At 59.2% G+C, this 40603-nt stretch carries 37 protein-coding genes and 2 tRNA genes (1 of these 39 cut by a window edge); 21 read left to right on the forward strand and 18 right to left on the reverse strand.

The annotated features are described in order from the left end of the window. From B5G03_RS08920 to nifJ, 5 genes are all read right to left on the reverse strand, one after another. Positions 1-293, reverse strand: partial view of a hypothetical protein gene (locus tag B5G03_RS08920; RefSeq protein WP_087181369.1) — the start only. 607 nt of this gene lie to the left of the window's left edge; the window shows 293 of its 900 coding nt (coding positions 1-293); it begins with the start codon at positions 291-293; its stop codon lies beyond the left edge, outside the window. Further along, complete coding sequence (locus B5G03_RS08925) at positions 293-616, reverse strand: cyclic-di-AMP receptor (protein ID WP_058963416.1); 324 nt, start codon at positions 614-616, stop codon at positions 293-295. The genes B5G03_RS08920 and B5G03_RS08925 overlap by 1 nt, the downstream gene beginning before the upstream one ends. A gap of 141 nt (positions 617-757) precedes the next feature. Further along, complete coding sequence (locus tag B5G03_RS08930) at positions 758-1408, reverse strand: rhomboid family intramembrane serine protease (RefSeq protein WP_087181370.1); 651 nt, start codon at positions 1406-1408, stop codon at positions 758-760. A gap of 470 nt (positions 1409-1878) precedes the next feature. Next, entirely contained in the window at positions 1879-2742 is an 864-nt protein-coding gene (locus B5G03_RS08935) for a YitT family protein (protein WP_242962369.1), read from the reverse strand. 278 nt (positions 2743-3020) lie between these two features. Beyond that, positions 3021-6569, reverse strand: coding sequence for a pyruvate:ferredoxin (flavodoxin) oxidoreductase (gene nifJ / locus B5G03_RS08940; protein WP_087181372.1), 3549 nt, complete (start codon positions 6567-6569; stop codon positions 3021-3023). A gap of 349 nt (positions 6570-6918) precedes the next feature. On the opposite strand from nifJ, the gene B5G03_RS08945 reads away from it, so the two are divergent. Together B5G03_RS08945 and B5G03_RS08950 are read left to right on the forward strand one after the other, a co-directional pair. After that, complete coding sequence (locus tag B5G03_RS08945) at positions 6919-7911, forward strand: hemolysin family protein (protein WP_087181373.1); 993 nt, start codon at positions 6919-6921, stop codon at positions 7909-7911. Positions 7912-7914: 3 nt separating this feature from the next. Then, entirely contained in the window at positions 7915-8460 is a 546-nt protein-coding gene (locus tag B5G03_RS08950; RefSeq protein ID WP_087181374.1) for an NUDIX hydrolase, read from the forward strand. Positions 8461-8529: 69 nt separating this feature from the next. Here B5G03_RS08950 and B5G03_RS08955 read toward each other — a convergent pair whose 3' ends face one another. Continuing rightward, on the reverse strand, positions 8530-9786 hold the full coding sequence (locus tag B5G03_RS08955) for a hypothetical protein (RefSeq protein ID WP_087181375.1): 1257 nt from the start codon (positions 9784-9786) through the stop codon (positions 8530-8532). Positions 9787-9809: 23 nt separating this feature from the next. Beyond that, entirely contained in the window at positions 9810-11003 is a 1194-nt protein-coding gene (locus B5G03_RS08960) for a hypothetical protein (protein ID WP_087181376.1), read from the reverse strand. Here B5G03_RS08960 and B5G03_RS17065 point away from each other — a divergent pair. Next, positions 10994-11215 carry a hypothetical protein gene (locus B5G03_RS17065; RefSeq protein ID WP_140401669.1) on the forward strand — a complete coding sequence of 74 codons (222 nt, stop codon included), beginning with the start codon at positions 10994-10996 and terminating at the stop codon, positions 11213-11215. The genes B5G03_RS08960 and B5G03_RS17065 overlap by 10 nt on opposite strands. 25 nt (positions 11216-11240) lie before the next feature. Here the strand turns inward: B5G03_RS17065 and B5G03_RS08965 are convergent, their stop codons facing one another. The 11 genes from B5G03_RS08965 to dnaA form a co-directional block, all read right to left on the reverse strand. After that, positions 11241-13031, reverse strand: a complete 1791-nt coding sequence (locus B5G03_RS08965; RefSeq protein WP_087181377.1) for a DUF4153 domain-containing protein — start codon at positions 13029-13031, stop codon at positions 11241-11243. A gap of 3 nt (positions 13032-13034) precedes the next feature. After that, on the reverse strand, positions 13035-13415 hold the full coding sequence (locus B5G03_RS08970; RefSeq protein ID WP_087181378.1) for a hypothetical protein: 381 nt from the start codon (positions 13413-13415) through the stop codon (positions 13035-13037). Between the two features lie 29 nt (positions 13416-13444). After that, positions 13445-13660 carry a helix-turn-helix domain-containing protein gene (locus B5G03_RS08975; protein WP_087181379.1) on the reverse strand — a complete coding sequence of 72 codons (216 nt, stop codon included), beginning with the start codon at positions 13658-13660 and terminating at the stop codon, positions 13445-13447. Positions 13661-13676: 16 nt separating this feature from the next. Then, on the reverse strand, positions 13677-14144 hold the full coding sequence (locus B5G03_RS08980; RefSeq protein WP_087181380.1) for a DUF2975 domain-containing protein: 468 nt from the start codon (positions 14142-14144) through the stop codon (positions 13677-13679). Between the two features lie 259 nt (positions 14145-14403). After that, entirely contained in the window at positions 14404-16959 is a 2556-nt protein-coding gene (gene gyrA / locus B5G03_RS08985) for a DNA gyrase subunit A (RefSeq protein WP_087181381.1), read from the reverse strand. 19 nt (positions 16960-16978) lie between these two features. Beyond that, complete coding sequence (gene gyrB, locus B5G03_RS08990) at positions 16979-18922, reverse strand: DNA topoisomerase (ATP-hydrolyzing) subunit B (protein WP_087181382.1); 1944 nt, start codon at positions 18920-18922, stop codon at positions 16979-16981. 86 nt (positions 18923-19008) lie between these two features. Beyond that, positions 19009-19275 carry an extracellular matrix regulator RemB gene (gene remB / locus B5G03_RS08995; protein WP_087181383.1) on the reverse strand — a complete coding sequence of 89 codons (267 nt, stop codon included), beginning with the start codon at positions 19273-19275 and terminating at the stop codon, positions 19009-19011. A gap of 250 nt (positions 19276-19525) precedes the next feature. Further along, a complete protein-coding gene (gene recF / locus B5G03_RS09000; protein WP_087181384.1) occupies positions 19526-20614 on the reverse strand; it encodes a DNA replication/repair protein RecF in 1089 nt (362 codons plus the stop codon). Between the two features lie 4 nt (positions 20615-20618). Then, positions 20619-20834 carry an RNA-binding S4 domain-containing protein gene (locus tag B5G03_RS09005; protein WP_087181385.1) on the reverse strand — a complete coding sequence of 72 codons (216 nt, stop codon included), beginning with the start codon at positions 20832-20834 and terminating at the stop codon, positions 20619-20621. Between the two features lie 301 nt (positions 20835-21135). Further along, positions 21136-22242, reverse strand: coding sequence for a DNA polymerase III subunit beta (dnaN, locus tag B5G03_RS09010; protein ID WP_087181386.1), 1107 nt, complete (start codon positions 22240-22242; stop codon positions 21136-21138). 508 nt (positions 22243-22750) lie between these two features. Continuing rightward, positions 22751-24073: a chromosomal replication initiator protein DnaA gene (dnaA, locus tag B5G03_RS09015; protein WP_058963433.1), complete on the reverse strand. Its 1323-nt coding sequence runs from the start codon at positions 24071-24073 to the stop codon at positions 22751-22753. A 344-nt stretch (positions 24074-24417) separates the two neighbouring features. Here dnaA and rpmH point away from each other — a divergent pair, with 344 nt between their 5' ends. The 18 genes from rpmH to B5G03_RS09100 all read left to right on the forward strand — a co-directional run bounded on the left by rpmH (position 24418) and on the right by B5G03_RS09100 (position 40277). After that, positions 24418-24552 (forward strand): 50S ribosomal protein L34, encoded by a 135-nt coding sequence (gene rpmH, locus B5G03_RS09020; RefSeq protein WP_058963434.1) that lies wholly within the window; start codon positions 24418-24420, stop codon positions 24550-24552. A 90-nt stretch (positions 24553-24642) separates the two neighbouring features. After that, on the forward strand, positions 24643-24975 hold the full coding sequence (gene rnpA / locus B5G03_RS09025) for a ribonuclease P protein component (RefSeq protein ID WP_087181387.1): 333 nt from the start codon (positions 24643-24645) through the stop codon (positions 24973-24975). After that, positions 24972-25226: a membrane protein insertion efficiency factor YidD gene (gene yidD, locus B5G03_RS09030; protein ID WP_087181388.1), complete on the forward strand. Its 255-nt coding sequence runs from the start codon at positions 24972-24974 to the stop codon at positions 25224-25226. Before rnpA ends, yidD begins: the two co-directional genes overlap by 4 nt. A gap of 120 nt (positions 25227-25346) precedes the next feature. Continuing rightward, positions 25347-26372 carry a YidC/Oxa1 family membrane protein insertase gene (locus tag B5G03_RS09035; protein WP_087181389.1) on the forward strand — a complete coding sequence of 342 codons (1026 nt, stop codon included), beginning with the start codon at positions 25347-25349 and terminating at the stop codon, positions 26370-26372. A 3-nt stretch (positions 26373-26375) separates the two neighbouring features. Beyond that, the gene (gene jag, locus B5G03_RS09040) at positions 26376-27386 is read left to right on the forward strand and encodes an RNA-binding cell elongation regulator Jag/EloR (protein ID WP_087181390.1); all 1011 of its coding nucleotides are present in this window, start codon (positions 26376-26378) and stop codon (positions 27384-27386) included. Between the two features lie 208 nt (positions 27387-27594). Continuing rightward, positions 27595-28164 (forward strand): GNAT family N-acetyltransferase, encoded by a 570-nt coding sequence (locus tag B5G03_RS09045; protein WP_087181391.1) that lies wholly within the window; start codon positions 27595-27597, stop codon positions 28162-28164. Between the two features lie 139 nt (positions 28165-28303). After that, positions 28304-29671: a tRNA uridine-5-carboxymethylaminomethyl(34) synthesis GTPase MnmE gene (gene mnmE / locus B5G03_RS09050; protein WP_087181392.1), complete on the forward strand. Its 1368-nt coding sequence runs from the start codon at positions 28304-28306 to the stop codon at positions 29669-29671. A gap of 19 nt (positions 29672-29690) precedes the next feature. Beyond that, on the forward strand, positions 29691-31607 hold the full coding sequence (mnmG, locus tag B5G03_RS09055; protein ID WP_087181393.1) for a tRNA uridine-5-carboxymethylaminomethyl(34) synthesis enzyme MnmG: 1917 nt from the start codon (positions 29691-29693) through the stop codon (positions 31605-31607). Beyond that, positions 31604-32311, forward strand: coding sequence for a 16S rRNA (guanine(527)-N(7))-methyltransferase RsmG (gene rsmG / locus B5G03_RS09060; RefSeq protein ID WP_087181394.1), 708 nt, complete (start codon positions 31604-31606; stop codon positions 32309-32311). Before mnmG ends, rsmG begins: the two co-directional genes overlap by 4 nt. Before the next feature lie 294 nt (positions 32312-32605). After that, on the forward strand, positions 32606-33415 hold the full coding sequence (locus tag B5G03_RS09065; protein ID WP_087181395.1) for a ParB/RepB/Spo0J family partition protein: 810 nt from the start codon (positions 32606-32608) through the stop codon (positions 33413-33415). Then, complete coding sequence (locus tag B5G03_RS17070; protein WP_140401670.1) at positions 33408-33662, forward strand: hypothetical protein; 255 nt, start codon at positions 33408-33410, stop codon at positions 33660-33662. The genes B5G03_RS09065 and B5G03_RS17070 overlap by 8 nt, the downstream gene beginning before the upstream one ends. 90 nt (positions 33663-33752) lie before the next feature. Next, the gene (locus B5G03_RS09070; protein ID WP_087181396.1) at positions 33753-34514 is read left to right on the forward strand and encodes a ParA family protein; all 762 of its coding nucleotides are present in this window, start codon (positions 33753-33755) and stop codon (positions 34512-34514) included. A 15-nt stretch (positions 34515-34529) separates the two neighbouring features. After that, positions 34530-35396, forward strand: a complete 867-nt coding sequence (locus B5G03_RS09075) for a ParB/RepB/Spo0J family partition protein (RefSeq protein WP_087181397.1) — start codon at positions 34530-34532, stop codon at positions 35394-35396. 18 nt (positions 35397-35414) lie between these two features. Beyond that, positions 35415-36710 carry a serine--tRNA ligase gene (serS, locus tag B5G03_RS09080; RefSeq protein ID WP_087181398.1) on the forward strand — a complete coding sequence of 432 codons (1296 nt, stop codon included), beginning with the start codon at positions 35415-35417 and terminating at the stop codon, positions 36708-36710. Positions 36711-36873: 163 nt separating this feature from the next. Next, positions 36874-36950, forward strand: a tRNA-Met gene (locus B5G03_RS09085). Between the two features lie 96 nt (positions 36951-37046). Further along, positions 37047-37121, forward strand: a tRNA-Glu gene (locus B5G03_RS09090). Between the two features lie 99 nt (positions 37122-37220). After that, positions 37221-38063 carry a DUF368 domain-containing protein gene (locus B5G03_RS09095; protein WP_242962371.1) on the forward strand — a complete coding sequence of 281 codons (843 nt, stop codon included), beginning with the start codon at positions 37221-37223 and terminating at the stop codon, positions 38061-38063. Positions 38064-38234: 171 nt separating this feature from the next. Next, positions 38235-40277 carry a KUP/HAK/KT family potassium transporter gene (locus tag B5G03_RS09100; protein ID WP_242962373.1) on the forward strand — a complete coding sequence of 681 codons (2043 nt, stop codon included), beginning with the start codon at positions 38235-38237 and terminating at the stop codon, positions 40275-40277. Positions 40278-40603: the final 326 nt, after the last annotated feature.

Below are 40603 nucleotides of genomic sequence, written 5' to 3' on the forward strand. Positions count from 1 at the left end.
AGCGCGGTCTCGAACACCTTGCGGCGCACCTGGCGCACCGCGTCGATGCGGATCTCGCCGGAAGCGCCTTCGCCTCGCACCTCGATGCACTCAGCAGCCCGGCCTTCCAGCACGGCGTTTGCCTGCGGGTCTCCCTCGGGGTAGAGGTAGTCGGCGGCGAGGCACCGGGCGGCAAAACCGGAACCGCAGCCCGCCTCGCCGCACAGCAAAACACTATGAGAAAGCCGCCCTGCGCGCAGGGCGGCCTGCAAACTTTCTTTCAGGGCCTGGTTGCCCCGAAACGCATCCAGCATCACAGCTTTTCGAAGCGCTCCACGTTGGTCACAAAGACGGTGGCGCCGCCCACGGTGACCTGCAGCGGATAAGCAGTGGCCACACCGATGCCGTAGCTGGCGGTGCTGGGCACAACCTCAGTGCGCTGCTTGCAGCACTTGGAGATCAGGCCGATGCACTCGTCCACCTTCTCGTCGTCGGTACCGATCATCAGGGTCATATTGCCCGCCATCAGAAATCCGCCGGTGGTGGACAAACGGGTAACGGAAAAACCAGCCTTGATGAGCTCGTTACAAACGTTCTTGGAGTCCTCTTTATTTACAATGGCAGTGATCATTTTCATAACAGCAGTTCCCCTTTCGGCAGGCCCGCGCGTTTTGTTTGAGCGAAGGTTCCGCCCAGCGCATAAAATATAAGCCTGTTTTTCTAATTATAGCACGCCCGTCTTCAAATTGCCACAAAGCGGCCTCAGTTTTTGCCGCTTTTATTGCCGCCACTGGTTCTGCCAGGCCTTGCGGCGGCGGTAATCGGTGACCTTTTGGCGCAGCCGGCCGATGCCGCCCTTGCCAAAGAAGATCCAGAAGCCCAGAAGCCCCGCCAGCATGGCCAGCTTCTGGCCAAGGGGCGCGGTGATCCACTGGAACAGGTACAGCGCCGCGGAGATCCAGCCCAGCCATTTTACCTTGACCGGCAGCACAAAGAACAGCAACAACTGGGTTTCCGGGTAAAGGTAGGCAAAGGCGAAGAACAGGGAATAGTACAGCGCCGTATTCCCGGCCGAGCCGGTGATCAAACAGCCCAGCCAGGCGCCCACGATGCCGAGCAGGAAATAGACCGTGAACTTGAAACTTCCCCAGGTTCGTTCCAACGCGGAACCCAGCCAATACAGCAGATAGATCTCCAGCGCCACATAGATGGGGTTGGTGGTCAGCGGGGGAAGAAACACAAAGCTCACCAGCCGCCACACCTGACCGGCAAACAGCCCGCTCCGGTTCAGGGACAACAGAAAATAAAGCGGATAATATGCAAACATGATCACCAGCCAGACAATGGCCTGACCGGCCGCCACATAAAGCATCAGATTCGGGATACCGAAACGGCCAAAGCGCCGCTCCAATTTATAAAGCCAATTCATCCGCGCAGCACGCTCCTTTTTGCTCAGTTTCGTTTACTTTACCAGAAAATAATCCATTTGAAAAGCCTTTTGAGGCGAATGATTTGTTTTTGTTGTATGAACGCCCGTTGAAAAGTTTTCAACGTTTTCCACCGAGATTCCAACATTCCCCGCCTGGTTATTCAACGAAACGTTGAACTTAACGGTGTTTTCCACGCGTTTTGTTGAAAACTCAGGGCTTTTCACCGGGTTTTAAACACTTTCAACATACTTTTCAACACACACTTGGAAAACTCTTCGTATAACCAGTGGGGAAAACTATGTTTATTTTTTGATGAAAATTCACTTTCTGGTCTTATGGAATGGATTTTTCGCGCAATTTCGAGTGAAAAAGGGATTTTTTTCCTGTGAAAAAACGAGGCTGCCATCCCTGGCGGAACAGCAGCCTGCATTCCCGGAAAAAAGGGAACTTTCGTCTTTATTTTTTGTCTTCAGTGCTTTTCTTCCAGCGCATGGAAGCCTTCTCCGAAGACCTCGTTTGCCTCGCAGATCATCACCATGGCCCGGGGGTCTACCCGATGGGCCGCCTGACGCACCTTGAACACCTCATTGTTGGAGCAGGCACACAGGACCATGTCCTTTTTCGCGCCGGAATAGCTGCCGGTCACGTCCACCAGAGTGGCGCCGCGCTCCACCGCCCGGTCGATCTCCTTGGCCACCTCACGGCCGTAATCGGTGATGATCATGGCCAGCTTGCCGCTGCCCGCGCCGTACATGATCTTTTCCATCACGATGGTGAGGGCAAACACAGAGATCATACCATACAGCGCCGAGTCGATGTCACCGAAGGCGGGAACGCCCAGAAAGATGATGACTGCGTCCATGATCATGCTGATCTGCCCAAAACTGAAGTGGGGCGCCTTGCGCTTGGCTGCATGGATCAGGAAATCCGCACCGCCGGTGGAGGAGTTGCGCATATAGATGATGGCAAGGCCCGCGCCCATCAGAATGCCGCTGAATACCGCCGCCAGCAGACGGTTGCTGTCGTAAACAGGGAAGCGGGGCAGGATGCCGTCGATGATAATGGTGCTGATGATCATGGTACGCAGGCTTTTCAAAAAGAATCGCCGGCCCAAAATGCGGAAGGTACCCAGAATGATGGGGATGTTCAGCACCAGGGTCATGGTACCGATGGGCAGGCCGGTGAGAAAGTTGATGATCAGCGCCAGACCCGAAAGGCCGCCGGGTGCGAATCCGCCCTTTGCCGCAAAGGTGTACACACCCACGCCGAACAGAATGCTGCCCACAGTTTCAAACAGCACATCCATCAAGAATTCCTTGCGTTTTTCCGTCACACTGATTTCCTCCTTCAAACCGACGCAGGGGAAACTCTTGCACATCGCCCCGGGCGCCGGATAAAACAAAAACGGCTTTTTTCACAACAACGCTTTGCTCAAACGCTTTGCTCAAAAAGCCGTTATCTTTTCCTACTTTTATTATAGCCGAAACCGGACCAAAAGGCAAAAATTCTTTTGTAAAAACATGGGAAAAGCAGAAAAAAGCGCCCCCGCACTGTGCGCACAGTGCGGGGGCGCAGGTTCAGCATATCATGCCGTGACCCTTGCGGGGAGGATTACTCCTCGGTGGAGTACAGCTTAACCAGCTTCTGCAGGTAAGCGTAGCGCTCCTTAGCCTTCTTGTCGGCCAGATCGAACAGCTCTTCAGCACGCTCGGGGAAGGCCAGCTTCAGGCGGCTGTAACGGGTCTCGTTGGAGATGAACTCCTTGTAATCCGCGGTAGCAGGCTTGGAGTCCAGGGTGAAGGGGTTTTTGCCTTCGGCCTTCTTGCGAGGATCGAAGCGGAACATGTTCCAGTAGCCAGCAGCCACGGCCTTCTTCATCTCGGCCTGGCAGTTGGTCATACCGCCCTTAACACCGTGCATCTCGCAGGGAGCGTAGCCGATGACCAGAGAAGGACCATGGTAGCTCTCGGCCTCGGTCAGAGCCTTGATGGTCTGGTTCATGTCGGCGCCCATGGCGATCTGAGCAACGTAAACGTAGCCGTAGCTCATAGCGATCTCGCTCAGGCTCTTCTTGCCGATGGCCTTACCGGCGGCTGCGAACTGAGCAACCTGACCGATCTGGCTGGCCTTAGAAGCCTGTCCGCCGGTGTTGGAGTAAACCTCGGTGTCGAAGACCATCACGTTGACGTCCTCACCGGAAGCCAGCACGTGGTCCAGACCGCCGAAGCCGATGTCGTAAGCCCAGCCGTCGCCGCCGAAGATCCACACGCTCTTCTTGGAGAGGTAGTTCTTCTTGGGCAGGATAGCCTGGCTGTACTGGCAATCGGGCTCAGCCTCCAGCAGAGCAACCAGCTTCTTGGTGGCTTCGGCGTTGGCCTTGCCGTCCTCGTAGGTGGCGAAGTACTCTTCGATGGCAGCCTTCTTGTCGGGGTTGGTGGTAGCCTCAGCCAGCTCATGCAGCTTGGCAGCCAGAGACTCGCGGATCACCTTCTGGCCCAGGTACATGCCCAGACCGTGCTCGGCGTTGTCCTCGAACAGGCTGTTGGCCCAAGCGGGACCGAAGCCGGACTCCTTGTTGGTGGTGTACGGAGAGGTAGCAGCGGGGCCGCCCCAGATGGAAGAACAACCGGTAGCGTTGGAGATGTACATACGCTCGCCGAACAGCTGAGTGATCAGGCGGCCGTAAGCGGTCTCGGCACAGCCGGCGCAGCTGCCGGAGAACTCCAGCAGAGGCTGGTTGAACTGGCTGCCCTTCACGGTGGTCTCAGCCATCATGCCGTCCTTCTTGCGGATGTTCTCAACACAGTAGTTGAACACATCCTGCTGAGCGGCCTGGCTCTCCTGAGGCACCATGGTCAGAGCCTTGGTGGGAGCGGGGCAGACGTTTACGCAAACGCCGCAGCCCATGCAGTCCAGAGGAGAAACGGTCATGGCGAACTTGTAGTTCTCGCAGCCCTTGCCGGTCATCTTCTTGCTCTTCAGAGCCTCGGGAGCGTTGGCAACCTCCTCGTCGGTCAGAGCGAAGGGACGGATGGTGGCATGGGGGCAAACGTAAGCACACTGGTTGCACTGGATGCAGTTGTCGGGATTCCACTCGGGAACCATCACGGCAACACCGCGCTTCTCGTAAGCAGCAGCGCCCTGAGCGAACTGGCCGTCCACGTAATCCACGAAGGCGGAAACAGGCAGGCTGTCGCCGTCCATCTTGGCAACGGGCTCCATGATGTTCTTGACCATCTTCACGGTGTCGGCATTGCCGGCCAGAGCAGCATCGTTGGCCTCGTCCACAGCGTTGGCCCAGTCAGCGGGAACCTCAACCTTGTGGTAGGCGTCGAAGCCGGCGTCGATGGCCTTCCAGTTCATCTCAACGATGGCCTGGCCCTTCTTGGCGAAGGTCTTCTCGGCAGCCTGCTTCATGTACTTGATGGCATCCTCGCGGGGCAGAACACCGGCCAGAGCGAAGAAAGCGGACTGCAGGATGGTGTTGGTGCGCTTGCCCAGACCGATCTCAACAGCCTTGTCGATGGCGTTGATGGTGTACAGCTGGATGTTGTTGTTGGCGATGTAGCGCTTGGACTCAGCGGGCATATGGTGAGCCAGCTCTTCGTCGCTCCACTGGCAGTTGATCATGAACACGCCGCCGGGCTTTACGTCCTGAACCATCTTGTAGCCCTTAACAACGTAGCTGGGGTTGTGGCAGGCCACGAAGTCAGCCTTGTTGATGTAGTAGGGGCTCTTGATGGGCTTGTCGCCGAAGCGCAGGTGGCTGATGGTCACGCCGCCGGTCTTCTTGGAGTCGTACTGGAAGTAAGCCTGGATGTACTTGTCGGTGTGGTCACCGATGATCTTGGTGCTGTTCTTGTTCGCACCAACGGTGCCGTCGCCGCCCAGACCCCAGAACTTGCACTCCTTGGTGCCTTCTGCAGCGGTGTTGGGAGCGGGCTTCTCTTCCAGGCTCAGGTTGGTCACGTCGTCCACGATGCCCAGAGTGAAGCGGGCCTTGGGAGCGTCCTTAGCCAGCTCGTCGTATACGGCGAACACGCTGGCAGGAGGAGTATCCTTGGAACCCAGACCGTAACGGCCGCCCACAACGGTAGCGGTGTTGCCAGCCTCACGCAGAGCAGCAACAACGTCCAGGTACAGGGGCTCGCCCAGGCTGCCGGGCTCCTTGGTGCGATCCAGCACAGCGATCTTCTTCGCGGTAGCGGGGATGGCAGCCAGCAGCTTCTCAGCAACGAAGGGACGGTACAGGCGAACCTTTACCAGGCCGACCTTCTCGCCCTTGGCGGTCAGGTAATCGATAACTTCCTCGGCTACGTCGCAGATGGAGCCCATGGCTACGATCACGCGCTCAGCGTCGGCAGCGCCGTAGTAGTTGAACAGCTGGTAATCGGTGCCCAGCTTCTCGTTGACCTTGGCCATGTACTTCTCAACCACAGCGGGCAGAGCGTCGTAGTACTTGTTGCAGGCCTCACGATGCTGGAAGAAGATGTCGCCGTTCTCGTGAGAACCGCGCATGGAGGGATGCTCGGGGTTCAGAGCGTGGGCGCGGAACTCGTTGATGGCGTCCCAGTTGACCATCTCAGCCAGATCGGCGTAGTCCCACTTCTCGATCTTCTGGATCTCGTGGGAGGTACGGAAGCCGTCGAAGAAGTTGATGAAGGGAACGCGGCCCTCGATGGCAGCCAGATGGGCTACAGCGGCCAGATCCATAACTTCCTGAGGATTGGTCTCAGCCAGCATGGCGAAACCGGTCTGACGGCAGGCGTAAACGTCGCTGTGATCACCGAAGATGTTCAGAGCGTGGCTGGCCACACAACGGGCAGACACGTGGAACACGCTGGGCAGCAGCTCGCCGGCGATCTTGTACATGTTGGGGATCATCAGCAGCAGGCCCTGAGAAGCGGTGAAGGTGGTGGTCATAGCACCGGCAGCCAGGCTGCCGTGTACAGCGCCGGCGGCGCCGGCCTCGGACTGCATCTCCATTACCTTAACCTGGGTACCGAAGATGTTTTTGCGGCCGGCAGCGGACCACTGGTCCACGTAGTCGGCCATGGGGCTAGACGGGGTGATGGGGTAGATAGCAGCAACTTCGCTGAACGCATACGCTACGTGAGCGGCAGCGGTGTTGCCATCCATAGACTGTTTTGCTCTAGGCATTTTTCTTCCTCCATAACAATTCAGTATTTAACGTCCTGGCCCCGGGGATCGGGGGAATGGGCGCTATTACTTAACTATATTCTAGCAAATCAAAATGGCAAAGTAAACTATTTTCGGGCAGCTTTTTCGGTCAGATTCGGTTTTTATCCTTGCATTTTCGCCCCCCTGCACAGGGCGTTCCGCCCATTTTTTTACAAAAGCTTCATCCGGCCCCGGCCGGGTCTCGTTGACAAGGGGTTTTGATTGCTTTAATATGGTAATTGACCGGTTTTCGCGCCGCCTGGTACGGGCCGGAAAAACCGGGCCGCGGCCCTTTGGAAGACCGCCCCGAAAAAAGGAGTTTTGAACGATGGATACCCCGGGTGTTTTTCCCGGCTTTTCCAGCCTCGCCGCCCTTTTGGTGTGCTGCGCGGTGGGGCTTTTGCTGCTGGCCGCCGGTCTTCTGGGCGGCTGGGCCGCCGCCAAAAAGGAAATGCGGCTGCCCGGCTGGCTTTCCCGCCTGCTGGCCCCGGCCGGGCTGGGCAACGACGAGACGGTAACCGAGGAGGACCTGTTCGAGCTGGTGGACGACGCGGACGAACAGGACCTGATCGACACCGCCCAGAAAACCATGATCACCAACATCTTCGACCTGTCCGACGTAACCGCGGGCGACGTGATGACCCACCGCACCGACATGAACGCGGTGAATGAGCACGCCTCCTGCCGGGAGGCGGTGGAGCTGGCCCTTTCCACCGGCAACAGCCGACTGCCGGTCTACCGCAAAAGCCTGGACAATGTGACCGGCATTCTGTACGTGAAGGATCTGCTGCGGCTGTTCGACGACCCCGGCGTACTGGAACGGCAGGTGAGCGAGTTCGCCCGCAAGGCCATGTATGTGCCGGAGAGCCGCCCCGCCGGTGAGCTGATGATGGACTTCAAAAAGCAGCACACCATGATGGCCATTGTGGTGGACGAATACGGCGGCACCGCCGGGCTCGTGACCATGGAGGACATCCTGGAGGAGATCGTGGGCGACATTCAGGACGAGTACGACACCGAGGAAGCCGAGCTGACCCCCTGCGAGGGCGGCTTTGTGGCGGACGGCGCGCTGGATCTGGAGGACGTGTTCGAGGCCTTCGGCATGGAGTGCCCCGAGCGCACCGACGAAGAGGAGTTCGACACGGTGGGCGGTCTGATCGCCGACCGGCTGGGCCGCATTCCGGAGAATGGCGAGCAGGCCAGCGCCCAGTGGGGCGGGCTGTGCTTCACCTGCCTGGAAGTGCGGGAGCGGCGCATCCAGCGTGTGCGCTGCACCCGGGTGGAATCCCCTGAAACTGAAAACGAGGAAAAGGAGCGTTGAACCGTGGCACATTTTGAGAAAACCCTGGACAGCGACACCCGGTTTGAGGGCCGGGTCTTCACCCTGACGGTGGACACCGTGGAGCTGGAAAACGGCCGCACCTCCACCCGCGAGGTGGTACACCACAACGGTGGCGCCTGCATCGCTGCCCTGACCGAAAACGATGAGGTCTATCTGGTCCGGCAGTTCCGTTACGCCTTCGGGCAGGAGCTGTGGGAGCTGCCCGCCGGTAAGCTGGAAAAGGGCGAGGACCCCTTCGAGGCCGCCAAGCGGGAGCTGGGCGAGGAATGCGGCCTGACCGCCGAGCACTTTGTGGATCTGGGCTCTGTGTATCCCACCGTGGGCTACTGCACCGAGATCATCTACTGCTGGGCTGCCACCGGTCTGACCCCCTGTGACATGCATCTGGACGAGGACGAGTTCCTCACCCCGGAAAAAGTGCCCTTCGACCGGGCCGTGGAGATGGTGCTGTCCGGCGAGATTCGGGACAGCAAGACCGCCATCGCCCTGCTGAAGATCAAGGCCCTGCGGGACGCGGGCCGGATGTGAGGTTCCGCTTATTTCATTGCAAACAAAACCGCCGTTTCGGAAAACCCGAAACGGCGGTTTTTTTCGTTTTCACATAATGGCTTGCCCCTGCATGTAGAGCACCGCGTAGGCGAAAAGCGCCAGCGCGCTCAGGCCGCCAAGCGCTGCCCGCAGCCAGGTGCAGCGGATGCGTCCCAGCAAAAAGAACACCGGCAGGCAGCCCAGCAGATACCGGGGGCCGCTGATCATCCAGCCCGCCAGGTAGGTCATGCCCAGATAGGCCCCGCCCCAGATAAGCCACTCAGTGCGCGCACCGGTGAACATCCCCCAGAAAAGCAGCGCCAGCACCACAAAATACAGCACCACCTGGGGCCAGTAGATGAAGCTTGCCAGGCCCGGATACTGCAGCGCCAGGTTCCAGTGCTGGGTCAGGTTTTCGCCGATCCATTTGGTGGTCTGATACCAGGGCGGCGCGGCCTGGAATTCCAGAAAGGCAAACCAGTCGCCGAACACCAGCCGGTTGCAGGCAAGATAGCCGCCCCAGCCCGCCGGGATCAATAGCAGACCAAAACTTTTCAGACCCTGACGGCCGGTTTTGCGGGCCCGCAGCCAGAGCCAGAGCACCGGCAGCAGCAAAACCATCCCCTGGGTTCGGCAAAGCGCCGCGAGACCGCCCAGCAGCCCGGCCCAGCCCCAGCGCCCGGTGAGCGCCAGCCGCATGCAGCCCAGGCAGAGCAGCAGAAACAGGCTTTCGGTATAAACGCCCATGCTGAAAAAGGCAAAGGGATACACCGCCAGAAAGCCCACCGCCCAGACAGCCCGGGTCCGGGGCAGCCAGTGCCCGGCCAGGCTCAAAGCCACAGCTCCGCAGCCGCCCCAGCACAGCTGGCTGACCAGAAGGCCCGCCAGCTCGAAATTGCCCCCGGCCAGCAGACTCATCAGCCGGATGCACAGCGGATAGAGGGGATAGAAAACGATCCATTTGGCATCCTCGCCCGAAGGCACATAGCCGTTTTGTGCAATGAACAGATAATGCGGGCTGTCGCCCGCCTGGGTGAATCGCTGCCAGAAATGGGTCAGAAAGGCCCCAAAGCCGCCGCTCTGGTTCAGAGTGAGCCAGGCAAAAAACAGCACCGCCCACTGCACCGCCAGCACCGCAACAAAAGCAGCGGCATAATCCCGCCGGGAAAGCCGGGCGGGACGGAGCAGCGGCTCCTCCCGCCGGAACACCCGCCAGTCCGGCAGCGGCACCGGCATCCAGCCCAGCAGCGTCAGGCAGCGCAGCGCCAGAATCAGTACAAAGGCGATCATCCCGCCGCCGCCCAGCCAGCCAATCACCTGCGCCATTGTATCCTCCTTGCCGCGCGGTTTTATGCGTTCAGCATGTACACCGCGCCGTAGAAATTAAACAGAATCGCCGCCAGCAAAAGCCCCCGGGCGGCGGGTCCGGCCTCCCATTTTCGTCGGGCGAAAAACAGCAGGCAGAAGGGGAAGGGGTCCACCAGATACCGGGCCCCGAACTGCCAGCCGCCCAGCGTGCGGTGCAGGCAGAGCACCACCACCGTGAGCAGATAGCAGCCCACCAGAATGCCGTCCGCCCAATCCAGCTGCTTTTTCCGCAGTCCCACGATCAACGCCAGCAGCCAGAGCAGCAGCAGGGGGTTGGCCAGAAAGGGCAGAAAGCCGTTGAAGGTGGGGAAGGAAAGATCCAGCGTTTCGGTGAGCAGCACCGGGCGCAGCAGATTTTTCAGGTTGGGCCAGAAATACTCCAGATGGAACTGGCCATTTTCCTCCCGCATGAATTCCGGCAGAAAGTTATGGCCAAACTCCAGCGGATTGCCAAAGCGCGCCCAGTTATACCACCCCAGAGCAAACGCCACCAAAGCGGGCAGCACGCTCACCGCCGCCAGATGCTTCCACCGGCCCTGCCGCACCGCGCTCCACACCGGCCGCAGAAACAGCACCACCGCCAGCAGAGCAGAGAAGGGCCGGCAGCCCACCGCCAGCGCCAGCAGGAAAAAGGCAGGCAGCTCCCGCCCGGCAAGCCAGAAAAAGCAGCCCCAGACGCAGAAGGCCAGCGCCAGCAGCTGGGCCAGCATCCATACGCCGCCGCTGGTGCTCAGCCAGAAGGTGTTGCTGCCCAGGCTCACAAACAGCGAAAAGAAGGCACAGGTCTCCGGGGTCTTTCCGCTCTGCCAGAAGAGCAGATACACCCCCGCCGCCACAGCCAGTCCATACAATGCCGCGATCAGATTGGAGGGCACCGCCCCACCCCACAGCGCCCAGGGCAGTGCCAATACAGAGGGGACCGGCGGAAAAGAGAGATAATACTCCCCGTTGAATATCGCCAGTTCCAACCATGGGTATTGCTCGCCGTTTTGGATGGCCATGCTGCCTTCCAGCCAGTTTTGGGCCTGAAGGAGATAGCTGTCGTAGGGATTCTGCGCCAGCAGCGTTCCACCCGACAGCGAATGGAACAGCAGGATGCCAAAACCGAACAGGGCCAGCGACCCGGCCAGCGCGGCCAGATGCGCCCGGGAAAATGTGGGTTTGGATGCGGGCAAAACTCTCCCTCCTTCGTTTTTTTGCCTTTTTTGCGCGAAAATTAATTACTTTTCGTATTATTAATTTGATTTATACAACGAAAATCAAGTCTTCCAGTGCTGTGCTCCATGCCGCAGAAGCACTGTCCGCTTTTGATTATACCCGGTCACCGGAATCCGGTCAAAGCCTTTTCCTCCGCCGGGCGCAGAAAAAGGCCTTCCCGGTGGAGTAAGCCATCGGGAAGGCCTTTTGTTGTTTCACTTCATTTCGTTGCTCGTCAGCTCCAGCGCAGTGACCGTTTCGCCGCTCTCATCCAGCGTCATGGTCAGGGTACCGATATCTTCTGACGATTTGCCGGATACCCGGAACCATACCTGCCGGTTGCCCTGCTCGTCCCGGGCGTAATGCAGCTCGTCCCTCTCCGAATAGCCTGAGATGGCATACCTCACATCCTCCGGTGCTTCATCCATGCCCCAGCCTGCCCGGAGCAGGTCATCGGCCAGCTCATACTCGCTGAGGCCCGCCCCCTGCTGGTGCAGCGTCCAGGGGTCCAGCTGATGAATCGTACCGTTTTGGTACAGTGCCAGATTCACCCGGTAGGCAAGAGCCTGGGGCTGGCATAGGCACAGCGCCAGGAACAGCCCCGCCGCCGCAAAGGTGCCCAGGCGAATCCAGTCCAGGCCACGGAACACCGCCAGCAGTGCCAGCACGCTGACCGCCGCCAGCACCAGCATGAACCAGCTGGAAAGAATGCGCTTTTCGGTGAGCCCGAAGCGGGTCACATACAGCCCCATCTTGGAGGCCCCCACCAGCACGAACAGCAGATTCGATGCCATCAGGGCAGCGGTGAGGCCCCTCAGCAGCGGGCGCTGCTGAGGATTGCCCTTGCACAGCACATTGACCGCCAGCAGCAGCGCGAAGTTGAGCATCGCCACCGCGCACAGCTCGAAGAAGCCCCTCCGGGCATATTCCGCGGCGGTGAACCCGGCGGGCAGCCGGTCGAAAAATGCCCCGAACAGGTAGCCCGCCTGCACCACGAAGAAGAGCAGATACAGCCCGCAGAAGGCAAGCAGACCCAGAGTCATGGCACTTTGGGGCAGGCAGCGCTGCTTATCCAGCGCCGCCAGCCAGCGGCTCTGCCGCTCCGGGTCCGGCTTCTGACGCAGCACGCTGCCCAGCGCCCCGTAAAGATAGGCGCCCACCGGCAGGGAAGCCGCAAACAGAAGCAGGCGGCCCGCCACCCATTCCGGCACGGTGAGCAGCTTGGCAAAACGTTCCAGCAGGGAGGCAAAGCCCGCGTCCGCCCCGGCCAGCAGCATGAGCGCCAGCAGGAACAAGGGAATCAGCAGGCAAAGAGCCAAACAGGCGCCCACCAGGTCCCGCTTTTTGTTCTGCCGTGCCGCCCGCACCCTGGCCCAGAGCTTTTTGAAGGCGTACCACATCACCTGAATGCGCAAAAAGAACCAGCAGAAGGGACGGCCCAGAAGGCAGAGCGCCGCGTCCAGCGGGGCAAAGCAGCCGGTGCGCCCGCCCCCGGTGAGCAGGCCTGCCCGGCAGACCAGCCAGTACATGGCCGCCAGATGCAGGGCCAGAACCTGCCAGCCGTAGTAGCCGTATTCGTAGTCATTCCAGTAGCCCGCGCCGTAAAGCAGGGGACGGACGATCAGCAGGTTTGCCAGCAGCAGGGCGGAAAAGCCCAGCCACCACCAGCTCTCCGCCGGGGCCTTGCGGCCTGCCCGGCGCAGGAAAAATTCCGCCCCGCCGAAAAACAGCGCGCAGAACACCCCCAGCGCCACCGGATTCATGCTGCCCACGTACCATTCGGCAAAGGGCAGAACCGGCCCGCCCAGCACCAGGCCGCAGAAATAAAACCAGCCCAACAGATAGCTGTAGAGCGCCGCGCCCAGCTGCAGCCGGGTCGCTTTAAACGGCTGAGCCGCTTTTGCTGTGTAGAGGGGCTGCGCACCGGCGGCCGGGTCAGCCGCCTGGCTGTTCGGCATACCGGTTTGCGGCATCGCCCCGTTCTCCAAACGAATCCGTTCTTCCATGGATCATCCCTCCTGTTTCCGGCCGTTGCTTTTCCGGGGGTTGTTTTCCGGCAGAAGCTGGGCCTGCTGCACCTCGGGCCGGGTTTCCAAAATTGCCGCCGTGACGCCGTTCACCAGCAGCACCGCCAGCAGCAGCGTCCCGGAAACCATCTGTCCAGCGGGCTGGGTATCCAGCAGAGCGCTGAAATCCTGAATCTCCACCAGATATCGGGTATAGGCGATCCAGCCGTAAAGGCTGATGGCGCAGGCGGCCAGACTGAGCGCCATACACCAGTGCCAGCGCCTGCCTTTGCGGGCCAGCAGCGCGCCGCCCAGCGGCGGGAGCGCCAGCGCCGCCAACCCCAGGAAAATACTCATCAGATTCCACCATTCCGGATGCAACATCCAGACTCCCTCCTTTGTTTCGCCTTGTTTTATTGATTTTCTTCCGGCACGTATTCCAGCAGGTCCGCCGGCTGGCAGTCCAGCGCCTTGCACAGCGCCTCCAGCGTGGAGAACCGCACCGCCTTGGCCTTGTTGTTTTTCAGAATGGACAGGTTGGCCGGGGTGATGCCCACCCGCTCGGCCAGCTCGCCCGCGCTGATCTTGCGCTTTGCCATCATCACATCCAGATTGATCACAATCGGCATTGCCTTCTTCGCCTCCTCACACCGTCAGATCCAGCTCGTCCTTCATCTCGCAGGCCTGCCGGAACACGTTCTGCACGATGCGCAGAATCAACGCCATAAAGGCCGCCGCCACCATCACCATCAAGTAGGGCAGGTAATAGAGGGCACTGGCCAGGCAGATGGCCGCCACCGCCCAGCAGCAGCGGCTGAGCACGGCCAGACAGGTCACGTTCTGCTCCACGAACACCTGGCCCTTATCCAGATTGGCCAGCAGGCGATAGAGCCGGTAGAGTGCGAAATAAGCCGGAATGCTGGCGGCATAAATGGTGAGGAGAAACAGCGCCTGCCAGGGCAGGTCCCCCGTCAGCCGGTAGCGGGTCCAGCTCAAAAACCATTCCACCAGCCAGTAGGCCGCCACATCCACGCCCACCAGCACTCCGAGAAAAATCTTCACCAGCAGCTGGGAGATGGCCAGGCTGCCCACGGCGTCGTTTTGCTGTTTCATATCCCGTATTCCTCCGTTTCGCCCGGCCGCTCGCGTGCTTCCGGGCTTGTTTTGTTGGTACCACTCTACCACAGAGTTTATTGATTTTCAAGTGTTTTTTATCGTTTTTCGATATTTTTTAATTGTTTTTCAAAATTTCAATGTTCCATGTGGAACATGTTCTTTTCTTATTTTGGCATTTTCTGCAAAAAAACACCCTGTTTACGCTTGAACGCAAACAGGGTGTTTCTCAAATTTGATTCAGTCGAAAGGGAAGGACTTATTCTTCCTCGTCGTCCGCTGCAACGGGTTCCTCCGCCTGGGCGGCTTCCTCAGCGGCCAGTGCGGCCAGCTCCTCCTCGCTCAGAGCTTCCTCCGGCTCGTTCTCCGGCTTTTCCACCTCGGCGTCGTCGGAATGCTCGGTGCGGGCCACGGTGACCACCCGGTCGCCCTCGCCCAGACGCATCACGCGCACACCGCTGCCGTAGCGGCTCTGGATGTTGATGTCCGCCGCGTGCATGCGGATGATGATGCCCTCCTGGCTGATGAGGATGATGTCGTCCTCTTCCTCCAGCACCTTGATGCCGGCAACCTCGCCCTTGCCGTAGTTGCGGATGCCCTTGCCGCCGCGGCTCTGCAGGCGGTAGTCATCAATACGGCTGCGGCGGCCCTTGCCGTTCTCGGTCACGGTGAACACGGTGGCGCCGGGATGCACCACGCCAACGCCCACCACGTAGTCGCCCTCGGCCAGTCGGATGGCGCGCACACCATGGCCCAGTCGGCCCATGCTGCGGGCGTCCTGCTCGTTGAAGCGGATGGCCAGACCGTCGTGGGTGGCCACGATCAGCTCGTCCTCACCGGTGGTGATCTGGGTCCAGGCCAGGCTGTCGCCCTCGTACATGCTCACCGCCAGCAGGCCGCTCTTGCGGATGTTGGCGTAGGCTTCGATGGGCGTACGCTTGATGACGCCCTGACGGGTGACCATAACCAGATAACCCTGGGCGTTTTCGGCGGGCATGCGCAGCATGCTGGTGACCTTTTCGCCGTTCTGCAGGGGCAGCAGGTTCACGATATTGGTGCCGCGGGAAGTGCGGCTGCCCTCGTAGATCTGGTAGCCCTTCAGCCGGTAGACGCGGCCCTGGTCGGTGACAAACAGCACGAAGTCGTGAGTGGAACCGATGAACAGCTCCTCCACAAAGTCCTCGTCCTTGTGGGACAGGCCGGAAATACCACGGCCGCCGCGCTTCTGCACCTGGTAGGTGTCCTGGGGCTGGCGCTTGATGTAACCCTCGTGGGTCAGGGTGAACACGCACTGCTCCACCGGGATCAGATCCTCGATGTCCACCTCGCCGGACACATGGGCGATCTCGGTGCGGCGGTCGTCGCCGTATTTCTCCTTGAGAACAGTCAGCTCCTCTTTCACGATGGCATAGACCTTCTCGTCGCTGGCCAGGATGGAACGCCACTCGGCAATGTTGCCCTGCAGCTCGGCCAGCTCGCTCTCGATCTTCAGAATCTCCAGACCGGCCAGCTGTCCCAGACGGAAGGCACAGATGGCGGCAGCCTGCAGCTCGTCAAAGCCGAACCGCTCCATAATGGCCACGCGGGCTTCCGCCTGGCCGCCCTTGCAGGCGCGGATGGTGGCGATGATCTCGTCCACGATGTCGGTGGCGCGCTTCAAGCCTTCCAGGATGTGAGCGCGCTCCTCGGCCTTCTTCAGATCGAAGGCGGTGCGACGGCGCACAACCTGGGCCTGGAACGCCACGTAGCGCTCCAGCATGGTTTTCAGGGTCATGGTCTTGGGCACGCCGCCGTCCAGAGCCAGCAGGTGCACGCCCACGGTGTCCTGCAGCTGGGTATAGCGGTACAGCTGGTTCAGCACCACCTGGGGGTTCGCGTCCTTTTTCAGCTCAATGACGATCCGCATGCCGTGGCGGTTGGACTCGTCGTTCAGATCACTGATGCCCTCGATGCGCTTTTCCTTCACCAGATCGGCAATGTTCTCGATCAGGCGGGCCTTGTTGACCATGTAGGGAATCTCGGTGACGATGATCTGGAACCGGCCGTTCTTCTTCTCCTCGATCTCGGCGCGGCCGCGCAGGGTGATCTTGCCGCGGCCGGTGGCGTAGGCGGCGCGGATGCCGCTGCGGCCCATGATGATGCCGCCGGTGGGGAAGTCGGGGCCCTTGATGTGCTCCATCAGGCCGGCCAGGTCGATGTCCGGATCGTCGATCAGGGCCACCGCGCCCTCGATGACCTCAGTCAGGTTATGGGGCGGGATGTTGGTAGCCATGCCCACGGCGATGCCGGTGGAGCCGTTGACCAGCAGGTTGGGGAACCGGCTGGGCAGCACGGTGGGTTCCTTCTTGGTCTCGTCGAAGTTCAGGCCGAAATCCACAGTGTCCTTCTCGATGTCGGTGAGCAGGTCCACCGCCATTTTGCTCATGCGGGCCTCGGTGTATCGGTAGGCAGCCGGGGGGTCGCCGTCCACGCTACCAAAGTTACCCTGGCCGTCCACCAGAGGATAGCGCATGGAGAAATCCTGCGCCAGGCGGACCATGGCGTCGTAGACCGACGCGTCACCGTGAGGGTGGTAAGAGCCCAGCACGGCACCCACGGTATCCGCGCTCTTGCGGTAGGGGTGGCTGGGGTCGTTGCCGCGCTCGTACATGGTATACAGGATGCGGCGGTGCACCGGTTTCAGGCCGTCGCGCACATCCGGCAGCGCGCGGGCTACGATAACGGACATGGAATAGTCCAGAAAGGCCCGTTCGATCTCGTCTTTTACGTCCCGGACGATGAGGTGCGTGCCCGGGGTCACGTTATTTTCGATCATAGTTTCCGTTTCCTTTCCATTACACATCCAGATTTGCGTATTCCGCGTTCTTTTCGATGAACTGGCGGCGCGGCTCCACCTTGTCGCCCATCAGGATGGTGAAGGCCTCGTCGGCCTTTTCCGCGTCCTCGATGGAGATCTGCACGATGACCCGGTTGTCCGGATTCATGGTGGTTTCCCACAGCTGCTCGGGGTTCATCTCACCAAGGCCCTTATAGCGGTTGATCTTCACGCCCTGGCCCATCTCGGCGCTCATCTGGGTCATTTCCGGCTCGTTGTAGGCATAGCGTACGTCCTTGCCCTTGGCCAGCTTGAACAGGGGAGGCTGAGCGATGTACACATAGCCGCCCTCGATCAGCGGACGCATGAACCGGAAGAAGAAGGTGAGCATCAGGGTACAGATATGGCTGCCGTCCACGTCCGCATCGGCCATGATGAAGACCTTGTGGTAGCGCAGCTTTTCGATATCAAACTCCTCGCCGATGCCGCAGCCCAGGGCGGTGACCACGGGCATCAGCTTTTCGTTTCCGTAGACCTTGTCCAGGCGGGCCTTTTCCACGTTCAGCATCTTGCCCCACAGCGGCAGGATGGCCTGAATGTTGGAGTCACGGCCCATCTTGGCGCTGCCGCCGGCGGAATCACCCTCGACGATGAAGATTTCGGTCTTGGAGGGGTCTTTTTCGCGGCAGTCGGCCAGCTTACCGGGCATACGGCTGGTTTCCAGCGCGCTCTTGCGGCGTACCAGATCCCGGGCTTTGCGGGCGGCTTCCCGGGCGCGGGCGGCCTGGGTGGCCTTCTCGTAGATGGCCTTGGCCACGCCGGGGTTTTCTTCCAAAAATTCCTTCAGCTTGTCGTAGACCATGCCGGAGACCAGGCTGCGCACCTCGGTGTTGCCCAGCTTTGCCTTGGTCTGGCCCTCGAACTGGGCCTCGGTGAGCTTGACGCTGATCACGCAGGTCAGGCCCTCGCGCACGTCGTTGCCGGTGAGGTTATCGTCCTTGTCCTTCAGGTAGCCCTTTTCCCGGCCAAAGTCATTGATGACGCGGGTGAGGGCGTTCTTGAAGCCCTCCTCGTGCGTACCGCCGTCCGGGGTATTCACGTTGTTGGCGAAGGACAGGATCAGCTCGTTGAAGCTGTCGTTGTACTGCATGGCCACTTCGGCGATGATATCGTCCTTCTGGCCTTTCAGGTGGATGACCTGGGGATGCAGCACGGTGTTATCCCGCTTTTTCTGCAGGTATTCCACGAAGCTGGCGATGCCGCCCTCGTAGTGCATGCTTTCGCGCACCACCTCGTCGCCCCGTTCGTCGGTGAAGGTAATGCGGATGCCCGCGTTCAGGAAGGCTTCTTCCCGCAGGCGGACCAGCAGAGTCTCGTAGTCATAGACGGTGGTCTCGGTGAACATGACCGGGTCCGCCTTGAAGCGCACGGTGGTGCCGGTGGAGGCAGCGGGGCCCAGCTTCTGCAGGGGGCCGTCCGGCACGCCACGCTGGAACCGCTGATAGTATTCGTAGCCGTCGCGGCGGACGATGACCTCCAGCCACTCGCTCAGTGCGTTTACCACGCTGGAGCCCACGCCGTGCAGGCCGCCGGCCACCTTGTAGCCGGAGTTTTCGCCGCCGAACTTGCCGCCGGCGTGCAGCACGGTGAGAACAACGGTCACGGCGGGGATGCCCAGCTTGGGCTGGATGTCCACGGGAATGCCGCGGCCGTTATCGGTGACTTCGATCACGTCGTTTTTCTTGATGGTGACCTCGATATGATCGCAGAAGCCCGCCAGCGCCTCGTCGATGGCGTTGTCCACGATCTCGTAAGCCAGATGATGCAGGCCCTTGGGGCCGGTGGAGCCGATGTACATGCCCGGCCGTTTGCGCACCGCTTCCAGCCCTTCCAGCACCTGGATCTGGCTGCCGTCGTACTGGTCGGCGCCCTCCTGCGGCTGCTTGTTCAATTCTTCTGCCATTGTTTTGCCTCCTGTTGTTTTTGGGCGGATGAACGCCGCCCGGTGCGCGCCGTGCGCGCTCGTTCCTTTTGTCTGAAAATGCCCCGTCACACGCTGCCCAGCTGATCCAGCCGGCCGCAGCGCTTTTCCAGTGTTTTGGACGAGATGGGGCTGATGAATACCGTTTCGTCCGGGAAATCGGTGATCACAAAGCTTTTGGGAAGCTCGTCGCTCAAGGTAACCACCGCGCCCTCGGTTTCCGCGTGGCGCAGAAACGCCCGTGTATGCTTGGAGATCGAGGTGGTTTCAATATCAAAAATCCCGATGATATCTCGTGTATGGACCACGTAGTCCTGCCCTAAATGCAAATACATTTTTTTTACCTACCCGACCGGTGGCTTGTACCGATCCGTTTATCCTTTCGCACCCGATTTTCCTCAGCAAGGGCCGCTGGCTGTCCTGTTGGCTCGATCTTCGGTGTGGAGTCGTGCTCTTTCGAATCCGTTCCCGTCAGTCTCAGCAAAACCGCACAGGCCATTTACATGCCCTTTTTGGTTTGTCTTAAACTCTGCCGGACAGGGGAGAACAGCCGTTTTTTGCCCGGCCGGATGCAAACGGGGCTTCTTATAGCTTTTCCAGCACGCCGCCTTCCATCCGGAACAGCTCGCCTTCGGTTTTGTGGAACAGGCTGGAATCGCAGGCCGTCACGATGGTCTGCTTCTGGCGCATCCTGGTGAGCAGGTACTCCTGCCGGGTGGCATCCAGCTCGCTGAGCACGTCGTCCAGCAGCATCACCGGATGCTCCCCGGTGATTTCCTGGGCACAGCTGGCCTCCGCCAGCTTTAAGCTCAGCACCGCGCTCCGCTGCTGGCCCTGGCTGGCAAACAGCTTGGCGGGCTGGCCGTCCATCAGCACCGCGAAATCCTCCCGGTGAGGTCCTGCCGTGGAAAAGCCTGCCTTCAAATCCGCCTTCCGGCTCTCCCGCAGGGTTTCCAGCAGACCCTTGTCGCCGAAGCTGGGCTGATACACCAGCTCCAGACCCTCGCTTCCCTGGGAAATATCCCGGTAATTGGCGGTGGCCAGCGGCCGCAGCCGTTTCATGTAGTCCATCCGGCGCAGTGTGAGCTCCTGCCCGTAGCGGGCCAGTTCCTCGTCGAACACGTCCAGCATCTGGGCCGCTCCCGGTGTGCGCTCATAATGCTTGAGCAGCGCGTTTTTTTGGGTAAGCAGCCGGGCATAACGCCGCCAGGCTGCCAGATACCCCGGGTACAGCTGGCACAGCGCGGCGTCCAGAAAACGCCGCCGTCCCTCCGGGCTGCCCTTCACCAGGCTCAGATTGCCCGGCTCGAACACCACCGCCGTGAAGCTGCCCGCCAGCGCCGAGGCCCGGCCCAGGTCTACTCCGTTTCGCTTGGCCATCCGGCCCGGACGGGAGGTTTCCCGTCCGCCGATCGTCAGATAGATCTGGTTTTGCTGCCCGTCGCTGGTCTCTGTCTCCGCCTGTAGCACCGAAAAGGGCTGGTCCCGGGCGATAAGCTCCGCGTCCTTTGCACCCCGGAAGCTTTTGCCTCCAGTGAGCAGCCACACCGCCTCCAGCAGATTGGTCTTGCCCTGGCCGTTTTTGCCGCAGATCACCGTGAGCTCCGGGCAAGGGGTAAAGTCCGCCTGCCGGATGTTCCGGTAATCCTGCAGCGAAAGCTCCTTCAGCCGCATAGGGTTACTGCCCGTCGGCCACGGTCACAGTGCGGCCCTCCAGGGTCACGGTGTCTCCCGGGCGCAGCTTTTTGCCCCGCATCTCGCACACCTCGCCGTTCACCAGCACCTGCCCGGCCTGGATCAGCACCTTGGCTTCGCCGCCGGTTTCCACCAGACCCGCCAGCTTGAGCAGCGAGTCCAGCTTGATAAATTCCGTATGGATCAGAATTCGTTCCATCGTATCAGTTCCTTTGTGTTTTGTGAGTTTCCAGTATGAGTTTGTCTGCCGTTTTCGGTTGGAATGGTCCTCAGCGCCCCGCAAACAGGCCTTAAAACGGTTTTTCTGCGTTTTTCAGGCTCCAACCGTTTCAAAGCCTAAAATGCGCCAGCAGCGATTTATGACCGAAAGGAGGTTGGGGACCGGCGCAAAGCCCCAGTCCTCAATCCTTGCTCAAATGGACGAGGCATGCGCATTTCAAGACCGTTTATTTATGCATTCAAATATGCAATTGCGCACATCAACGCAACATTTGTCCAGCTTAGTCGTTTTTGAAGCGGACGGGCAGCACCAGATAGATGAAGTCCTCGCCTTCCTCGGGCAGGATCTTCACCGGGCTCAGGGGGCCGCTCAGCTCCAGCACTACCTTATCGCAGCGGGCATTGCGCAGCGCGTCCAGCAGATAGCGGTTGTTGAAGCCGATCTCCACCGGATCGCCCTCCACCTGAGCGGAAAATTCGTCCACGACCTTGCCCAGATTGGTCTGGCAGCGAACGGTCACCTTGCCGGAGGCATCGAAGAGGATGCGCAGCGGGTTTTTCAGCCGCTCGGTGATGATCAGACTGGCGCGCTCGATGGTATCAATGAAATCTCTGGTCTCCAAAACCACCCGGGTCTTGCAGCCGTTGGGGATCACATTGGCATAATTCAGGAATTCGCCCTCGATCAGCCGGGAGAGAATGGTGTAGTTTCCGGAGTTGAAGACCACGAACCGGCGGTTGGCGGAAATGCGCACGTCATCCTCGTCATCGCCCAGCAGTTTGTTCACCTCGGTGAGGGTCTTGGCCGGAATGATGATGCGGATGTGTTTTTCCGCCTGGACCGGACGCTCCACAATGGCCAGCCGGTAACCGTCCAGCGCAACAACCGTGAGTTTGTCCTCTTCAATGGCGAACAGCTCGCCGGTGTGTGCAGGTTTTTTGTCATCCTGGCTGACGGCGTAAAGAGTTTTTTCGATCATGCCCCGCAGCATACCGGCCTTGATGGTCAAAGTATGGTCCGCGCCCGGGGTGGGGAGATCGGGATAGTCGGAAGCGCTCATGGCAAGAATGTCGAATTCCGCCACACCGCCCTTAATGGTGGCGTTGCCGGATTCGTTGGTGTAGATGCTCACCTCGCCGCTGGGCAGCCGGCGGACCATGTCGCCCAGAAGCTTGGCAGACAGAACGATCTCACCGGCCTGGCGAACATTGGCTTCGATGGTGGTGGTGATGCCCATTTCCAGATCGTAGCCAGTCAGGGTGAGCTGGAAACCTTCGGCTTTTAGGAGGATACCCTCCAGAGCGGGAATTGAGGACCGAAGTGTGACGGCCTTCGACACACCGTCAATGGCACTGGACAGAAGTGCTTTGTCGCAAACAATGTTCATGCGGTTGCTCCTTTCTTGCGATGAAAATCCGTTTTTGGTCTTCAAATAGCATAGTTTCAGGTAGACGTAGTAATAGGGGGTGTGAAAACTGTGGAAAAGTGGCGCGAGGCCTTTTGAAGACCGGGTTTGTGGGCTGTGGAAAGGTGAGCCCGGTTTGTTTAAAAAATGTGGATAAGCGAAAAATGAAAAGTTTTACACATGCCCTGTGAAAAAGCGATTGTTGAATGTTGAAAAGAAACAGAAAAACTTTTTGGCTGTTTTCAGGGGCAAATGAGGGAAATATTGCAGTTTGTATAATTTTGAAGGTCACGAAACGTGTCGTGATGAGTGTGGGAAAACCCGCGCAAAATCCGCCTTTTTTGAAAAAAGCCGGACAAAGCGCGGTTCATATGGTAGAGAGAAAAGAAAGAATAAAGGAACAGAAAAGGGGAGAAGGGCCAAAACAGGTACAGCCGGCAGGGGCGCCATGCTGTACCCGATATTCCCAAGGGCGGCCCGCCCCTGGCTTTTAGGAGCGAACGTTTTTGATGATGTCCTCCACCGTTTCCTTCAGGTGGCGGTCGTTGTTCAGATTGTTCTCCATGGATTTCAGGGAGTACACGATGGTGGAGTGATCCCGGCCGCCGAACTCCTTGCCGATGTCCTCCATGCTCATGCCGGTGATCTCGCGCACCACATAGATGGCGGTCTGCCGGGCAGAGGAGATGTTGGCTGTGCGGCGCATGCCCCGGATCTCCGCGGGGGTCACGTTGTAAGTGCGGCCCACCTCGCCGATGATCTTTTCGATGGTAACCGGAACCGGTTGGGTCTCGTTCAGAATATCCTTGATGGCATTCTGAGCCACGCCGATCACCGGCTGGATGCCTTCCAGCATGTAATAGGCGTTCAGCTTTTTCACGGCGCCTTCCAGCTGGCGGATGTTGTTTTTCAGATGGTTCGCGATGAACTCGGCCACGTCATCCGGCATGTCCAGATTGAACAGCTCGGCCTTGCGGCGGATGATGGCCACTCGGGTCTCGAAGTCCGGCGGCTGAATGTCCGCGGTGAGGCCCCACTCGAACCGGGTGCGCAGACGCTCCTCCAGGCTCTTGATCTCCTTGGCGGGGCGGTCGCTGGCCAGCACGATCTGCTTGCCCGCGTTGTGCAGCGTATTAAAGGTATGGAAGAACTCCTCCTGGGTGCTTTCCTTGCCGGCGATGAACTGGATATCGTCCACCAGCAGCACGTCCGCCGCCCGGTATTTCTGGCGGAAGCTCTCGGTGTTGCCCTCCCGGATGGCAGTGATGATCTCGTTGGTGAACTTCTCGCAGTCCACATACACAATATTAAAGTCCGGGTGGTTCTTCTTGATCTCCACCTGAATGGCGTTGAGCAGGTGCGTTTTACCCAGACCAGACTGGCCGTAGATGAACAGCGGGTTGTAGGCCCCGGAGGGATTGGAGGCAACCGCCTGCGCCGCCGCATAGGCGAACTGGTTGGAGGGACCCTTGATGAAGTTTTCGAAGGTGAAGTCGTATTTGCCGCTGGGAGCGCTGACCGGAGCAGGTTTTTCCGGTTCCGGGGCGGGCTTTTCCGGTGCGGCTGCGGGCACGACGAGTTCCACCTCCACATCGAAGCCCAGCACCGCGGCCAGAGCTTCTTTCAGCAGAGGAGTATAGCGGTCCCGCACGATGGTGCAGATGAAATCATTGCGCACAGCCAGCACGACCTTGCCGCTGCCCTCGAAGCTCACCGCCTCCAGCCCGTCGATGTACAGGTTGTAGGTGGCGTCCACCAGGCGCTCCTTGCAATAGGCCTTCGCTGCGCTTAAAACGTCGTTAAAGGAATCCATAGGCAAAAACGCTCCATTATTATTGAAAATTAGTATCTGATTGATTATATCACAAAAAAACGACCTTTACAATGTTATTTATTATACTATAGCTATAGTAGCCGCTGTAAGGGGTCTAAAAACGCGTTTTCGCAAATCGCCAAAGGGGGCACAAAGGCCCGCCGTATCTGCGTGTACACGGCAAAACAGGCCAAAACAAGCTGTAAAGCAAAAAACTTTGCGGAAAGTGTTGACAAAGGCGGAAATCATCCGCTATACTTTTATGATGCAAGGTCATCTGTGTACCTGCACAGAGAAAATCAATAAAATCTGCCCCATTGCGGGGCCTTTTGGAGGATATCGTCATGAAAAGAACTTTTCAGCCCAAGAAGCGTCAGCGCAGTGGTGTGCACGGCTTTCTGAAGAGAATGGCCAGCAAGAACGGCCGCAAGGTGATCGCCGCCCGTCGTGCCAAGGGCCGCGCCAAGCTGTCTGCCTAAGTGTAAAACAAAGCCCCGCTTTTTGAGCGGGCAAGCTTGCAAGGCCACTGAGTTGTTAGTGGCCTTGTTTTTCCATACGGGGGAAGATCCATGCGCTACCGGCCGATCACCCGCAACAAGGAGTTTGCCCGGGCCTATGCCCGGGGAAAGGCCTTTGTGCATCCAAAACTGGTGTTGTATGTGATGAAGAACCGTCTGGGGCATACCCGGGTGGGCATCACCGCAACCAAAAAAATCGGCAACGCCGTGCACCGAAACCGGGCGCGGCGGGTCATCCGTGCCGCCTTGTACCAGACGCTGCCCTATGATGTGGGCGGGCTGGACCTGGTGTTCGTGGCGCGGGGCCAGACCACCCGCTGCAAGAGCGGCGAGGTGCAGAAGGCTGCCGAACAACTGCTGAAAAACGCGGGCCTGGTCAGATGATCGCCCGCGTTTTAGTGCTACCCATAAAGTGGTACAAGAAATACCTCTCGCCCCATCTGGGCACAAATTGCCGCTTCCTTCCCACCTGCAGTGAATATGCCATGGAGGCACTGCTCACCCATGGCGCGGTGAAGGGAAGCATCCTGGCGGTGTGGCGCATTCTGCGCTGCAACCCGCTGTGCAAGAGCGGTTACGATCCGGTCCCGCCCAAAGGACGCTGGAAAAACGACGACCGCCGCCTGGTCCGCTGACTGCGGACGAACCTTACCCATCGCCCCTTGTGACGCGCCCCGTTTTGCGCCGGGGATGTGTCCCACGATAAAATCTACAAAAGCCCTGGCGCGCAAACGGGGCGGATAGGAAAAAGAATTATGGGAATTTTAGGCATTCTCGGCACGCCCCTCGGCTATGTGCTGCAGTGGATCTACCAGTTTGTGGGCAACTACGGCTGGTCCATCATCCTGTTCACGGTCATCGTGCGCCTGCTCTCCTTCCCGCTGCAGATTAAGCAGCAGAAGAGCACCGCCCGCATGGCTGCGTACCAGCCGATGATCCAGGAGATCCAGAAAAAGTACGCCAAGGACAAGGAAAAGCAGAACGAAGAGCTGATGCGCATGCAGCAGGAATACGGCTATAACCCCGCCGCCGGCTGCGCGCCCATGCTGATCAACTTCCTGGTGATCTTCGGCATCATCGAGGTGGTTTACCGCCCGCTGAAGTACATCATGCACCTGCCTGCCGAGGCTCTGAACGCCGCGGCCGAGCAGCTGGGTATGGCTGCCAACAACTACATGGCCCAGAGCGAGATCATCAAGCAGGTCCAGCTGGACCCCAATGTGTTCGGCAACATCTTCACCGCCGAGCAGATCGAAGCCATGCAGAACTTCAATGTGAACTTCCTGGGCATTAACCTGATGGACAAGCCCGGCTTCGCGCTGAACACTCTGCTGATCTTCCCCCTGCTGAGCATCGTCACCATGGCTATGCTGAACGTGATCACCATGAAGATGAGCGGTCAGCAGATGCAGGGCAGCATGAAGTGGATGCCCTGGATCACCAGCCTGATGTTCGTCTGGTTCGCCTTCCAGGTGCCCGTGGGCTTCTCTCTGTATTACACCGTGTCTAACCTGTTCATGTTTATCCAGAGCGTAATTCTGCGCAAGATGTACGATCCCGAGAAGCTGAAGGTGGAGATCGCCGCCGAGATCGAGGCCAAAAAGCTGGAGCGCAAGGCGAAAAAGCAGGTGACCGTGGTGGAGAACGGCAAAGAGACCACCCGTTCGGTCAACGAGGCAGAACTGAACCGGCTGCGCCTGGAAATGGCCCGCAAGCAGGACGAGGAAAAATATAAGGACGAGCGGACCGTACCCCTGAGCCAGCTGAACAAGGAGGAATGAGTCATGCGTGAAGTGATCGTTACCGGGAAGACTGTGGAGGAGGCCACCGAGGCCGCCTGCGCCCAGCTGGGCCTTCCCCGTGAGGAAGTGAGCATCGAGATCCTGGAGATGCCGGTGCACCGTCTGTTCAAGAAGATCCCCGCTAAGGTGCGCGCCACCGTGCAGGAGCCCGAGGTGGAGACCCCGGCCGAGCCCGTGGCTGCGGCCCAGCCCGAGGAGAAGGCGGTTGAGGTACAGCCTGCCGCTGAGGAAAAGGCCGCTCCCGCAGAGGAGAAGCAGGAGGCCGCTCCCCAGGAGGAGGCCACCGTACAGGTGGACGTGGACAGCAACGAGAAGCTGGCCGCCGCCGTGGCTTACCTGAAGGAGATCTTTACCCTGATGGGTGCGGGCGACGTGGAGATGCACGTGGAGAAGCAGGGCGAGGCCTACATCGTGAAGGTGGAAGGTGAGGACGTTGGCGTTCTGATCGGCCACCGTGGCGAGACAATGGAGAGCCTGTCCTACCTGGCTGGGCTGGCGGCCAACCGCCTGGGCGGCGACTACCTGAAACTGGGTCTGGACGTGGCTGGCTATCGCGGCAAGCGGGAGAAGGACCTGGAGGCTCTGGCCCGCCGCATGGGCGCGAAGGTGGCCAAGACCGGCCGCAGCTATGCCATGGACCCCATGAACCCCTACGAGCGGCGCATCATCCACAGCACCATCAGCACCATGGAGGGCCTGCGCAGCGAGTCCAAGGGTGAGGGTGCGGATCGCCGCGTTGTGATCTACTCCACCGATCCCAATGCTCAGAACCGCAGCCGCAGCGGCGGCCGTGGTCAGCGTGGCGGCCGCGGTCAGCGCGGTGGCCGTGACCGCAAGAGCGGCGGCTTCAAGGGTGAGCGGCGCAGCAGCGTTCCCGGCCGGGAGTTTGCCAGCGCCCAGCGCACCGAGGGTGCAGCCCCTGTTGCTCCCAAGCGCACTCAGGTGATCGATGACGCCGAGGGCTTTGCTCTGTACGGCAAGATCGAGCTGTAAGAAACGCGCATACATAAAATTCACCGCGGCATGCGGCCCCCAAGCGGAGCTGCGTGCCGCGTTTTTTACCGTCTTGATTCACTACTGATTGTATTATATTTGAAAATATTACAAGAGTGCGAAAGCTTCGGCGGCCCCGTTGCGCTTTTTTGCGGGGCATGATAGGATAGGAGTACAAGATTTTTCCAGACAGGAAAGGAAGGATAAAATGCGTTTGGAGCGAATGAACGGTTGGCAGGACCCCCGATTTGAAGCGTTGTGGGAGCTGTATGAAGCGAGCTTCCCCGCCTACGAGAACCGGACCCTGCCCGACCAGAAGCGCGCCATGGAGGATGAGCGCTACCATGTGGACCTGATCTATGAGGAGGACCAGTGGCAGGGCTTTGTGATGTATTGGCAGGCGCCCGGCTATTTGTACGTGGAGCATTTCGCGGTGTTCCCCTGCGGCCGGGGCAAGGGCTACGGGTCCAAGGTGCTGACCGCCCTGAAAGAAAAGGGGCAGCCGGTGCTGCTGGAGATCGACCCGCCGAAAGAGGAGATTTCCATCCGCCGCAAGGGCTTTTACGAGCGGAACGGCTTCTGTGAAAATCCCTACGACTACCAGCACATCCCTTATAAAAAGGACGACGTGCCCCACCCGCTGGTGGTGATGACCTGGCCGGAACCCATCAGCGAAGAGGTTTATCAAGGCTTCCGGCGCTTTATGCGGGACGTGGTGATGGAGTACAGCGAAGCAAAAGAAAATAACAATTGGGAGAATATTTTGAAATTCGACTGATTGGATAATATGCAAAGGCCGCCCGATGACCGGAAGGACTCGGGCGGCCTTTGCTCTGTGTCCGGCCTGCCTTGCCCTGGCCGGGGCCGGTGTGCTACAATAAAATGAACTATGCTGTTTTGAGAATGGGGGAGTGAAGATGGAAACGACCATCGTGGCGCTGGCAACGCCGCCCGGTGCGGGCGGTATCGCAGTGGTGCGCCTGTCCGGCCCGGAAAGCTACCGGATCACCGAGCAGGTGTTTCGGCCGATGAATCCGAACAAAAAGGTGAGCGAGGCGAAGGGCTATACCGCCCTGTTTGGTCATTTCATCGCCCGGGGCGAAACGCTGGACGAGGGCGTAGCCCTCTTCTTCCGGGCTCCCCGAAGCTATACCGGCGAAGACGTGGTGGAGCTGAGCTGCCATGGCGGTATGGTGATCGCTCAAGAGCTGATCACCGCCTGCATCGCGGCGGGCGCGGCACCGGCCGGACCGGGTGAGTACACCAAGCGGGCCTTTCTGAACGGGCGGATGAGTCTGACCCAGGCCGAGGCGGTGATGGATCTGATCGGCGCTGCCGGCCGTCAGGGCGCAGCGCTGGCCGAGAGCGCCCTGAGCGGCGCGCTGGCCCGGCAGATCGAGGGATACAAAAGCCGTCTGGTGGCGCTGGCCGGGCATCTGGCTGCCTGGGTGGATTTCCCCGAAGAGGATGTGCCCGAGCTGGAAGAGGATACCCTGCGTAGTACACTGGATGAAGTGTGTACCGGTGTGCGAGGACTGATCGGCAGCTACGGCGGCGGTGCCGTACTGCGTCAGGGTGTGGACGCGGCCATCGTGGGCAGTCCCAACGTGGGCAAGAGCACCCTGATGAATCTGCTGGCCGGATTCGACCGGGCCATCGTGACCCCCATTGCCGGAACCACCCGGGATGTGGTGGAGCAGGCGGTGATGCTGGGCGGCGTGCGGGTCAACCTGTTTGATACCGCAGGCCTGCGGGAGACCGGCGACGTGGTGGAGGCTGAGGGCATCCGCCGCAGCCGCCGCAAGCTGGAAGAGGCCGGGCTGGTGCTGGCGGTGTTCGACGGCTCCACCCCCGCCACCGAGGAGGACAAGGAGTTGGCGCAGCTGTGCGCCGGGCGTCCGGCCATCGCGCTGGTGAACAAGAACGATTTGGAACAGCGCTTCGACGAGAGCATTCTGGAGGGCAAATTCTTCCGGGTGCTGCGCATTGCGGCAGGCCAGGGCGGCGGGATGCCGGAGCTGGAGCAGGCGGTGCGGGAGCTGCTGGGAGTGGCCAATCTGGACCCCGGTGCGCCCTGCCTGGTGAGCCAGCGGCAGCTGGCCGCGGCAGTATCTGCCCGGGACGCGCTGCAGGAGGGCATCCAGGCGCTGGACGGCGGCTTCGGACTGGACGCGGTGAGCGTCTGCGTGGACGATGCCCTGGCGGCCCTCTGCCGCCTGACCGGTGAGGACGCCAGCGAGAGCGTGATCGAGGAAGTGTTCTCCAAGTTCTGTGTGGGCAAGTAAAGGAAGGAAACGACAAAGCATGAACCATTTGGGAGATTATCAGGTGATTGTGGTGGGCGCGGGCCACGCGGGCATTGAAGCGGCCCACGCGGCGGCGGCGCTGGGCGCAAAGACCGCCCTGTTCACCCTCAGCCTGGACGGCATCGGAAACATGCCCTGCAACCCCAGCATCGGCGGTACCGCCAAGGGCCATCTGGTGCGGGAGGTGGACGCGCTGGGCGGCGTGATGGGCCTGGCGGCAGACGCCACCACCCTGCAGAGCCGGATGCTCAACCGGGGCAAGGGCCCGGCGGTGCATTCCCTGCGGGCCCAGATCGACCGGCGGGCCTACCATGATTTCACCAAGCATTTTCTGGAAAAGACCAATAATTTGGACATTAAACAGGGCGAGATCGTGGATCTTGCCCTGGAGGATGGCCGGGTGACCGGCGTATATACCCGTTTGAACGGTTTTTATGGGGCTCAGGCGGTGGTGCTTTGCACCGGTACCAATCTGGGCGGGCGCATCTTTGTGGGCGACGCCAGTGTGGAGAGCGGCCCGGACGGCCAGCAGGCGGCCAACCTGCTGAGCGAGCGGCTGCGTCAGGCGGGGCTGCCCCTGCGCCGGTTCAAAACCGGTACCCCTGCCCGGGTACACCGGCGGAGTATTGATTTCTCGGTGCTAGAGCCCCAGCCCGGCGAGGAGCCGCCGGAGCCGTTCAGCTTTCTGACTCCGGAGGGCGGCATCAAAAATCTGGTGGATTGCCACATCGCCTACACCAACCCGGAGACCCATCGGATTATTCTGGACAACCTGCATCGCTCGCCGCTGTACGGGGGAATGATCGAGGGTGTTGGCCCCCGGTACTGTCCCAGCATCGAGGATAAGGTGGTGCGTTTTTCGGACAAGGAGCGGCACCAGATCTTTGTGGAGCCCTGCGGGCTGGACACCGAGGAGATGTATCTGCAGGGAATGAGCAGCAGCCTGCCGGAGGATGTGCAGAATGCCATGTACCGGACCATCAAGGGCTTCGAAAACATTGAGATCCTGCGGCCCGCCTATGCCATCGAGTATGACTGTATTGACCCTACTGCCCTCCAGCTGACCCTGGAAACCCGGGCGGTGAAGGGCCTGTATGGTGCAGGCCAGTTTAACGGGACCTCCGGCTATGAAGAGGCGGCGGCCCAGGGCCTGCTGGCTGGCATGAACGCCGGTCTGGCAGTGCTGGGCAAGGAGCAGGTGATCCTGCCCCGGCATTCCTCCTACCTGGGCACCCTGGTGGATGACCTGGTGACCAAGGGCGTGATGGACCCCTACCGAATGATGACCAGCCGCAGCGAATACCGTCTGACCCTGCGACAGGATAACGCCGACGAGCGGTTGACCCCCATCGGTCGCAAGGCGGGTCTGGTGGACGATGTCCGCTGGCAGGCCTTTGAACAGGCCATGGCGGTGAAGGCCCGGGAGACCAAACGGCTGGAACAGACCAGCGTAAAGGCGGCAGAGCTGAACCGGGTGCTGGAGGAAAAGGGCATTGCCCTGGTGGAAAAGGGCGGTCCGGCGGCGGAGCTGCTGCGGCGGCCTGAGCTGGACTATGCCATTCTGGCTCAGGTGATCGGCTGGGGTGACGGTGTGGACCGTCGGATGGCGGCCCGTATCACCACCGAAATCAAATACGCGGGCTACATTGCCCGGCAGCAGCGGGCCATCAAGGATGTGAAGCGACTGGAGAATACCCCCATCCCGGAGGACTTCGACTATGCGCCGTTGAATGGCCTGCGGCTGGAGGCTCGGGAAAAGCTGGCACGCATCCGGCCGGTGAGCCTGGCCCAGGCGGGCCGAATCCCCGGGGTAAGCCCGGCGGATATGGCGGTGCTCAGTGTAGCGGTGGAAGCCGCCAACCGAGGCCGCAGAACAAACAGCAGCGAAGCCCAGAACAAGGAGGCGGCGGAATGATCGATACACAGCGTTTGCAGGAAAAATGCGCCCGGCAGGGCATTGAGCTGACCGGCGTTCAGCTGGACCAGTTGAACCACTATGCCCGGCTGCTGGTGGAATACAACCAGAAGGTGAACCTGACGGCCATCACCGACCCGGAGGGCATCGAGGATAAGCACTTTCTGGATAGCCTGCTCTTTGCCAGCCAGCCGGAGGTGGCAGGCAAAATGATCGATGTGGGCTGCGGCGCGGGTTTTCCGGGCCTTGTGACCAAGATTTACAAGCCGGAGCTGGAACTTACCCTGATGGAGCCCACCGGCAAGCGAGTGGAGTTTTTGAAATACGTTTGTGCCGAGCTGGGCCTGACCGGCGTGGAGTTTGCCAAGGAGCGGGCAGAGGAAGCGGCCCGCAAGCAGTGGCGGGAGACCGCCGATGTGGTGAGCGCCCGGGCAGTGGCGGCGCTGCAGATTCTGGCGGAATACTGTTTGCCCCTGACCAAGGTGGGCGGCGTGTTCATTGCCATGAAGGGCGCGGGTGCTGAGCAGGAGCTGGCCAGCGCCAAGGGCGCCATTGCCAAGCTGGGCGGTAAGTTCCGGGAGACCCGTGACTTCCAGCTGCCCGGCGGCGACGCCCGCAGCCTGGTGGTGTGCGAAAAAATATCGCAAACTCCGACCGCTTACCCCAGAAACGGAGGAAAGATTGCAAAATCCCCGCTGAAATAAGAAGAAAAGGGAAGAAATCCAGAGAATTTTGTAAATGGAAATTTCTGGATTGCACAGCGCGCCTGTGGTATACTTTTGCTGGAAGCAAGAGATGCCGCATGGCGCGCTTTTGTGTTCCGAAGGATAAGGGATCATTTCTGCGGCCCGGCCAGGAAATACATAACAGAAAATAGGGCAAAAGGCTGCCATGCAAGCGGCGGCGATGGTTTCCAGGCTGTTGGGCGGGGTGCTGCCCCAAGGCTCCTGCCTGCTGGGGGCCGCAGAATTTTCCGCAACAAAAAGGAGGGTACCAGGATGCTGCCGCGCAAAGCCAAGGTAAAGGGAAAGGTGTTTGCCATTCCCACAGAGCTGATCGACCCGTCGCCCTTTCAGGCACGCAGACACTTCGATGAAAAAGAGATCGCACAGCTGGCAGTGAGCATTCTGGAGAATGGTTTGCTGCAGCCGGTTTCGGTCCGCCGCTGTGGTGAGCGGTATCAGCTGGTGGCAGGGGAGAGACGGCTGCGGGCCTGCAAGCTGGCCCAGCTGCAGGAGATACCGGCCATTCTGTGTGATTATCAGGACCAGGCCACCGCGGCGCTGGGTCTTTTGGAAAATATGCAGCGCCAGGACCTGGACCCCTTTGAACAGGCCAAGGGCATTCAGGACGTAATCGCCCTGTGGGGGTGTACCCAGGAGGAGGCGGCCAAGCGGCTTGGCATGGCTCAGCCTACTTTGAACAACAAGCTGCGGCTGCTTCAGCTCAGCGACCAGCAGCAACAGTTTTGCCGCGCCAACAATCTGACCGAACGGCATGCCCGGGCGGTGCTTCGGCTGGAGGAAGCCCAGCGGCTGCCGGCACTGGAAGTCTTTGCAAAGCAGGGGATGAACGCCCGCCAGGCAGATGAGTATGTGCAGCGACTGGTGCAGAGAACGCCGCGCAAGAAAACCGTTCCCATGGTGCGGGATGTGCGGATTTTTGTGAACACCATCAACAAGGCGGTGCGCCTGATGGTGGATGCGGGCGTGAAGGCCTCTACTCGTCGGGTGGAAGGGGATGGCTTTGTGGAGTATACGGTGCGAATCCCCACCGAACCGGGCCAGCAGGCCCGCCGCATTGGCTGAATTGTTCCACGTGGAACAATTCAGAAGAATACTTGCTCCCCGCTCCGGTTTCGAAGATTGGGTTCAGCGATATAGGGAAAAGAGAAAACAGGGTGCAAAGGGGAATGTTCCACGTGGAACATTCCCCTTTGCATTTGCAGAGAAAAGAACAGGAAAGCCCATCAAATTGTTCCACGTGGAACAATTTGATGCCAAAAAGCCGGAGAAAAGAATGAAATCTGAGGAAAATCCAGTGAGATGGGTGTAATCATGCCGAAATCTATGCTATAATAACACCGATGCCTGCCGCGAACAACCGTTTCGCGGATGCAGATCTGATGAATTGGAGGCACAAGCGGTGGGAAAAGTAATCGCAGTTGCAAACCAGAAAGGCGGCGTGGGCAAAAGCACCACCGCGGTGAACCTGGCGTCCTGTGTGGCGGCAGAGGGGAAACGGGTGCTGATTGTGGACCTGGACCCCCAGGGCAACACCACCAGCGGCTATGGAATTTCCAAACGCAGCGTAGAGACCAGTGTGTACGATCTGATCATCGGCGAGGCCCAGGCCCAGCAGGCCATTGTGCCCACCGAGTTTATGGTGGATGTGATTCCGTCCAACATTCAGCTTTCCGGCGCAGTGATCGAGCTGGTGAATATGGAGCGGCGGGAAAGCCGTCTGCGCCAGGCGCTGGCTTCGGTGGCGGGAAATTATGATTACATCTTTATCGACTGCCCGCCCAGCCTGGACCTGCTGACCCTGAATGGTCTGTGCGCCAGCGATTCGGTGCTCATTCCAATTCAGTGCGAATACTACGCGCTGGAAGGACTTTCCGAGCTGATGAGCACCCTGAAAACAGTTCGCAAGATGTACAACCGGTATCTGGAGATCGAGGGCGTGGTGTTCACCATGTACGCGGGACGGCTGAATCTGACCCTGCAGGTGGTGGACCAGGTAAAGAAATTTTTCGGCGACAAGGTCTACAAGACCACTGTGCCCCGGAATGTGCGCCTTTCCGAGGCGCCCAGCTACGGGCAGCCCATCAATTACTACGACCCGGCCAGCAAGGGCTGCGAAGCCTACCAGGCCATGGCGAAGGAATTGCTGAGCAACAATCGTTAAAAAGGAGGGCGGCAAATGGCACAAAAGAAAGGCGGCCTTGGCCGCGGGCTGGAAAGTCTGTTTGAGGAAACGGCCCGGGACGTGGGCCGGGAGGTGAGCACCCTCCCTCTGCGGGACATTGAACCGGACAAGGAACAGCCCCGCAAGGACTTCTCCGAAGAGCCCTTGTCGGAACTGGCAGCCAGCATCACCGAGCACGGTGTGCTGCAGCCTATCACGGTACGCCCCTGCAACAGCGGCGGCTACAAGATCATCGCGGGTGAACGCCGCTGGCGGGCTGCCCGTCTGGCGGGTTTGTCTGAAATTCCGGTAATCATCAAGGATGTGACCGAGAGTGAAGCCATGGAAATGGCGCTGATTGAGAACCTACAGCGTGAGGACCTGGACCCGGTGGAGGAGGCCTTCGGCTACAAGCAGCTGATGGAGCGCTGCGGGTTGACCCAGGAACAGGCCGCCAAGCGGCTGGGCAAGAGCCGCAGCTCGGTGGCCAATAGCCTGCGGCTGCTGAATCTGCCCCAGCGGGCGCTGGAGTGGCTGCAGACCGGTCATCTGACCACCGGCCACGCCAAGGTGATTCTGGGCCTGGAGAGCGAAGAGCTGCAGGAACAGGCGGCCCAGATGGTAGTAGAAAACGACCTGAACGTGCGCCAGACCGAAGCGCTCTGCAAAAAGCTGGCTAAGCCCGAAAAACCTCCGGTCAGCCAGCCGGTGCGTCCTGCTCTGCCGGACGAGGTGGAGCTGGCACTCCGCGAGGTGCTGGGCAACGAGGTCAAGGTGGCCTACAAAAACGGGCGGGGCAGCCTGACCGTTCATTTTTACTCGGATGAGCAACTCACCGCCTTTGCCAACCTGCTGGGCGGTTATCAAAAGGAAACAATCTGAAAAAGGGGATAGAAATTTATGCTGGACTTGCGTTTTGTACGGGAGAACCCGGAGCTGGTCAAGGAAAACATCAAAAAGAAATTCCAGGATTCCAAGCTGCCTCTGGTGGATGAGGTCATCGCTCTGGATACTGAGAACCGCAACACTGTGACCGAGGCGAACAACCTGCGCAGCGAGCGCAACAAGCTCTCCAAGCAGATCGGCGCGCTGATGGGTCAGAAGAAGTTTGAGGAGGCCGAGGCCGTGAAGGCTCAGGTGGCCGCTCAGGCGGACCGTCTGAAGGATCTGGAGGCCAAAGAGACCGAGCTGGAGGAGAAGATCCGCAACATCATGCTAGTCATCCCCAACATGATCGATCCCAGCGTGCCCATCGGCCCGGACGACAGCCACAACGTGGAGGTGGAGCGCTTCGGCGAGCCTGTGGTACCTGACTTCGAGATCCCCTACCACACCGAGATCATGGAGAGCTTCGACGGCATCGATCTGGACAGCGCCCGCCGTGTGGCCGGCAACGGCTTCTACTACCTGCTGGGCGATATTGCCCGCCTGCATGAGGCTGTGCTGGCCTACGCCCGCGACTTCATGATCGACAAGGGCTTCACCTACGTGATTCCTCCCTTCATGATGCACGGCAGCGTGGTGCAGGGCGTTATGAGCTTCCCCGAAATGGACGCTATGATGTACAAGATCGAGGGTGAGGACTTGTATCTGATCGGCACCAGCGAGCACACCATGATCGGCCGTTTCGTGGATCAGCTGATTCCTGAGGCCAAACTGCCCCAGACCCTGACCAGCTACAGCCCCTGCTTCCGTAAGGAGAAGGGCGCTCACGGTCTGGAGGAGCGCGGCGTGTACCGCATCCATCAGTTCGAGAAGCAGGAGATGATCGTGGTCTGCAAGCCTGAGGAGAGCATGGAGTGGTACGACAAGATGTGGCACAACAGCGTGGAGCTGTTCCGCAGCCTGGATATCCCCGTGCGCCAGCTGGAGTGCTGCTCCGGCGACCTGGCTGACCTGAAGGTGAAGAGCTGTGACATCGAGGCCTGGAGCCCCCGTCAGAAGAAGTACTTCGAGGTGTGCAGCTGCTCCAACCTGGGCGATGCTCAGAGCCGCCGCCTGAAGATCCGCGTGAAGGGCGAGGACGGCCGCAACTACCTGCCTCACACCCTGAACAACACCTGCGTGGCTCCTCCGCGTATGCTGATCGCCTTCCTGGAGAACAACCTGCAGGCAGACGGCACCGTGAAGATCCCCGAGGTCCTGCGCCCCTACATGGGCGGCAAGGAACTGCTGGTTCCCAAGCACGGCAAGTAATCATTGAAACAGAGAAGAGCCTCCGGAAAAGCATCCGGAGGCCCTTTTAGTTCATGGTAAAAAATGGAAGAAAGTTTTTAAAAAAAAGATGAAAAAACTGTTGACAAGTCAATCTCTGTTTAATATAATATAAAAGCGCCCTACATACGGCGCAATTGAATATGGCGGTATAGCTCAGTTGGCTAGAGCATTCGGTTCATACCCGAAGTGTCACCGGTTCGAATCCAGTTACCGCTACCATCAAATACAGGGTTTAGCTAGAATACTTGGGGGTTACCCGCAATAGTGGGTGATGAAGTATGCTTGCTGTTTTAGCTAAACTTTGTATTTTTATAAGGCCCATTGGTCAAGCGGTCAAGACATCGCCCTTTCACGGCGGTAACCCGGGTTCGATTCCCGGATGGGTCACCAGAAGCCCGGATCTGTTGTTACAGCAGGTCCGGTTTTTTCTTGCAGTATTAAGTTGAGAAAATTAATACTTTATCCAATTAAAATAAGGAGAATAACCATATGAAAAAACGGCAAAGGATGTCGCCTGCAATGGCGCTGCTGCGCGTGCTGCAGGGGGCGCTCATTGGATTGGGTGCGGTGTTGCCCGGCATTTCCGGCGGTGTGCTGTGTGTGATCTTCGGAATTTACCGGCCGGTGATGGAACTGCTGTCTGACCCCAGGAAAAATTATAAGACCCATCTGCCCAAACTTGTCCCGGTGATTGTGGGCATGGGTGTGGGATTTCTGGGGGTGGCCAATTTGCTGGCCTTCTTTTTGGATCGATATCCCAATCAGTCGGTCTGCCTGTTCGTGGGACTGATCGGCGGCATGCTGCCCTCGCTGCTGAAGCAGGCGGGTGAGCAGGGGAGAACCAAAGCCTCCTGGAGCGCGCTGGGCGGAGCGTTTGCCCTGGTGCTGGGCCTTCTGGTGGCGCTTGAAGTGTTTTCGATTCAGGTGACTCCTTCAGTGCTTTGGTACCTGTTCTGTGGCTTCTGCCTGGCGCTGAGCGTTATTGCACCGGGAATGAGTTTTTCCACCCTGCTGATGCCGCTGGGGCTTTATACGCCCTTTGTGGAGGGCCTGGGGCGGCTCCGGCCCACAGTCCTGGTGCCGGGAATCGCCGGTGCGGTAATTACGGTAGTGCTGCTGGCGAAGGCAGTGGACCGGCTGTTTGAACGACACTACTCGGTGGCGTTCCATGCCATTGTGGGTGTGGTAATAGCAGCTACGCTGGTGATCATTCCCTTTAAGGATATGGCCACCTCGCCCAAGGCGCTGACCGCTGATCTGATTTGTCTTGCGGTGGGAATCGTGCTGGCGCTGGCACTGGACCGGTTTAACGCCCGTTTCCCGAAGGAGTAACGGATTTGTTTTAAAATGCAGAAAAGTAATGCTTTTCGATGCGGCATTGAAAAACCTGTTGACAAGACAGGAAAAAGCGAGTAAATAGAAAGAACAAACATGATAAGTACCCCGGCCGAATCCTTTCGGCCGGGGTCAACAGCATTATAACAGAGGAGAATGAAAAACGATATGACGGCAGCAGAAAAACGACCGGCGATCCCAATCAGTCCGGCAGCGGCACTGGTGGCCATTGGTGTGGTGTACGGTGATATCGGCACGTCGCCCATGTATGTGATGAAATCCATTGTGGCGGGAAACGGTGGCCTGAGCAGTGTGGACCCGCAGCTGATTCTGGGCTCCCTTTCGCTGGTGATCTGGACGCTGACTCTGCTCACCACCGTGAAATATGTTCTGGTGGCCATGCAGGCGGACAACCACGGCGAGGGCGGTATTTTCTCCCTTTACAGCATCGTGCGCCGCAGCCGCAAGCATCTGGTGGTGCTGGCTATGGTGGGCGGCGCCGCTCTTTTGGCGGACGGCGTGCTTACCCCGGCCGTAACGGTGACCACGGCGGTGGAAGGTCTGCGCAGTATTCCGGCGCTGGCGCTGCTGCTGGGCCCGGGCCAGAGCAGGATCATCCAGATTACTCTGGTGATTTTGGCGGTTCTGTTCCTGATTCAGCGGGCCGGAACAAGTTCCATCGGCAAGGCCTTTGGTCCCATCATGACGATCTGGTTCCTGTTTTTAGGAGGCATGGGTCTTTACCACATGGCAGGGGACTGGACGGTGTTGCAGGCGCTGAACCCCATGCTGGCATTGCGGGTGCTGGTGAGCCCTTATAATAAAATGGGCTTTTTCATTCTGGGCAGCGTATTCCTTGCCACCACCGGCGCCGAGGCGTTGTATTCCGATATGGGCCATGTGGGCAAGGGCAATATCTACATCAGCTGGCCCTTCGTGAAGGTCTGCCTGATTCTGAACTATCTGGGGCAGGGCGCCTGGCTTATCGCTCACCGGCAGGACCCAGAGTTGAGCCGGATGCAGGATATGAACCCCTTCTTTGAGATGGTACCGTCTCAGCTGCGGCTGCTGGCGGTTCTGCTGGGTACTCTGGCGGCGATCATTGCATCCCAGGCGCTGATCACCGGCGCTTTTACCATGGTGTCCGAAGCTTGTAAGCTGGAGCTGATGCCTCACATGCAGATCGTTTATCCCTCCCGCACCATGGGTCAGCTGTATATTCCCCTGGTCAACATCTGCCTTTGGGTGGGATGCTCGCTGCTGGTGCTGTATTTCCGCTCCAGCCGGCGGATGGAGGCAGCTTATGGCCTGGCCATCACGGTAACCATGCTGATGACCACCATGCTGCTGTTTGTGTTCCTGCGAGATAAAAAGCATCGGGGGCCCATTGCCTGGGGCTTCCTTGCCCTGTTCGGCGGGGTTGAACTGATGTTCCTGCTCTCCAGCTTGACCAAATTCGCGGAGGGCGGCTATGTGGCCGTGGCGCTGGCAGCGGTGCTGCTGTTCATCATGTACATCTGGCACCGGGGAACCCAGGTGGAGGACACCCAGGCCATCTATCTGAATGTGGATACTTATAAAGAGGTATTGGGCCAGCTGAGGGCAGACGAGAGCGTGCCCTGCTTTACCGATAACCTGATTTATCTGACCAAGAGCCGCTACCATAATTTTGTGGAGCGGGATATTCTGTATTCCATTCTGGAAAAAGGGCCCAAGCGGGCGAGGGCTTATTGGTTTGTAAGTATCCACGTGGAGGATGTGCCCTATAAGCGGGAGTACGAGGTGGAGAGCTTCGGCACCGATTATATCTTCCGGGTAAAACTGAACCTGGGCTTTAAGGAAAACCAGCGCATCAATGTGTATCTACGTCAGATCGTGCAGGAGCTGATGGAAAGCGGAGAGCTTCCGCTGCAGAAGCAGCGCTATGCGGTGGAGGCTCCGGGGGATGTGGGTGGCTTCAAATTCTGCATCATCCGCAAGCGGGTAGTGCCGGAAAGCGATTTGCCTGCTTCGGACCAGGGCATCTTGTCGGTGAAGTATGCGATCCGGCATGTGGCGGGCTCGCCGGCCCGTTGGTATGGGCTGGAGAACTCGATCCTGGCGGTGGAGTATCTGCCCTTGTTTGTAAGAATGAAGGAAAGCGCACCCATACGCAGAAAAAGCGAATGGGGCAAGAAGAAAGAGACTGCCCCGGCGGAGCAGCTGCAATAAGAAAGGGACGGGGGTTTCCCCCGTCCCTTTCCTTTATATATAAGGGGAGAGGAGAGCAGTTTGGAAAAGAAGAAAAAACATGGAATAAATTTCAAAAAAGTGTTGACATGTGTTCCATGGTGTGGTATTATAATCAAGCTGTCGCGAGAGACAGCGAGCCGCTGAAAAGCTAATAAAAATATTTCAAAAAAGTGCTTGACAAAAAGAACTTTGCGAGATATAATAAACAAGCTGTCCCGCGAGGGAGAGCGGCACAGGACCTTGAAAATTGAACAATATCGAAGCTTGAACGGAACCTTATCGTGATGGAAAATCACGTTAAACAA

It is taken from the genome of Gemmiger sp. An50 (assembly GCF_002161595.1).
GTDB lineage: Bacteria > Bacillota > Clostridia > Oscillospirales > Ruminococcaceae > Allofournierella.

Excerpts from the sequence above, each read along its gene's own strand:
- B5G03_RS08925 (WP_058963416.1), bottom strand. The coding sequence starts at position 616 with ATGAAAATGATCACTGCCATTGTAAATAAAGAGGACTCCAAGAACGTT.
- B5G03_RS08930 (WP_087181370.1), bottom strand. The coding sequence starts at position 1,408 with ATGAATTGGCTTTATAAATTGGAGCGGCGCTTTGGCCGTTTCGGTATC.
- nifJ (WP_087181372.1), bottom strand. The coding sequence starts at position 6,569 with ATGCCTAGAGCAAAACAGTCTATGGATGGCAACACCGCTGCCGCTCAC.
- B5G03_RS08945 (WP_087181373.1), top strand. The coding sequence starts at position 6,919 with ATGGATACCCCGGGTGTTTTTCCCGGCTTTTCCAGCCTCGCCGCCCTT.
- B5G03_RS08955 (WP_087181375.1), bottom strand. The coding sequence starts at position 9,786 with ATGGCGCAGGTGATTGGCTGGCTGGGCGGCGGCGGGATGATCGCCTTT.
- B5G03_RS17065 (WP_140401669.1), top strand. The coding sequence starts at position 10,994 with ATGCGGGCAAAACTCTCCCTCCTTCGTTTTTTTGCCTTTTTTGCGCGA.
- B5G03_RS08965 (WP_087181377.1), bottom strand. The coding sequence starts at position 13,031 with ATGGAAGAACGGATTCGTTTGGAGAACGGGGCGATGCCGCAAACCGGT.
- B5G03_RS08970 (WP_087181378.1), bottom strand. The coding sequence starts at position 13,415 with ATGTTGCATCCGGAATGGTGGAATCTGATGAGTATTTTCCTGGGGTTG.
- B5G03_RS08975 (WP_087181379.1), bottom strand. The coding sequence starts at position 13,660 with ATGCCGATTGTGATCAATCTGGATGTGATGATGGCAAAGCGCAAGATC.
- B5G03_RS08980 (WP_087181380.1), bottom strand. The coding sequence starts at position 14,144 with ATGAAACAGCAAAACGACGCCGTGGGCAGCCTGGCCATCTCCCAGCTG.
- gyrA (WP_087181381.1), bottom strand. The coding sequence starts at position 16,959 with ATGATCGAAAATAACGTGACCCCGGGCACGCACCTCATCGTCCGGGAC.
- gyrB (WP_087181382.1), bottom strand. The coding sequence starts at position 18,922 with ATGGCAGAAGAATTGAACAAGCAGCCGCAGGAGGGCGCCGACCAGTAC.
- remB (WP_087181383.1), bottom strand. The coding sequence starts at position 19,275 with ATGTATTTGCATTTAGGGCAGGACTACGTGGTCCATACACGAGATATC.
- recF (WP_087181384.1), bottom strand. The coding sequence starts at position 20,614 with ATGCGGCTGAAGGAGCTTTCGCTGCAGGATTACCGGAACATCCGGCAG.
- B5G03_RS09005 (WP_087181385.1), bottom strand. The coding sequence starts at position 20,834 with ATGGAACGAATTCTGATCCATACGGAATTTATCAAGCTGGACTCGCTG.
- dnaN (WP_087181386.1), bottom strand. The coding sequence starts at position 22,242 with ATGAACATTGTTTGCGACAAAGCACTTCTGTCCAGTGCCATTGACGGT.
- dnaA (WP_058963433.1), bottom strand. The coding sequence starts at position 24,073 with ATGGATTCCTTTAACGACGTTTTAAGCGCAGCGAAGGCCTATTGCAAG.
- rpmH (WP_058963434.1), top strand. The coding sequence starts at position 24,418 with ATGAAAAGAACTTTTCAGCCCAAGAAGCGTCAGCGCAGTGGTGTGCAC.
- rnpA (WP_087181387.1), top strand. The coding sequence starts at position 24,643 with ATGCGCTACCGGCCGATCACCCGCAACAAGGAGTTTGCCCGGGCCTAT.
- yidD (WP_087181388.1), top strand. The coding sequence starts at position 24,972 with ATGATCGCCCGCGTTTTAGTGCTACCCATAAAGTGGTACAAGAAATAC.
- B5G03_RS09035 (WP_087181389.1), top strand. The coding sequence starts at position 25,347 with ATGGGAATTTTAGGCATTCTCGGCACGCCCCTCGGCTATGTGCTGCAG.
- jag (WP_087181390.1), top strand. The coding sequence starts at position 26,376 with ATGCGTGAAGTGATCGTTACCGGGAAGACTGTGGAGGAGGCCACCGAG.
- B5G03_RS09045 (WP_087181391.1), top strand. The coding sequence starts at position 27,595 with ATGCGTTTGGAGCGAATGAACGGTTGGCAGGACCCCCGATTTGAAGCG.
- mnmE (WP_087181392.1), top strand. The coding sequence starts at position 28,304 with ATGGAAACGACCATCGTGGCGCTGGCAACGCCGCCCGGTGCGGGCGGT.
- mnmG (WP_087181393.1), top strand. The coding sequence starts at position 29,691 with ATGAACCATTTGGGAGATTATCAGGTGATTGTGGTGGGCGCGGGCCAC.
- rsmG (WP_087181394.1), top strand. The coding sequence starts at position 31,604 with ATGATCGATACACAGCGTTTGCAGGAAAAATGCGCCCGGCAGGGCATT.
- B5G03_RS09065 (WP_087181395.1), top strand. The coding sequence starts at position 32,606 with ATGCTGCCGCGCAAAGCCAAGGTAAAGGGAAAGGTGTTTGCCATTCCC.
- B5G03_RS09075 (WP_087181397.1), top strand. The coding sequence starts at position 34,530 with ATGGCACAAAAGAAAGGCGGCCTTGGCCGCGGGCTGGAAAGTCTGTTT.
- serS (WP_087181398.1), top strand. The coding sequence starts at position 35,415 with ATGCTGGACTTGCGTTTTGTACGGGAGAACCCGGAGCTGGTCAAGGAA.
- B5G03_RS09095 (WP_242962371.1), top strand. The coding sequence starts at position 37,221 with ATGAAAAAACGGCAAAGGATGTCGCCTGCAATGGCGCTGCTGCGCGTG.
- B5G03_RS09100 (WP_242962373.1), top strand. The coding sequence starts at position 38,235 with ATGACGGCAGCAGAAAAACGACCGGCGATCCCAATCAGTCCGGCAGCG.